The 57671-nt window shown below is 76.2% G+C and carries 5 protein-coding genes (1 of these 5 running past the window's edge); all 5 read right to left on the bottom strand.

Annotated features, from left to right (window positions below):
• Positions 1–2652, bottom strand: partial view of an SDR family NAD(P)-dependent oxidoreductase gene (locus ACFU5F_RS25875; RefSeq protein WP_383891722.1) — the start only. 3495 nt of this gene lie to the left of the window's left edge; 2652 of the gene's 6147 nt are visible here — the first part of the coding sequence; it begins with the start codon at positions 2650–2652; its stop codon lies off the left edge, out of view.
• Positions 2653–2688: 36 nt separating this feature from the next.
• The gene (locus ACFU5F_RS25870; RefSeq protein ID WP_383891719.1) at positions 2689–17724 is read right to left on the bottom strand and encodes a type I polyketide synthase; all 15036 of its coding nucleotides are present in this window, start codon (positions 17722–17724) and stop codon (positions 2689–2691) included.
• A gap of 49 nt (positions 17725–17773) precedes the next feature.
• Positions 17774–29527 carry an SDR family NAD(P)-dependent oxidoreductase gene (locus ACFU5F_RS25865; RefSeq protein ID WP_383891717.1) on the bottom strand — a complete coding sequence of 3918 codons (11754 nt, stop codon included), beginning with the start codon at positions 29525–29527 and terminating at the stop codon, positions 17774–17776.
• A gap of 81 nt (positions 29528–29608) precedes the next feature.
• The gene (locus tag ACFU5F_RS25860) at positions 29609–44623 is read right to left on the bottom strand and encodes a type I polyketide synthase (RefSeq protein WP_383891714.1); all 15015 of its coding nucleotides are present in this window, start codon (positions 44621–44623) and stop codon (positions 29609–29611) included.
• A 14-nt stretch (positions 44624–44637) separates the two neighbouring features.
• On the bottom strand, positions 44638–57671 hold a 13034-nt coding region (locus ACFU5F_RS25855), incomplete at its 5' end, for a type I polyketide synthase (protein ID WP_383891711.1).

The raw sequence follows: 57671 nt of genomic DNA, 5'->3' as shown, positions 1-57671 counted from the left end.
GACGGCCACACCGTTCGCGTGCGCCTCGCCGAGCGCCAGCAGCATCCGGTGCGGGCCCCCCTCGTCGCGCCGCAGGGTGCCCAGCACCACGGCGTCGTCCGCGCCGGCGTCGGCCGCGGTGTCGCCGATGCCGTAGGTGAGCAGCGGGTGGGGGCTCACCTCGACGAAGGTGCGGTGCCCGGCGTCGAGGAGCAGGCGTATCGCGTCGTGGAAGCGGACGGTCTGGCGCAGGTTGCGGTACCAGTACGCGTGGGTGAGGTCGCCGGCACCGATCCAGTCGGCGTCCACCGTGGACACCAAGGGCACGGTCGGGGCCTTGGGGGCGAGCGAGGACAGGTCCTCGCGCAGCCGGTCCCGTACGGTGCTCACGTCGTCCGAGTGGGAGGCGTAGTCCACCGGGATGCGCCAGGCCATGACGCCCTCGGCGGAGAGTTCGTCGACGAGGGCGCCGACCTCGTCGCCGGGTCCGGCGACGACGAGCACGCGCGGCCCGTTGACGGCGGCGACCGTGACCTTGCCCGAGCGGCGTTCCAGGTACGGGGCCAGTTCGGCAGCGGAGAGCACGACGGTGGCCATGCCGCCGCCACCGGCGAGTCCGGCCAGCGCCCTGCTGCGCAGCGCGACCACGCGGGCCCCGTCCTCCAGGGTGAGAGCGCCCGCGACACAGGCGGCGGCGACCTCGCCCTGGCTGTGGCCGACGACGGCGGCGGGCTCGACGCCGTACGACCGCCACAGCGCGGCCAGGGACACCATCACGGAGAACAGCGCGGGCTGGAGGACGTCCACCCGGTCCAGCGACGGCGCGCCCGGCGCGCCGCGCAGGACGTCGGTGACCGACCAGTCGATGTGCGGGGCGAGTGCCTGTGCGCAGTCCGCCATCCGGGCCGCGAACGCGGGGGACTCGTCGAGCAGTTCGGCGGCCATGCCGGGCCACTGCGAGCCGAGGCCGGGGAAGACGAAGACGGCCTTGCGGCCTGGCTGGGCGCGGGCGGTGACGACCGCCGGGTCGGGCCGTCCGGCGGCCAGCGCGGCCAGGCCGGACAGCAGGGCGGGACGGTCGTCGCCGACGACGACGGCGCGGTCGGCGAACCGGGACCGGGCGGTGGCCAGCGTGAAGCCCACGTCCAGGGGGTGTGCCCCCGGGGTGTCGGTCAGGCGGGCGTGCAGGGCGGCGGCCTGTCCGCGCAGCGCCGCCTCGCCCTTCGCGGACAGCGCCCATGCCACGGGGCCGGGTGCCTCGTCACGTACCTCGTCCTCGGTGGGTACGTCGGCGGGTGCCGCCTCCAGGACGGTGTGGGCGTTGGTGCCGCTGGCGCCGAAGGAGGAGACGCCGGCGCGGCGGGGGTGGCCGGTCTCCGGCCAGGGGGTGGCCTCGGCGAGCAGGGCGATGTGGCCCTCGGTCCAGTCGACCTGCGGGGTGGGGCGGTCGAGGTGCAGGGTGCGGGGCAGCAGGCCGTGGCGCATCGCGAGCACCATCTTCATGACGCCGCCGACCCCGGCGGCGGCCTGGGTGTGCGTGAGGTTGGACTTGAGCGAGCCGAGCAGCAGCGGCCGGTCCGCCGGGCGGTCCCGGCCGTAGGTGGCCAGCAGCGCCTGCGCCTCGATGGGGTCGCCGAGGCGGGTCCCCGTGCCGTGGGCCTCCACCGCGTCGACCTCGGCCGGCGAGAGGCCCGCCGCCGCCAGGGCCTGCTGGATCACCCGTTGCTGGGAGGGGCCGTTGGGGGCGGTCATGCCGTTGCTGGCGCCGTCCTGGTTGACCGCCGAGCCCCGGACCAGCGCGAGCACGGGGTGGCCGTTGCGCCGGGCGTCCGAGAGCCGTTCGAGGAGCAGCACGCCGACGCCCTCGCCGAAGCCGGCGCCGTCGGCGGCCGCGGCGAACGACTTGCTGCGGCCGTCGGGCGCGAGGCCGCGCTGGCGGCTGAACCCGACGTACAGGCTCGGGGTGGACATCACCGTGACGCCGCCCGCCAGAGCGAGGGAGATCTCCCCCGCCCGCAGCGCCTGGCAGGCCAGGTGGAGGGCGACCAGCGACGACGAGCACGCGGTGTCGATCGTGACGGCCGGGCCCTCCAGGCCGAGGGTGTAGGCGATCCGGCCGGTGACGACGCTGGGCACGGTGCCGGTGCCGATGAACGCCTCGACGTCCTCCGGTATGCGGGCCAGCCGGGCGCCGTACTCGTTGTACATGACGCCCGCGTAGACGCCGGTGCGGCTGCCGCGCAGGGACAGCGGGTCGATGCCGCCGCGCTCGACGGCCTCCCAGCAGGTCTCCAGCAGGAGTCGCTGCTGGGGGTCCATGGCCAGGGCCTCACGGGGCGAGATCCCGAAGAAGCCGGCGTCGAAGCCGCAGGCGTCGTGCAGGAAGCCGCCCTCGCGCGTGTTGGACGTGCCGGGGGTGTCGGGGTCGGGGTCGTACAGCGCGGCGGCGTCCCAGCCCCGGTCGGCGGGGAACTCGCTGACGGCGTCCCGTTCTTCGACGAGCAGCCGCCACAGGTCCTCCGGGGTGCGGACCCCGCCCGGGAAGCGGCAGCTCATGGCGACGACGGCGACCGGTTCCCGGGACTCGTCGCGCAGCCGCGTGTTCTCGGCGCGCAGCCGCTCGTTCTCCAGCAGGGAGGCGCGCAGCGCCTCGACCACCTTGTCCGTGGACATCCCTCTCCTCACATCCCGTTCCGGGCCGGTACGCGGTCAGGCACTCTCGCTCCCCAGTGCCAGCCGTACGAGGCCGTCCACGTCCATCTCCTCGATGCCGGCCGTCCGTTCGGACGACTCCGGTGTGCCGCCGTCCCGGTCCGGTCCGGCCAGGCGCAGCAGTGCCTCCAGCAGGCCGGAGTCGCGCAGCCTGTCCAGCGGGATCGTGGACAGCGCGCGGGTGATCTCGTCGTCGGCCGGGGTCGGCGCCGCCGCTGCCTGCGGGGAGCCGGCCGGGGCGAGGCGGTCGGCGCAGTACCCGGCGACGGCCGCCGGGCTCGGGTAGTCGAACACCAGCGTGGCGGGGAGCCGCAGTCCGGTCGCCGCGTTGAGGCGGTTGCGCAGTTCCACCGCCGTCAGCGAGTCGAAGCCGAGCTGCCGGAAGGCGCGTTCGGGGTCGACGGCCGAGGCTCCGGCGTGCCCGAGCACGTCGGCGGCGTGCGCGCACACCAGGTCGGCGAGGACGGCGCGGGCGTCGTCGGCGGCCAGGCCCGCGAGCCGCCCGCGCAGGGCGTCCGCCCCGTCGACGGGGCCGCCGGTGGCCGCCGTGCGGCGGGCGGCGCCGCGTACCAGTGCGCGGAAGAGGGCGGGTACGGGGCCGGTGCCCGCCCTGGCGCGCAGCCGGGCCAGGTCGAGCCGGACCGGGACCAGGACGGCGTCGTCCCGTTCGAGCGCGGCGTCGAACAGGGCGAGGCCCTCGTCGGAGGTGAGTGCCCCCACGCCGCCCCGGGCCATGCGCCGAAGGTCGACCTCGTCGAGGGTGCCGGTCAGGGCGGAGCGCTCGGCCCACATGCCCCAGGCGATCGACTGGCCGGGCAGGCCCCGGGCGCGACGGTGCTGGGCGAGCGCGTCCAGGAAGGCGTTGGCCGCCGCGTAGTTGCCCTGCCCGGAGCTGCCGACGGTGCCGGAGGCGGACGAGAAGAGCACGAACGCGGCCAGCGGCAGGTCGCGGGTCAGCTCGTGCAGGTGGAGCGCGGCGTCCGCCTTGGGGCGCAGGACGCGGTCCAGGCGCTCGGCGGTGAGCGAGCCGATGACCCCGTCGTCGAGGACGCCGGCCGAGTGGACCACGGCGGTGAGCGGGTGGGTGTCGGGGACGCCCGCGAGGAGTCCGGCCAGGGCGTCCCGGTCGGCCGTGTCGCAGGCGGCGGTCTCCACCCGGGCGCCCAGGGCGGTGAGTTCGTCGACCAGGGCGGTCGCCTCGGGGGTGTCGGCGCCGCGCCGCCCGGTCAGCAGCAGGTGGCGTGCCCCGTGCTCGGTGACCAGGTGACGGGCGACCAGGCCGCCGAGGACGCCGAAGGCGCCCGTGACGAGCACCGTGCCCTCGGGGTCCCAGGGCTTGCCGGTCGCGGCCTCGGCATCCGGCGGCGGGGTCCTGGTCAGGCGGGGTGCGAGGGTCCGTCCGTCGCGTACCGCGAGCTGGGGTTCCGTGGCGGACAGCGCGGCGGGCAGGGCCTTCAGGGCCTCGGCCGGGTCGTCCGCGTCGACGAGGACGAACCGGTCGGGGTGTTCGGACTGCGCGGAGCGCACCAGCCCCCACACGGCGGCGGCGGCCAGGTCGCCGATGTCCTCGCCGCGTGCGGTGGCGACACCGCCCCGGGTGACGAGGACCAGACGGGTGTCGGCCCAGCGGTCGTCGGCGAGCCAGGTCTGCAGCAGCCGCAGGGTGCCAGCGAGCGCGGTACGGGCCGCGTCCGCGCTGTTCCCGCCGCGCGGGCAGAGCGTGACGACCACGTCGGGCACGGGGGCGCCCCCGTCCACGGCGGCGGTGAGCGCGTCGAGGTCCTCGTGGGTCTCGGGCAGCAGTCGCTCGGTGCCGAGGGCGGCCCACCGGCCGACGGGCGGCTCGGCGGTGGCGGGCAGGGCGGTCCAGTCGAGCGTGAACAGCGCGTCGCGTCCCTGCGCCGCGGCGCCGCGCAGGGCGTCGACGGCGATGGGCCGGATGGCGAGCGCCGCGACGTCGGCGACCGGGCGGCCGGCCGGGTCGGCGGCGGCCAGCGCCACCGAGCCGGTGTCGTCGTAGCTCAGTCGCACGCGCAGTTCGGTCGCGCCGGAGGCGTGCAGGCGGACGCCTTCCCAGGAGAAGGGCAGCCGGGCGGTGCCGGGCGCGTCGTTCTGGTCGGCACCGTCCGGGGCGGCCAGCCACAGACCGTGCAGGGCCGCGTCCAGCAGCGCGGGGTGCAGACCGAAGCCGGCGGCCCCGGTGTGCAGGTCCTCCGGCAGCCGGACCTCCACGTAGACGTCCTGGCCGAGGCGCCAGGCGGCGCGCAGGCCGTGGAAGGCGGGGCCGTATCCGTAGCCGGCGTCCGCGAACCGCTCGTAGAGGCCGTCGACGGACACGGGTTCCGCCCCGGCCGGCGGCCAGGCCGCGCCGTACGGGTGGGCCGTACGGTCGGCGGACTCGGCGGGGGCGAGGACACCGGTGGCGTGCCCGGTCCACGGAGTGCCGCCGTCCTCCGCCCGGGAGAACACACCGAGGGTGCGCCGCCCGGAGTCGTCGGGCGCGCCGACCCGCACCTGGATCCGGACGGCGGCGTCCCGGTCGAACACCAGCGGTGCCTGGAGCGTCAGTTCCTCGACCCGGGGGCAGTCCGCCTCGTCGCCGGCGCGTACGGCCAGTTCGACGAAGCCGGTGCCGGGCAGCAGGACCACGCCGGAGACCGCGTGGTCCGCGAGCCAGGGGTGGGTCCGTGTCGACAGGCTGCCGGTGAGCACGAGGTCCCCGGTGTCGGCGACCTCGACGGCCGTGCCGAGCAGCGGGTGACCGGTGGCACCGGGCCCGCGGGGTGTCGTCGCGGGCGGCTGGATCCAGTAGCGGCGCCGCTGGAAGGCGTACGTCGGCAGCTCGGCGGCCGTGGTCCCGCCGGGGAACGCGGAGGTCCAGTCGACCGCACCGCCGCGCACCCACAGTTCGGCCGCCGACAGCAGCACGCGCCGCAGTCCGCCCTCGTCGCGGCGGAGCGTGCCGAGGACGACGGCCTCGCGTCCGGCGCTCTCGGCGGTCTCCTCGATGGCCATGGTGAGCACGGGGTGCGGGCTGACCTCGACGAAGGACGTGAACCCCTCGGCGGCCAGGACACGGACGGCGGGGTCGAAGCCGACGGTCTGCCGCAGATTGCGGTACCAGTAACCGGCGTGCATGCCGGTGGTGTCGAGCCAGCCGCCGTCCACCGTGGAGTACAGCGGGACCTCGCTCGGCAGCGGCTTGATGCCCGCCAGGGCGTCCATCAGCACGCCGTGGATCTCCTCGACGTGCTCGGAGTGCGAGGCGTAGTCGACGTCGATGCGCCGGGCCCGTACGCCCTGGGCCTCGCACCGGGCGAGCAGGGCCGCCAGGGCCTCCGCGTCGCCCGCGACCACGGTGGTGGCGGGGCCGTTCAGCGCGGCGACCGACAGGGCGCCGGCCCAGGGGGCGAGGGCGGCCTCGACCTCGTCGGCGGGGAGTGCCAGCGAGGCCATGCCGCCGCGTCCGGCCAGCGCGTCGAGCGTCTTGCTGCGCAGGGCGACCACCTGGGCGGCGTCCTCCAGGGACAGCGCGCCCGCCACGACGGCGGCGGCGATCTCGCCCTGGGAGTGTCCGACGACGGCGTCCGGTACGACACCGGACGACCGCCAGACCTCGGCCAGCGACACCATCACCGCGAACAGCGCGGGCTGGACGACGTCCACCCGGTCCCAGGCGCTGCCCGAGCGCACGGCGTCGAGCAGCGACCAGTCGACGAAGGGAGCCAGTGCCCGTTCGCACTCCTCCATCCGGGCCGCGAACACCGGCGACTCGTCCAGCAACTCCCTTGCCATACCGGCCCATTGAGAACCCTGGCCGGGAAAGACGAAGACCGTGCGGCCGACGGTGCCGGCGACGCCGCGGACCAGGTCGGGGGCGGTGCCGTCGTCGGTGAGCGCGGTCAGAGCGGCGGGGAGCCTGGCGCTGTCGCCGACGAGGACGGCGCGGTGTTCGAAGGCGGTGCGGGCGGCCAGGGCCCGGCCGATGTCGGCGGGCGTGTCGTCCGGTGCCTCGGCCAGACGGGTGGTCAGGCGGGCGGCCTGGCCGTGCAGGGCGTCCGGGGACTTCGCGGACAGCGGCCAGGCGACGGGCCGGGCCGGTGCCTGCTCGGGTGTCTGCCGCGGTGCCTCCTGCGGGGCCTCTTCGAGGATCGCGTGCACGTTGGTGCCGCTCATGCCGAACGCGGAGATCCCGGCGCGGCGCGGGCGGCCCGTCGCCGGCCACGGGGTCGCGTCGGTGACCACGTCCACGGCACCGGCCGCCCAGTCGACCTGGGTCGAGGGCCGGTCGACGTGCAGGGTGCGCGGCACCTGCCCGTGCCGGAGCGCCAGCACGGTCTTGATCACACCGGCGACGCCCGCGGCTGCCTGGGTGTGGCCGATGTTGGACTTCAGGGAGCCGATCAGCAGGGGGCGCCCGTCGGAACGTTCCCGGCCGTACGTGGCGAGCAGGGCCTGGGCCTCGATGGGATCGCCGAGCCGGGTGCCGGTGCCGTGGGTCTCGACGACGTCGATGTCGGCCGCCGAGAGCCGGGCGTTGGCGAGGGCGGCCCGGATCACCCGCTGCTGGGAGGGGCCGTTGGGGGCCGTCAGGCCGTTGCTGGCGCCGTCCTGGTTGACGGCGCTGCCGCGCAGGACGGCCAGCACGGGGTGCCCGTTGCGCCGTGCCTCGGAGAGCCGTTCGAGGAGGATCACGCCGACGCCCTCGGCCATGCCCATGCCGTCGGCGGCGTCGGAGAACGCCTTGCAGCGGCCGTCGGCGGCGAGGCCGCGCTGGCGGGCGAAGCTGATGATGGCACCCGGGCTGGACATCACCGCGACGCCGCCGGCCAGGGCGAGCGAGCAGTCCCCGGCGCGCAGCGCCTGGGCGGCCAGGTGCACCGCGACGAGGGAGGCGGAGCAGGCGGTGTCGACGGTGACCGCGGGGCCCTCCAGGCCGAGGGTGTAGGAGATCCGGCCGGAGATCACGCTGGCGGCGCTGCCGGTGAGGAGGTGGCCCTCGTTCTCCTGGGTCTGGGCCACGGAGGCGCCGTAGTCCTGGTAGTTGACGCCGGTGAAGACGCCGGTGTCGGTGCCGCGCAGGCGGTCCGGGTCGAGACCGGCGCGTTCGAAGGTCTCCCAGGAGGTCTCCAGGAGCAGTCGCTGCTGCGGGTCCATGGCGACCGCCTCGCGCGGCGAGATGCCGAAGAAGTCGGCGTCGAAGTCACCGGCGTCGTAGAGGAATCCGCCGTGCCGCACATAACTGGTGCCGGGCTGGTCCGGGTCCGGGTCGAACATGGACTCCAGCGGCCAGCCGCGGTCGGTCGGGAACTCCGAGACGACGTCGCCGCCCTCCTCCAGCAGCCGCCACAGCTGTTCGGGGGTGTGCACCCCGCCGGGGAAACGGCAGCTCATCGCGACGATCGCGATCGGCTCGTCGGCCGCCCCGGTGCCGGCGGGCGCGGGCTCCCGGGTGGCGGGCGTCCGGTGCTCGCCGAGCACCTCGGCGCGGATGTGCTCGGCGAGCACGGCCGCGGACGGGTAGTCGAAGACGAGGGTGGCGGGCAGGGGGAGGCCGGTGGCGGTGCGGAGCCGGTTGCGCAGTTCGACGGCGGTCAGCGAGTCGAAGCCGAGTTCCTGGAACGCCCTGCCCGGCCGCAGCTCCTCCGGGGATGCGTGGCCGAGGACGGCCGCGGCGTGGGTGCGGACGAGGTCCAGGGTGACGCGGCGCTGCTCGGCCCCGGCCAGCCCGGCCAGGCGCTCGCGCAGCACGTCGGCGGCCGGTGTGGCGGCGCTCGCGCCGGGCGTCGCGGCCTCCTCCAGCTGGCGCCTGGCCTCCGGTACGCCGATGAGCAGACGGCTGGGGCGTACGGAGCCGAAGACCGCGGCGAACTGTTCCCAGTCGACGTCGGCGAGGGCGATGACCGTCTCGTCGTCGTCGAGTGCCTGCTGGAGTCCGGCGAGCGCGAGGTCGGGCTCGATGAGTGGCAGGCCCTGCTTCTGCACCCGGTAGAAGTCGGCCTCGTCGACGGTCTCGCGGACGGCCCACGGGTTGGCGGCCGACCAGACGCCCCAGTCGACGGTGGTGGCGCTCAGGCCCCGGGCCCTGCGGTGTTCGGCGAGGGCGTCGAGGTAGGCGTTGCCGGCGGTGTAGGCGGCGTGGTTGCTGCTGCCCCAGACCCCTGCGACGGAGGAGAACAGCACGAACGCGTCGAGTTCGCGGTCGAGCAGTTCGTCCAGGTGCCGGGCCCCCTCCGCCTTGGCGGCGACGACCTCGGCGAAGGCGTCGAGCGGGGTGTCGTCGAGGGAGGCCAGCTGGATGTAGGCGGCGGCGTGGAACACGGCGGTGACGGGGTTGCCCTTTTCCTCCAGCCCGGTCAGCAGCCGGGCGACCTGGGCGCGGTCGGCGACGTCGCAGGCGGGCAGGGACAGCCGGGTGCCCAGTTCGGCGAGTTCGGCCCGTAGTTCGTCGGCTCCGGGTACGTCGGCGCCGCGCCGCCCGGGAAGCACGAGGTGCTCGGCGCCGCCGCGGGCGAGCCAGCGCGCGACGTGGGGGCCGAGGGCGCCCGTGCCACCGGTGACGAGGACGGTGCCCCGGGGCTTCCACGCGGGCCGGGTGCCGGGCGGGCGGGGGGCGCGGACCAGACGTCGGCCGAGCAGTCCGGCGGAGCGGACGGCGAGCTGGTCCTCACCGGTGGCACCCGCGAGGACCGCGCGGAGCCGGTCACGGGACAGGGAGTTGAGGGTCGGCGGCAGGTCGACCAGACCGCCCCAGCGGGTGGGGTGCTCCAGGGCGGCGACCATGCCGGTGCCCCAGACCAGTGCCTGGTCGGGTGCGGTGAGGGGGTCGCTGTCTCCGGTCGAGACGGCGCCATGGGTGGCGCACCACAGCGGGGCTTCGACGCCGAGGTCGCCGAGCGCCTGGACGAGGACGAGGGTGAGGGCCGAACCGGCGGAGACGGCGGGGTGGTCGGGGTGCGGCCGGCCTGCGATCGCCAGCAGCGACAGGATGCCGTGCGGGGTGCGGCCGTCCAGGGCGGTGGTGATCCGCTCCCCCAGGGTGGCGCGGTCGGCGTCCGCGTCGGGGAGCCGCACGGTCGCCACGTCGGCCCCGGCTTCGGTGAGGGCCGTCACGGCGTCCCGTGCGAGCGGGGCGCCCGGCTCGTCGTCGTGTCCCTCGGGCAGGACCACGAGCCAGGTGCCGGACAAGGGCGCGGCGGGCGGGTCGGGGACCGGCTGCCAGTCGACGCGGTAGCGCCAGGTGTCGACGGCGGCGCCCTCGCGCTGCCTGCGGCGCCAGGCGTTCAGGGCGGGCAGCACCGTGCCGAGCGTCTCGGCGTCCACCGCCAGGTCTCCGGCGGCCTCGGCGGCGTCGCCGCGCTCGACGATCCGCCAGAACGCGGAATCGACCGCGTCGGCCGCGCCCGACGCGCCCACCGCGCCCACCGCGTCGGTGGTGCCCGACGGGCCGGCCGGCCCGTCGGACCGGAGCCAGTAGCGCCGGTGCTCGAAGGGGTAGGTGGGAAGGTCGGTGCGGCGGGCGCCGGTGCCTTCGAAGAGGACCGGCCACAGCACCGGGACGCCGCGCACCCACAGTTCGGCGGCCGAGGTGAGCGCCCGGGCGAGGCCGCCCTCGTCACGGCGGAGCGTGCCGGTCACCACGGTCCGCGGGGCCTCGGCGGATTCGACGGACCCTGCGGCCGTGGCGGACTCGACGGTCTCCTGCACGGACGTGGTGAGCACCGGGTGCGGCGAGACCTCGACGAAGACCTGGTGACGCTGATCGGCGAGGGCGCGCACGGCGGCGTCGAACTCGACGGTCTCGCGCAGGTTCCGGTACCAGTACCCGGCGTCCATCTCCGTCGTGTCGAGCCAGTCGCCGGTGAGGGTGGAGTAGAGGGGCACCCGGCCCGCCACGGGCGCGATGCCGTCCAGTGCGCCGAGCACCTCCTCACGGATGCGCTCGACGTGCGCGGAGTGGGAGGCGTAGTCCACCGCGATCGTGCGGGTGCGTACGCCGTCCTCCTCGCAGGCGGCGATCAGCTCGGACAGGGCCTCCGGGTCGCCGGAGACGACGACGGCGGACGGTCCGTTGACGGCGGCGAGGGAGAGCCGCCCGGACCACCGGGCGACGAGCTCGGCCGCGCGCTCGCGCGGGACGGCCACGGAGACCATGCCGCCGTGGGCGGCGAGGGCGAGGATCGCGCGGCTGCGCAGGGCCACGACCTTGGCCCCGTCGTCCAGGGAGAGTGCCCCGGCGACCACGGCGGCGGCGATCTCGCCCTGGCTGTGGCCCAGTACGGCGTCGGGCTCGACGCCCCAGGAGCGCCACTGCGCGGCCAGCGAGACCATCACGGCCCACAGCGCGGGCTGGACCACGTCGACCCGTTCGAAGGGCGGCGTGTCCGGGGCACCGCGCAGCACGGCGTCGAGCGACCAGTCGACGTACGGCGTCAGTGCCTGCTCGCAGGCGGCCATGGAGGCGGCGAACACCGGGGAGGTGTCCAGCAGTTCCACCGCCATACCGGCCCACTGCGCGCCCTGGCCCGGGAAGACGAACACCCGTCGGCCGTCGGTGTCGGCCACGCCGCGGACCAGCCCCGGGGTGTCCTCGCCGCCGGCCAGCCCGTCGAGGGCGGCCGAGGGGGCGTCGCCGCCGGTACCGAGGAGCACCGCGCGGTGTTCGAAGGGGGTGCGGCCTGTCGCCAGGGAGTAGCCGGTGTCCAACGGGTCGGGGGCGCCGCCCCCGGCGAGGTGGCCGCGCAGCCGCTGGGCCTGGTGGGCCAGGGCCTGCGCCGACCTCGCGGACAGCACCCAGGGCACGACCGGCGCGGTGGGCGCGGGCCGCGGCTCCGGTCCGGCGCCTGCGTCCGCGTCGGAGACGGCGTCGGAGGCGGGTGGTGCCTGTTCGAGGATGGCGTGCACGTTGGTGCCGCTGAAACCGAAGGAGGAGATGCCCGCACGGCGGGGTGCGCCGGTGTCGGGCCAGTCGCGTGCCTCGGTGAGCAGCTCCACCTCGCCGGAGGCCCAGTCGACGTGCGGGGAGGGCTCGTCGGCGTGCAGGGTGCGCGGGAGGACGCCGTGCCGCAGGGAGAGCACGGTCTTGATCATTCCGGCGACTCCGGAGGCGGCCTGGGTGTGGCCGATGTTGGACTTGAGTGCGCCGAGCCAGAGCGGGCGGCCGTGCGGGCGGTCCTGTCCGTAGGTGGCGAGCAGGGCGTCCGCCTCGATGGGGTCGCCGAGGGTGGTGCCCGTGCCGTGCGCCTCGACGACGTCGACGTCGGCCGCGGTCAGCCCGGCGTTGGTGAGGGCCTGGCGGATGACCCGCTGCTGGGCGAGGCCGTTGGGGGCGGACAGGCCGTTGCTGGCGCCGTCCTGGTTGACGGCGCTGCCGCGCAGCACGGCGAGCACCGGGTGGCCGTTGCGGCGGGCGTCCGAGAGCCGCTCCAGGAGCACCACGCCGACGCCTTCGGCGAGGCCCATGCCGTCCGCCGAGGCGCCGAACGCCTTGCAGCGGCCGTCGGCGGCGAGGCCGCGCTGCCGGGAGAAGCCGACGAAGACGCCCGGGGTGGCCATCACGGCGACACCGCCGGCGAGGGCGAGCGAGCAGTCGCCGCCGCGCAGGGCCTGCGCGGCGAGGTGCGTCGCGACCAGCGAGGAGGAGCAGGCGGTGTCGACGGTGACCGCCGGGCCCTCCAGACCGAGGGTGTAGGCGACGCGCCCGGAGACCACGCTGGCGGCTCCGCCCGCGACCAGATGTCCTTCGCCGCCCTCCGGCGAGGAGCCGGCGAGCGAGGTGTAGTCCTGGTAGTTGACGCCGGCGAAGACACCGGTCGGGGTGGTGCGCAGGGACGCCGGGTCGATGCCCGCCCGTTCGAACGCCTCCCAGGAGGTCTCCAGGAGCAGCCGCTGCTGCGGGTCCATGGCGACGGCCTCGCGCGGCGAGATACCGAAGAAGGCCGGGTCGAAGTCGCCCGCGTCGTGCAGGAAGCTGCCCTCCCGGACGTAGGAGGTGCCCTGGTGGTCGGGGTCGGGATGGTAGAGGCGGTCCAGGGGCCAGCCGCGGTCGGCGGGCATGCCGGAGAGCACCTCGCCGCCGTCGATGAGCAGGTGCCACAGCCGCTCCGGGGTGTCGATGCCCCCGGGGAAGCGGCAGCTCATCGCGACGATGGCGATGGGCTCGTCGGGGTCCGCGACGGGGACGACGGCCGTCGTGGCCGCGGCCGGAGCGGTGTCGCCGAGGAGTTCGGTGCGCAGGTGCTCGGCGAGGAGCGCGGCGCAGGAGTAGTCGAAGACCACGGTGGCGCGCAGTCGCAGGCCGGTGACCTGGTTGAGCCGGTTGCGCAGTTCGACGGCGATCAGTGAGTCGAAGCCCAGTTCACGGAAGGCGCGGTCGGGCAGGACGGCGTCGGCGGAGTCGTGGCCGAGGACCGCGGCGGCGTTGGTGCGGACGAGCTCCAGCAGGGTCCGGCGGACCTCCGGCTCGGCCAGTCCCGCGAGGGTGCGGCGCAGCGCGGAGGCGCCGTCGGCGTCGTCCGGGTCGGGGTCGGTCCGGTCCTCGGCGGTGGCCAGGGCGCGGACGTCGGGGAGGTCGGCGATGAGGGGGCTGGGCCGTACGGAGGTGAAGACGGGCACGAAGCGGGCCCAGTCGACGTCGGCGACCACGACGACGGTCTCGTCGTCGTCCAGGACGCGCTGGAGCCCGCCGACGGCCAGCCGCGGGTCCATGAAGGGGATGCCGCGTTCGAGGAGGGCGCGTTCGAGGTCGCTGGTGGCGAGGCCGCCGCCCTCGGCGCTCCAGATGCCCCAGACGACGGAGGTCGCGGCGAGGCCCCGGCCCCGTCGGTGGGCGGCGAGGGCGTCGAGGTAGGCGTTGCCCGCCGCGTAGGCGGCGTGGTCCGCGCTGCCCCACACACCGGAGACGGAGGAGTACAGGACGAACGCGTCGAGGTCGGTGTCGGCGAAGACGGCGTCGAGGTTGGCGGCGCCCTGGACCTTGGCGGCCAGGGTGGCGGCCATGCTCGCCGGGTTCTCGTCCCGTACGGGGAACAGCTGGGCGGCCGCGGCGGTGTGCAGGACGGCGCGGACGGGGTGGCCCTCGGCGGCGACCCGGTCGACGAGCGCGGCGAGCGCCTCGCGGTCGGTGATGTCGCAGGCGGCCAGGGTCACACCCGTGCCCAGGGCGGTGAGTTCGGCCGCCAGTTCGTCGGCGCCGGGGGCGTCGGCACCCCTGCGGCTGACGAGGACCAGGTGGTCGGCGCCGCCCCGGGCGAGCCAGCGGGCGGCGTGGGCACCGAGCCCGCCCGTGCCGCCGGTCACCAGGACCGTGCCGGCGGGCCGCCAGGGAGCCGACGGCGCGGGGGTGGAGGCGGTGGCGCGGACGAGCCGGCGGGCGTGCGCCCCGGAGGACCGTACGGCGAGCTGGTCCTCGTCGCCGGCTCCGGCCAGGAGGTCGACGAGCAGGTTACCGGCGCGGGCGTCGCACTGCTCGGGCAGGTCGATCAGACCGCCCCACAGGCTCGGGTGTTCCAGGGCCGCCGTGCGGCCGAAGCCCCAGACGAGGGCCTGGACCGGGTGGGGCACCGGCTCGGACGGGTGCACCGGGACGGCGCCCGAGGTGACGCACCACAGCGTGGTCCGGACCCCGAGGTCGTCCAGCGCCTGGACGAGGGCGGTGGTGAGCGCCAGACCGACGGGCAGGGCGGGCAGGCCCTCGTGCGGCCGCTCGTCGAGGGCCAGCAGGGACAGCACTCCGGCGGGGGCGGTCTCCGCGCCGGGCCCGGTGGCCAGCAGTTCACGCAGGTGGTCGGTGAGCCGGGACCGGTCGGTGTGGGTGTGGTCGAGGACGACGAGTTCGGGGTCGGCACCGCGCTCGCGCAGGGCCTCGACGGCACGGGTCACGGCCGCGTCGGCGGTGTGGCCGTCCGGGACGACGACCGGCCAGCGGCCCCGCAGCGGTCCGGCGGCCTTGGCCGTGAGCCGCTGCCAGGAGACGTGGTAGCGCCAGCCGTCGAGGACGGCCCGGTCACGGCGGTCACGGCGCCAGGCGGAGAGGGCGGGCAGGACGTCGCTCCAGCTGGCGGCCTCGACGCCGAGCGTGGCGGCGACCGCGGCGACGTCCTCGCCTTCCACGGCGGCCCAGAAGGCGGCGTCGGCGGGGTCGGCGGGGTCGGTGGTGTCCGGCGCGGTGCCGGGCCGGGTCTGCGGCTCCAGCCAGAAGCGCCGGTTCTGGAAGGCGTACGTCGGCAGTTCGACCCGCTCGGGCCGGTGAGCGGCGAACACGGCCGCCCAGTCCACCGGCACGCCGTGCACGTGCACCTGGGCGAGGGCGGTGAGCACCCGGTGCAGGCCGCCCTCGTCGCGGCGCAGGGTGCCGGTGACCAGGGTCGGCGGGGCCGGGACCGCCGCGTCGGGGTCGGCGAGGTCGTCGAGGGTGTCCTGCGTCGGCACGGTGAGCACGGGGTGCGGGCTGATCTCGACGAAGACGCCGTGGCCGCGCCGGACGAGGTCGCGCACGGCGGCGTCGAACTCGACGGTCTGCCGCATGTTCCGGAACCAGTAGCCGGCGTCCAGGCCGGTCGTGTCGAGGGTTCCGCCGGTCACCGTCGAGCAGAACGGGATCGTGGAGGCGGTGGGCCGGACGCCGGCGAGCGCGTCGAGCATGCCGTCGCGCAGCCGGTCCATGTGCGCGGAGTGGCCCGCCACGTCGGCGGCGATCCGCCGGGTCCGCACCTCGCGTTCCTCGCACTGGCGGAGGAACGCGTCCAGGGCCTCGGGGTCCCCGGAGACGACCGCGGATGCCGGGCCGTTGACGGCGGCGACCGACAGGCGGCCCTCCCAGGCGCGCAGGCGGTCCCGCAGGGTGTCGGCGGGCAGCGCCACGGAGGCCATGCCGCCGGTGCCGGACAGTTCCAGCTGGGCGCGGCTGCGTACGGCGACGATGCGGGCGGCGTCGTCGAGCGACAGGGCGCCGGCGACGTACGCGGCGGCGATCTCGCCCTGGGAGTGGCCCACGACGGCGTCGGGTTCGACCCCGTACGACCGCCAGACGGCGGCGAGGGAGACCAGCACGGCGAACAGCACCGGCTGGACGACGTCGATGCGGTCCAGCGGCGCCGCCTCGGGCTCGCCGCGCACGACCGCCGACAGCGACCAGTCCAGGTGCGGGGCGAGGGCCTGTTCGCACTCGGCCATGCGGGCGGCGAACACCGGTGACTCGTCCAGGAGCCGCCGTGCCATGCCCGCCCACTGCGAGCCCTGGCCGGGGAAGACGAAGACGGTCCTGCCGTCGCCCGCGCCGGTGCGGCCGGTGACCGTCTCGGCGGCGCTGGTGCCCGCGGCGACGGCGGCGAGCCCGCGCAGGAAGCCCTCGGGCCGGTCGGCCACGACGACGGCCCGGTGCTCGAAGGCGGAGCGGGTGGCCGCGAGCGAGTGGCCGACATCGGCCGGGCGGAGACCGGGCCGGTCGGCGAGCCAGGAGGCGAGCCGGGCGGCCTGGTCGCGCAGCGCCTCGGGGCTGCGGCCGGACAGCGGCCAGGGCACGGCGGCCGGCAGCGGTGCCGCGCCTGACACCGAACCGGACCCGGCGTCCGGCGCGGTACGTGCCCCGGCCTCCGGTATCGGTTCGGCCGCGCTCTGCGGGCCGCCCTCGGGCGTCCGCTCGTCGGCGGGCCGCTGCTCGGCCTCGGGTGCCTGCTCGATGATGACGTGCGCGTTCGTGCCGCTCATGCCGAACGAGGAGACGCCCGCGCGCCGCGGACGGTCGGCGACGGGCCAGTCGCGCCGCTCGGTGAGCAGCCGCACGCCTCCGGAGCTCCAGTCGACGTGCGGGGTGGGCGCGTCCACGTGCAGGGTCTGCGGCAGGACGCCGTGCCGGATCGCCATGACGACCTTGATGACACCGGCCAGGCCCGCCGCGGCCTGGGTGTGGCCGATGTTGGACTTGACCGAGCCGAGCCAGAGCGGCTGGTCCTCGGCACGGTCCTGGCCGTAGGCGGCGAGCAGGGCGTCGGCCTCGATGGGGTCGCCGAGCCGGGTGCCGGTGCCGTGCGCCTCGACGGCGTCGACGTCGGCCGGGGCCAGCTGGGCGTCGGCGAGCGCGGCGCGGATCACGCGCTGCTGGGAGGGGCCGTTGGGGGCGGTCAGGCCGTTGCTGGCGCCGTCCTGGTTGACGGCGCTGCCCCGTAGCACGGCGAGGACCGGGTGGCCGTTGGCGCGGGCGTCGGAGAGGCGCTCCACGAGCAGCACGCCGACGCCCTCGCCCCAGCCCGTGCCGTCGGCCGCCGCCGCGAAGGGCTTGCTGCGGCCGTCCGCGGCGAGGCCGCCCTGGCGGGAGATCTCCACGAAGGCGCCCGGCAGGGCCATCACGTTGACGCCGCCGACGAGCGCGAGCGAGCACTCGTCGTTGCGCAGGGACTGCGCCGCGAGGTGCAGCGCCACCAGCGAGGCGGAGCAGGCGGTGTCGACGGTGACCGAGGGCCCCTCCAGGCCCATGACGTAGGAGACGCGCCCGGACATGACGCTGATCGCGTTGCCGGTCATCAGGAAGCCCTGGACGCCCTCGGGCGCCCCGTCGGCCAGCGACATGTACCCCTGGTCGATGGAGGCGGCGAACACGCCGGTACGGCTGCCGCGCAGCGACACGGGGTCGATGCCGCCCCGTTCGACGGCCTCCCAGCAGGTCTGGAGCATCAGCCGCTGCTGCGGGTCCATGGCGAGCGCCTCGCGGGGCGAGATGCCGAAGAAGGCCGGGTCGAAGCCGCCGGCCTCGTCCAGGAAGGCCCCGGTGACGGGGACGCCGGAGCCGGCCAGCCCGGCGGCGTCCCAGCCCCGGTCGGCGGGGATCCCGGAGTAGGTGTCGCGGCCGTCCGCCACCAGGTCCCACAGGTCCTCCGGACTGTGCACCCCGCCGGGGAAGTGGCAGCTCATCGCGACGACGGCGATGGGCTCACGGCTGCGCTCCTCGACGTCCCGCAGCCGTCGCCGGGTCTGCTGGAGGTCGATGGTGACGCGGTTGAGGTAGTCGCGGAGCTTCTGCTCGGTCCGGTCGCTCACTGTGCGGTCTCGCCTTCTCCTGGAAACGGCTGTACGTGGATCCGGGGCGTCACGAGATGCCCAGCTGGTTGTCGATGAGGTCGAAGATCTCGTCGTGCGAGGCGGACTCGATGTGGTCCGCGGTGACCTGGCCGGCGGGTTCGGTGGCTTCGAGGCGGGCCAGCACCTCGCGCAGCCGCTGGCAGAGCCGGTCGCGGTCGGGGGCGTCCGGCGCGAGGCCGGCGACCAGTTCCGCGAACCGGTCCAGCTCCACGAGGGGCGCGGACGCCTTGGCCGGGCCCGGCCGGCCGGTGGTGGCCGCGAGGTGGCGGGCCAGTACGTCGGGGGTGGGGTGGTCGAAGACCATGCCCGCCGGCAGCCGGACGCCGGTGGCGGACGACAGCCGGTTGCGCAGCTCGACGCCGGTGAGGGAGTCGAAGCCGAGTTCCTTGAACGCCCGGGTGGGCTGGACCAGTTCGGGCGAGGGGTGGCCGAGGACGGCCGCCGCGTGGCCGCGCACCAGGTCCAGCAGCGCGGCGTGGGCGTCCGCCTCGGACAGCCCGGCGAGCCGTTCGGCGAGGCCCGCGGCCCGGCCGCCGCCGTCGCCGTTCGCCGCGGCGGCCCGCCGGCGCGGCGCCCGGACCAGGCCGCGGAGCAGCGCGGGTACGTCCTGCCCACTGCCGGCGCGCAGCGCGGCGGTGTCCAGTCGTGCGGCCAGCAGATAGGCGTCCTCGGAGCGGAGGGCCGCGTCGAAGAGGGCCAGCCCTTCCGCGGAGGTCAGGGGGGTGACCCCGCTGCGGCTCATGCGCCGCAGGTCCACCTCGCCGAGATGGCCCGTCATGCCGCTGCGTTCCTCCCACATGCCCCAGCCGATGGAGAGGCCCGGCAGGCCCTCGGCGCGGCGGCGTTCGGCGAGGGCGTCCAGGGCGGCGTTGGCGGCCGCGTAGTTGGCCTGTCCGCCACCGCCGAGCAGGGCCGCGGCGGAGGAGAACAGGACGAAGGCGGCGAGGTCGTGGTCCCGGGTCAGCTCGTGCAGGTTCACCGCCGCGTCCGTCTTCGGACGCAGTACGCGCTCCACCTGCTCGGCGGTGAGGGAGGAGACCACGGCGTCGTCGAGGAGTCCGGCGGCGTGCACGACGGCCGTGAGCGGGCGGGTCACGCCGGCCAGGACCTCGGCGAGCCGGTCGCGGTCGGCGGTGTCGCAGGCGACGACGCTCACCTCGGCGCCGAGCGCGACCAGTTCGTCGCACAGTCCGGCCGCACCGGCGGCGTCGGGGCCGCTGCGGCTGGTCAGCAGCAGGTGCCGTACTCCGTGTTCGGCGACGAGGTGACGGGCCACCAGGCGCCCGAGGGTGCCGGTGCCACCGGTGACGAGGGCGGTGCCGTCGGGGTCGAGGGCGGTGGGCGGCAGCAGCACGTTCTTGCCGGTGTGCCGGGCCTGGCCGACGTACCGGAACGCCTCGGGGGCCCGTCGTACGTCCCAGCAGGTGAGCGGCAGCGGGGTGAGGGCGCCCTGCCGGAACAGGTCGAGGATCAGGTCGAGCGTCTGCGCGATCCGCTCCGGGCCCGCCTCCGCCAGGTCGTACGCCCGGTAGCGGACCCCGGGGTGGGCGGCGGCCACGGTGTCGGCGTCGCGGATGTCGGTCTTGCCCATCTCCAGGAAGCGCCCGCCGCGCGGCAGCAGCCGCAGGGAGGCGTCCACGAACTCCCGTGCCAGGCAGTCCAGTACGACGTCGGCGCCGCGTCCGCCGGTCGCGTCGAGGATCCGGTCGGCGAAGTCGAGGGTGCGGGAGGAGGCGATGTGGGTGTCGTCGAGGCCGAGGCCGCGCAGGACGTCCCACTTGCCGGGGCTCGCGGTGCCGTACACCTCGGCCCCGGCATGCCGGGCGAGCTGGACGGCGGCCATGCCGACACCGCCGGCCGCGGAGTGCACCACGACCGTCTCCCCCGCTTTCAGGCCGCCGAGGTCGAACAGGCCGTGGTGGGCGGTGAGGAAGGCGATGGGCACGGTGGCGGCGCGGGCGTAGGACCAGCCGGGCGGGATCGGGGCGAGGGTGCGCCGGTCGGCGACCGCGACGGGGCCGAAGGCGCCGCCGAAGACCCCGAACACACGATCGCCGGGGGCGAGGTCGTTCACTCCGGGGCCGGTCTCCAGGACGGTGCCCGCCCCTTCGCTGCCGAGGATCCGCTGGTCGGGGGCGAGGCCGAGGCAGACCGCGATGTCCCGGAAGTTCAGGCCGGCGGCGCGGACGGACACCCGGACCTCGCCGGGGGCCAGGGGGGCGTCCGCCTCCGGGGACCGGACGAGCGCGAGGCCGTCGAGGCTGCCCGCACCGGTGGTGTCCAGCCGCCAGGCAGCTTCGCCGGCCGGCGGTGTCAGCGTGCCGGGCCGCCCCGCCCGGGCCAGCCGGGGTACGAGCGGGTTCCCCGCGCGGGCGGCGAGCTGCGGTTCCCGTGTGGCGAGGGCGAGGCCGAGCAGGCGGGGCAGGGCGTCCGCCGACTCGGCGGTGTCGTCCAGGTCCAGCAGGACGAAACGGTCCGGGTGTTCGGTCTGGGCGGCCCGGACCAGACCCAGGGCGGCGGCCTGCGCCGGGTCGGCGGGGTGTCCGCCGGGCCCGGTCGCGACCGCGTGCCGGGTGACGACCACGAGGGGGGCGTCGCCGGAGCGGGGGTCGGACGGCCACCGCTGGACCACGGCGAGGGCGGCGGTCGCGGTGTCCCGGACGCGGGCGGCCTCGTCGGGGCCGGTGGCGGTGGGGCAGGTCCAGACGACCGCCGTGGGCTGCGCGCCGGAGCCGGTGTCGTCGTGGTGCACCCAGCCGGTGAGCGGGGCGGTGGTGTCGGCGCCGCCGGGGGCCGGGGTCCAGTCCAGGCGGTACAGGCCGTCCCGGCCCGTCACGGCCGCCGCGAGAAGGTCCGGGGACAGCGGGCGCAGCACCAGGGACTCGGCGGACAGCACCGGCTGCCCGGTCGGGTCCCAGGCGTCCAGGCTCACCGCGTCGGGCCCGGCCGGACCGATCCGGACGCGCAGTGCGGACGCGCCGGCGGCGTGGGCGGTGACGCCGTTCCAGGAGAAGGGCAGCCGGGCGGGGCCGGGCCGGTCGCCGAGGAGGGCGGACGCCTGCAGGGCGCCGTCCAGCAGGGCCGGGTGGAGAAGGTAGCCGCCGCTGTCCGACTGCCGTTCGAGCGCGACCTCGGCATACACGTCGGTGCCGTCGCGCCAGGCGGCGCGCAGCCCCTGGAAGGCGGGGCCGTAGCGGTAGCCGGCCTCGGCGAAGCGGTCGTAGACGCCGTCCAGGTCGACCGGCTCGGTACCGGCCGGGGGCCAGGCGGCGGGCGCGGGCGGGCCGTCGGCGCGGTCGCCGGGGGCGAGGCTGCCGGTGGCGTGCGCGGTCCAGTCCGCGCCGGGGTCGGTCTCGGGGCGGGAGTACAGGCCGAGGGGGCGCCTGCCGCTGTCGTCGGGCGGCCCGACGCGCAGCTGGATGTGGACGGCGTCCCGCTCGGGGAGGATCAGTGGAGCCTGGAGGGTGAGTTCGTCGACGAGGGCGCTGCCGGCCTCGTCGGCGGCCCGCAGGGCGAGTTCCAGGAAGGCGGTGCCGGGCAGCAGGTTCGTCCCGGAGACGACGTGGTCGGCGAGCCACGGGTGGGTCCGGGTCGACAGCCGCCCGGTGAGCAGTTGCTCCCCCGAATCGGCCAGGTCCACGGCGGCCCCCAGCAGCGGGTGGTCCGTGGCGCCGAGTCCGGCGGCGGCGACGTCACCGGTGCGGACGGGGGCGTCGAGCCAGTAGCGGGTGCGCTGGAAGGCGTAGGTCGGCAGGTCCACCGGCCCGCTCGTGCGGCCGAGGGCCGCGGGCCAGTCGACGGGTACGCCCTGGACATGGGCCTCGCCCAGCGACAGCAGCAGCCGGTCCCGGCCTCCGTCGTCGCGGCGCAGCGAGCCGACGACCACACCCGTGACGGCGCTGTCCTCCAGCACCTCCTGGACGGCCGGGGCGAGCACGGGGTGCGGGCTCGACTCGACGAAGGTGGTGTGTCCGGCGCCGGTCAGGGCCCGTACGGCGGGCTCGAACTCGACCGTGCCCCGCAGGTTGCGGAACCAGTAGTCGGCGGTGAGTTCGGGCCCCTCGATCCAGTCGGCCTCCAGGGTGGAGAACATGCGGGTGCCTGCCGCGGAGGGGGTGATGTCGGCGAGGGCGTCGAGCAGTTCGGCCCGGAGGGGGTCCATCTCGGCGGAGTGGGACGCGTAGTCGACCTCGATGCGCCGGGCGCGTACGCCGTCCTTCTCGCAGGAGGCGAGGAGTTCGGCCAGGGCCACGGTCTCGCCCGCGACCACGGTGGAGCGCGGGCCGTTCACGGCGGCGACCGAGATCCTCTCGCCCCAGCCGGCGAGCAGTTCGCGGGTACGGTCGGCGGGCAGCGCCACCGAGGCCATGCCGCCGTGCCCGGCGACGGCGCGCAGCAGCCTGCTGCGCAGGGCGACGACCTTGGCGCCGTCCTCCAGGGTGAGCGCCCCGGCGACGACCGCCGCCGCGATCTCGCCCTGGCTGTGGCCGAGCACGGCGTCCGGCTCGACACCGTACGAACGCCAGGTCTCGGCCAGCGACACCATGACGGCCCAGAGCGCGGGCTGGACCACGTCCACCCGCTCCAGGTCCGTGGCGGAGGCGAGGACCCCGGTCAGCGACCAGTCGACGTGGGGGGCGAGGGCGCGTTCGCAGGCGGCCATGCGGGCGGCGAAGACCGGTGAGGAGTCGAGCAGGTCGAGTGCCATGCCGGTCCACTGGGCGCCCTGGCCGGGGAAGACGAACACGGTGCGCCCGACGGCGGTCGCGGTGCCCCGGGCCACGGTGGCCAGGGGGGCGTCGGCCGCCAGGGCCCGCAGTCCGGCGGTCAGTTGCTCGCGGTCGCCGACGAGGACGGCCCGGTGGTCGTGCCGGGTGCGGGTGGTGGCGAGGGCCAGACCGATGGCGGCGGCGCCCTGCCCGGGGTGGGCGTCGGCGTGGCGGGCGAGCCGTTCGGCCTGGGCGCGCAGTGCTTCGGAGGTGTGGCCGGAGAGGACCCAGGGGACGACGGGTCCCTCGGGGGGCGCGGGCTCCGTGACGTCCTCGTCGACGTGCTCCAGGACCAGGTGGGCGTTGGTGCCGCTCATGCCGAAGGAGGAGACTCCGGCGCGGCGGGGCCGGCCGGGTCCGGCGGGCCAGGAACGTTCCTCGGTCAGCAGTTCCACCGCGCCGGCGGACCAGTCGACCTGTGGGGTCGGCGCGTCCACGTGCAGCGTCCTGGGCAGCACCCCGTGCCGCATCGCCTCGACCATCTTGATGACACCGCCCACGCCGGCGGCGGCCGAGGTGTGCCCGATGTTGGACTTCAACGACCCGAGCCACAAAGGCTGTTCACGGTCCTGGCCGTAGGTGGCCAGCACCGCTTGCGCCTCGATCGGGTCCCCGAGCCGGGTCCCGGTGCCGTGCGCCTCGACGGCGTCCACGTCACCGGGCGAGAGCCGGGCGTCGGCGAGCGCCGCGCGGATCACGCGCTGCTGCGAGGGACCGTTGGGCGCGGTGAGTCCGTTGCTGGCGCCGTCCTGGTTGACCGCGCTGCCCCGCACGAGGGCCAGCACCCGGTGGCCGTTGCGGCGGGCGTCGGACAAACGCTCCAGCAGCACCATGCCCACGCCCTCGCCGAAACCGACGCCGTCGGCGGCCGCGGCGAAGGGTTTGGAGCGGCCGTCGGAGGCCAGGCCGCGCTGGCGGCTGAACTCGACGAACAGTTCGGGGCTGGACATGACGGTGACACCGCCGGCGAGGGCGAGGGAGCATTCACCGGAGCGCAGCGCCCGCGTCGCGAGATGCAGGGCGACCAGCGAGGACGAGCACGCGGTGTCGACGGTCACCGCCGGGCCCTCCAGGCCCAGGACGTAGGCGACGCGGCCGGAGACGACACTGCCCGAGTTGCCGGCGCCGAGGAAGCCCTCGACCTCCTCGGGGATGTGGGGCAGGAGCCGGGCGGCGTAGTCCTGGTGCATGACGCCGACGAAGACGCCGGTCGCGGTGCCCTTCAGGGCCGCCGGGTCGAGGCCCGCGCGCTCCAGCGTCTCCCAGGAGGTCTCCAGGAGGAGCCGCTGCTGCGGGTCCATGGCGAGGGCCTCACGCGGGGAGATGCCGAAGAAGCCCGCGTCGAACTCCCCCGCGTCGTAGAGGAAGCCGCCCTCCCGCGCGTACGAGGTGCCGTGGCGTTCGGTGTCGGGGTCGTGGAGCGCGTCCAGGTCCCAGCCGCGGTCGGCCGGGAAGGCGGCGATGCCGTCGGTGCCGGAGGAGACCAGGTTCCACAGGTCCTCGGGCGAGCGGACGCCGCCGGGGTAGCGGCAGCCCATGGCGACGACGGCGATCGGGTCCTCGTCGGTCGCCGCGCCCCTGCCGGCGGCGGCCGGGACGGCGGTCGTCACACGGCCCGGGTCCGCGCCGAGCAGTTCGCCGCCGAGGTGGGCCGCGAGGACCTCGGGGGTCGGGTGGTCGAAGACGAGGGTGGCGGGCAGCCGCAGTCCGGTGGCGGTGCCGAGGCGGTTGCGGAGGTCGACGGCGGCCAGCGAGTCGAAGCCGAGGTCCCGGAAGGCGCGGCCCGCCTCGACGGCCTCGGGCGACGGATGGCCGAGCACGGCGGCTACCTGACCCCGGACCAGATCGAGGAGTTCGCGGCGGCGGCCGGGGGCGTCCAGGGCGGCGAGCCGCTCGACCAGGGGGCTGCGGTCACCGTCGGTGGCGGAGGCCGGGGCGGCCTGACGGCGGGCGGGCAGCCGGACCACGCCGTGCAGCAGACGGGGTACGGGTTCGCTCTCGGCGCGGGCGCGCAGCGCGGCCGTGTCCAGCCGGAGGGCCACCAGCAGCGGTTCGTCGACGGTGAGCGCGGAGTCGAGAAGAGCGAGGCCCTGCGCGTCGGTCAGGGGCGGCAGGCCCGAGCGGGCGATACGGCGTACCTCGTCGTCGCCGAGGTGCCCGGTCATGGCGCTGCGCCGCTCCCACAGCGTCCAGGCGACGGACCGCCCGGCCAGGCCCTGGGCCCGGCGGTGGTGGGCCAAGGCGTCCAGGAAGGCGTTGGCGGCGGCGTAGTTGCCCTGTCCGGGGCCGCCGAAGGTACCGGCGGCGGAGGAGAAGAGGACGAAGGCCGCGAGGTCCATGCCGGCGGTGAGCCGGTGCAGGTGGAGTGCCGCGTCGGTCTTGGGCCGCAGGACGGCGTCGACCCGCTCGGGGGTGAGCGAGGAGACCACGCCGTCGTCGAGCACTCCGGCGGCGTGCACGACGGCCGTCAACGGGTGCCGTACGCCGGCCAGGACCGCGGCGAGTTGCTCCGCGTCGGCCGCGTCACAGGCGACGACGCTCACCTGCGCGCCGAGCGCGGACAGTTCGTCGCGCAGTTCGTCCGCACCGGGGGCGTCCGGGCCGCTGCGGCTGGTCAGGAGCAGGTGCCGTACGCCGTGTCCGGTGACGAGGTGACGGGCGACGCGGGCGCCGAGCAGACCGGTGCCGCCGGTGATCAGGACGGTGCCGTCGGGGTCCAGGGGCGGGGCCGCGTCGTCGTCCTGTACGGGGATCCCGGCCAGCCTGGGTACGAGGACCTCTGAGCCGCGCACCGCGCACTGCGTCTCGCCGGTGGCGGTGAGCACGGCGGCGAGGGCGGCCGGCAGATCGGCGTCCGGGTCGAGGTCGACGAGGTGGAGGCGGTCCGGGTGCTCGGTCTGCGCGGAGCGCACCAGCCCCCACACCGCGCTGTGCGGCAGGTTCGGTATGTCCTCGCCGGGCCGGGCGGCGATCGCGCCCCGGGTGACGAGGACGAGCCGTGTCCCGGTGAACCGGTCGTCGGCGAGCCAGTCCTGGACGAGGGCGAGGGCGTCGTGCACGGCGGTGCGGGTGCTGTCGGCGAGCCCGTCGGCCGGGTCGTCCGGGGCCGCGCCGAGGTCGGCGAGCACGAACTCCGGCAGTGGCCCGTCGGCGTCCCGGAGCGCGGCGAGGTCCGCGTGGTGGGCGACTCCCCGGGTGTCCTCGGAGGGGCCCAGGACCGCCCAGGAGGCCGACGTGGGGCCGGGCACCGGGCGGGCGGGCGTCCAGTCGAGGCGGAAGAGGGAGTCGTGGTGGCGTCCGGCGGCCGGGGCCGTGAAGCTCCCGGCGCCGACCGGCCGCAGGGCCAGGCCCGCGACGGTCAGGACGGGCCGGCCGGTCTGGTCGAGGGCGCGCAGTGTCACCGTGTCGGGACCGGCGGGGGTGATCCGCATCCGCAGACCGGTCGCGCCCTGCGCGTGGAGGACGGCCCCGGTCCAGACGAACGGCATCCGGCCCTCGGCGGCCTCGCCGAGGCCGGTCGCGTGCAGGGCGCTGTCGAGGAGCGCGGGATGCAGCCCGAACCGCGCGGCCTCGGCCTGCAGCTCCGACGGCAGGCTCGCCTCCGCGAACACCTCCTCGCCCAGCCGCCATGCCGCCCGCAGCCCCTGGAACGCCGGCCCGTACGCGAAGCCGCCCTGCGCGAACCGCTCGTACAGCCCGTCCAGTTCCACCGGCTCCGCGCCCGCCGGAGGCCAGGCCGCAGCCTCCCCCGGCCCCGCCTCCTCGGCGACGGGAACCAGCAGCCCCCGGGCGTGGCACGTCCACGGCACGTCGTCGGTGCCCTCCGGGCGGGCGTGCAGGCTCAGCGGGCGGCGCCCGTCCCGGTCCGGTGCGCCGACGGCGAGTTGTACGGCGACGCCGCCCTGCGGGGGCAGGACGAGCGGGGCCTCCAGGGTGAGTTCCTCGACCTGGCCGCAGCCGACCTGGTCACCCGCCCGTACCGCCAGCTCCAGGAAGGCGGTGCCGGGCAGCAGGGCGGCCTCACGGACAGCGTGGTCGGCGAGCCAGGGGTGGGTGCGGGTGGCGAGACGGCCGGTGAGGAGCAGTCCGTCCCCGTCGGCGAGGGCGACGACCGCGCCGAGCAGCGGGTGGTCGGCGGCGGCGAGCCCCGCCGAGGCCATGTCGCCCTGAGGCGCGGCGGAGTCCTCCAGCCAGTACCGCCGGCGCTGGAACGCGTACGTCGGCAGGTCGGCCCGGCCGATGCGCCGTCCGGCGTAGGCGGCACGCCAGTCGACGCGTACGCCGTGGACGTACAGCTCGCCGACGGCGGCGAGGAACCTGGCCCGGCCGCCGTCGTCGCGGCGCAGCGTGCCGGTGACCACGGCCTCGTCGGCCCCGGCCGCCCGGGCGGTCTCCTCCATCGGGACGGTGAGCACCGGGTGGGGGCTGATCTCGACGAGGACGTGGTGGCCGGCGGCCAGCAGGGCGCGGGTGGTCTGTTCGAACTCGACGGTCCGGCGCAGGTTCCGGTACCAGTAGCCGGCGTCGAGGCCGGCGGTGTCGAGCGGTTCGGCGGTGACGGTCGAGTAGAAGGGGATGTCGGCGGGGCGGGGGCTGATGTCGGCCAGCAGCCGGAGCAGTTCGTCGTGGATGCGCTCGACGTGGGCGCTGTGCGAGGCGTAGTCGACGGGGATCCGCCGGACTCTGAGGTCGCGGGCGGTGAGCCGGTCGATCAGGTCGTCCAGCGCCGACCGGTCGCCGGAGACGACCACGGAGGCGGGCCCGTTGACGGCCGCGACGGACAGTCGGCCGTCCCCGTCGCTCAGCAGGGCGCGGACCTCGTCGACCGGCAGCGGCACGGACGCCATGCCGCCGGCCCCGGCGAGCGCGACGATCGCCTTGCTGCGCAGCGCGACGACCTTGGCGCCGTCCTCCAGGGACAGCGCGCCGGCGACCACGGCGGCGGCGATCTCGCCCTGGCTGTGCCCGGCGACGGCGGACGGCTCGACGCCGTACGACCGCCACAGCGCGGCCAGCGACACCATCACGGCCCACAGCGCGGGCTGGACCACGTCGACACGGTCCAGCGGCGGGGTGCCGGGGGCGTCGCGCAGTACGTCGGTCAGGGACCAGTCGGTGTGGGGGGCCAGGGCGCGTGCGCAGTCGGCGATCCGCTCCGCGAAGACGGGGGCGGTGTCGAGGAGTTCGGCTGCCATGCCGGTCCACTGCGAGCCCTGGCCGGGGAAGACGAACGCGGTGTCGGCTCCGGGGGTGCCGGTCCCGCGGACCAGTCCGGGCTCGGGGATGTCCTCGGCCAGGGCCCGCAGGCCGCGCAGGAACCCCTCCTCGTCGGCGGCGACCACGACGGCACGGTGTTCGAGGGCGGCCCGGGTGGTGGCCAGGGCGTGGCCGATGTCGAGGGGCCGTTGTCCGGGGTGCGTGTCGAGGTGGGCGGCGAGGCGGCGGGCCTGGGCGCGCAGGGCCTCGCGGCTGCGGCCGGAGACGGGCCAGGGGAGGGCGGTCGGGAGGCTGGGCTCATCGGTGGTGCGGGGCTCCTCCTGGACGTCCCGGTCGGGCTCCGCTCCCGCGGCCGGGGCGGACCCGGGCTCGGGCTCGGGTCCGGCCTGTTCGAGGACGACGTGCCCATTGGTGCCGCTGATCCCGAAGGACGACACGGACGCCCGGCGCGGTGCGCCGGTCTCCGGCCAGGGCACCGCCTCGGTGACCAGTTCCACCGCGCCCGAGGACCAGTCGACCGTGGGGGTGGGCCGCTCGACGTGCAGGGTGGGCGGCACGACGCCCCGGCTCATCGCCATCACCATCTTGATGACACCGCCGACGCCCGCCGCGGCCTGGGTGTGGCCCATGTTGGACTTCAGCGAGCCGAGCAGCAGGGGCCGGTCGGCGGGCCGGTCCTGCCCGTACGTCGCCAGCAGGGCCTGTGCCTCGATGGGGTCACCGAGTGGCGTACCGGTGCCGTGCGCCTCGACCACGTCGACGTCGGCGGGGGTGAGCCCGGCGTCGGCGAGCGCCCGTCGGATGACCCGCTGCTGGGCGGGCCCGTTGGGGGCGGTCAGACGGCTGCTCGCGCCGTCCTGGTTGACGGCGGTGCCGCGGACCAGGGCGAGCACGGGGTGACCGTTGCGGCGGGCGTCGGACAGCCGCTCCAGCAGGAGCATGCCGACGCCCTCGCCCCAGCCGGTGCCGTCGGCCCCGGCGGCGAAGGACTTGCAGCGGCCGTCGGCGGCGAGCCCGCCCTGCCGGCTCATCTCGACGAACGGCACCGGTGTCGACATGATCATGGCGCCGCCGGCCAGCGCCAGCCCGCACTCCTGCCGGCGCAGGGCCTGGGCGGCCAGGTGCAGGGCGACGAGGGAGGACGAGCAGGCCGTGTCCACCGTCACCGCCGGGCCCTCCAGGCCGAAGGTGTAGGAGAGGCGGCCGGAGGCGACGCTGTCGGAGTTGCCGTTGCCGATGTACCCCTGGATGTCGTCCGGGACCTGGCGCAGCCGTAGCCCGTAGTCCTGGTACATCACGCCGACGAAGACCCCGGTGTCGCTGCCGCGCAGCCCGCCCGGGTCGAGGCCCGCCCGTTCGAAGGCCTCCCAGGTGGTCTCCAGCAGCAGCCGCTGCTGCGGGTCCATGGCGAGTGCCTCGCGGGGCGAGATGCCGAAGAAGCCGGGGTCGAAGTCGGCGGCGTCGGTGAGGAATCCGCCTTCGGCGGCGTAGGTCGTGCCGGGGCGTTCCCGGGCGGGGTCGTGCAGGGCGCCGAGGTCCCAGCCGCGGTCCGCGGGGAAGCCGGCGACGGCGTCGGTACCGGAGGCGACGAGCTGCCACAGCTCCTCGGGGGACACGACACCGCCCGGGTAACGGCAGCCCATGCCGACGATGGCCACGGGTTCCTGCTGCCGGGCCTCCACCTCCTGCAGCCGGCGCCGGGTGCGGTGCAGGTCGGCCGCGACCCGCTTGAGGTAGTCGCGGAGCTTGTCGTCGTTGAGCGTGCCGTCAGTCACTGTGCACCGTCACCTTCGGGGCCTTCGTGCGGGAGGGGCCGGGCGTGGGGAGCCGCCGTCGCGCGGATGGGGGCAGGGGGGTCACGACATGCCGAGTTCGTTGTCGATGAACTCGAAGAGTTCGTCGTCGCTGGCCGTGTCCATCCGCTCCTCCAGGCGGTCCTGCGCCGCGCCACCGGTTCCCGGGCGCAGCCTGCTGATCAGTTCTTCGAGCCGGCCGAGCAGCTCCGGCCCGGCCGTGCCGTTGTCGAGGGCGCCTTCCAGCAGGCCGAGTTCGGCCAGGCCCGCGGTGTCGGCCGCGAGGTCGGTGGCGGCGCTGTCGGGGGCGAGTTCGACGGACAGTTGGCGGGCGATGGCCGCCGAGGTGGGGTGGTCGAACAGCAGGGTGGCGGGCAGCCTGAGGCCGGTGGCGGCGCCGAGCCGGTTGCGCAGTTCGACCGCGGTCAGCGAATCGAAGCCCAGTTCCAGCAGGCCGCGTTCGGCGTCCACCGAGGCGGGGCCGGGGAAGCCGAGCACGGTGGCGGCATGCCCACGCACCAGGTCGAGCAGGGTCCGTTCGCGCCGCTGCTCGGGCTGGCCGGAAAGGGTGCGGCGCAGGGTGTCGGCCGCGTCCGGGGCCGCCTCGCCGGCCGCCGCGCTCCGCCGGGACGGGCGTACGAGTCCGCGCAGCAGCGCCGGGACGCCGCCGGTCCGGGTGGCCAGGGCCCCGGTGTCCAGTCGCAGCGGCAGGACGACGGGTTCGCCGGTGGCGTTGGCCGAGTCGAACAGGGCGGCGCCCTCGGCCGGGGAGAAGGCGACGATGCCGCCGCGGGCGATGCGCCGGAAGTCGGCCTCGTCGAGACCTCCGCTCATGCCGCCCTTGTTCGCCCACAGGCCCCAGGCGAGCGAGGCGGCGGGCAGTCCGTGCGCCCGGCGGTGGTGGGCCAGCGCGTCCAGGAAGGCGTTGGCCGCCGCGTAGTTGCCCTGGCCCATGCCGCCGAAGATCCCGGCGATGGAGGAGAACACCACGAACGCGGACAGGTCCATGCCCTCGGTCAGCTCGTGGAGGTTCCAGGCCGCGTCGACCTTGGGCCGCAGGGCGGTGTCCAGCCGGGCCGGCGTCATCGCGTCCACGACCCCGTCGGCGATGGTTCCCGCCGCGTGCACGACGGCGGTCAGCGGGTGGGCCTCGGGCAGCGAGCCGAGCAGCCGGGCCAGCGCGTCCCGGTCGGCGGCGTCACAGGCCACGACCTCCGCGTGGGCGCCGAGTGCGGCGAGGCCGACGACCAGGTCGGCGGCACCCTCGGCGGCGGGGCCCCGGCGGCTGGTGAGCAGCAGGCGCTTCACCCCGTGTTCGGCGACCAGGTGGTGGGCGAGCACGGAGCCGATGGCGCCGGTGCCGCCGGTGATCAGGACCGTGCCGGGGCGTCCCCAGTCGGGCGTCTCCGCCTGTTCGGCGGCGGGTACGCGGGCCAGCCGGGCGATGTGCGTACGGCCCTCCCGCAGCGCCAGTTGCGGTTCCCCGGAGGCGACGGCTGCGGCCAGAGCGTCCCTGGATGCCTCCGTCCCGTCGAGGTCGGCGAGGACGAAGCGGCCGGGGTTCTCGGTCTGCGCGGATCGTGCCAGTCCCCATACCGCGGCGTGGGTCAGGTCCGGCGCGTCGCCGTCGGCGCCTGTAGGGACGCCGCCCCGGGTGACGAGCACCAGCTTGGATTCGGCGAACGTGTCGTCGGCCAGCCAGTCCCGTACGAGGCTGAGGGTCCGGCCGGTGACGTGCCGTACGGCGTCGGCCGCGCCCTGTCCCGCCGGGGCGGCGGGGACGTGGGCGAGGACGGCCGTGGGCCGGGCGGCTCCCTCGGCGATCTCCCGGGAGAGCGCCTGGAGGTCGGTGGCGGAGCGGGTGATGCCGTGAGCCGCCCAGTCGGGCGCCTCGGCGCCGATGACGGCCCAGATGTCGGTGCCGGACGTGGCGGGCTGGGGCAGCGTGGGCCATTCGAGGCGGTAGAGGTCGTCGTGGTGTGCGGTCCGGGCGGCGCGCACCTGGTCCGGGGAGACCGGGCGGAGCACCAGGGACCGGATGGAGGCGACCGGTTGCCCGGCCGTGTCGGTGGCCCGGACGGAGACCGCGTTGTTGCCCGCGGGGGTCAGCCGGATGCGCAGGGCGCGGGCGCCGGAGGCGTGCAGGCGGATGCCGTTCCAGGAGAACGGCAGCCACCCCTGTTCGGTGCCTTCGAGGACGCCGAAGATCAGCGCGTGCAGAGCGCTGTCGAGGAGCGCGGGATGCAGCCCGAACCGCGCGGCCTCGGCCTGCTGTTCGGACGGCAGGCTCGCCTCCGCGTACACCTCGTCCCCGAGCCGCCACACCTCGCGCAGCCCCTGGAACGCGGGCCCGTATCCGAAACCACCCTCGGCGAACCGCTCGTACAGTCCGTCCAGTTCCACCGGCTGCGCACCGGCCGGCGGCCACGCCACGGGGGCGCCCGGTGCCGCCTCCTCGGTGGCGGGAACCAGCAGCCCCCGGGCATGGCAGGTCCAGGGCAGGTCCGCGGACGAGGTGTCCTCGGCCCGGGTGTGGACGCTGACCGGCCGGGCGCCGGAGGCGTCCGGCGCGCCGACGGAGAGCTGGAGGACCACCGCGCCCCGCGCGGGGATCACCAGCGGGGCCTCCAGGGTGAGTTCCTCGACCTGCTCGCAGCCGACCTGGTCACCCGCCCGTACCGCCAGTTCGAGCAGGGCGGTGGCCGGGAGGAGGGCGGTGCCGTAGACACCGTGGTCGGCGAGCCACGGGTGAGTGCGTACCGACAGCCTGCTGGTGAACAGGACCCCGTCGGTGTCGGCGAGCGGGACGGCCGCACCCAGCAGCGGGTGGTCGGCCGGGAGGAGCCCGGCGGCGGCCATGCCGCCGGCCGGTGCGGTGGCCTCCAGCCAGTAGCGCTCGCGCTGGAAGGCGTAGGTGGGCAGGTCGACCTTGCCGGGCCCGCCGGGGGCCCCTGCGTCCAGCACGGTCGGCCAGTCCACCGCCGTGCCCCGGACGTGGAGGTGGGCGAGTGCGCCGGTCACGGCACGGGACTCCGGCCGGTCCTTGCGCAGCAGCGGCACCAGGGCGCCCGCGGCCGACGGGTCCGCGGGGTCCGCCGGGTCCTCGGCGAGGCAGTCGCGTCCCATGGCGGTCAGCGAGCCGTCGGGGCCGAGTTCGAGGTAGGTGACGGCGCCCTCGGCGGCGAGCCGCAGCATGCCGTCGTGGAAGCGCACCGCCTCACGGACGTGCCGCACCCAGTACTCGGGCGACGTCAGCTGCTCGGGGGTGGCCAGTTCACCGGTGACGTCGGAGACCAGGGGAATGAGCGGCGCCCGGAGGTCCAGGCGTTCGGCGACCCGCCGGAACTCGTCGAGCATGCCGTCCATGTGCGGCGAGTGGAACGCGTGGCTGACGGTGAGCCGCCGGGCCTTGCCGCCGCGTTCGCGCCACTGCTCGGCGATGTCCAGGACGGCGTCCTCGTCGCCGGATACGACGACGGAGGCAGGACCGTTGACGGCGGCCACCGCGGCGCGGCCCTCGTAGGGGGCGAGCAGCCCGGCGGCGTCCTCCTCGGAGGCGGTCAGCGCGACCATGGCGCCGCCCTCGGGCAGGGCCTGCATCAGCCGGCCGCGGGCCGCGACCAGCGCGGCGGCGTCGGGCGCCGACAGCACCCCGGCCACATGCGCGGCCGCCAGCTCGCCGACGGAGTGCCCGAACAGCAGGTCCGGCACCACGCCCCAGTGTTCGAGCAGGCGGAAGAGGGCGACCTCGACCGCGAACAGCGCCGGCTGTGTGTACTCCGTGCGGTCCAGCAGGGCCGCCTCGTGCGACCCGGCGGGGGCGAAGGCGACCTCGCGCAGCGGCCGGTCGAGCAGCGGGTCCAGTTCGGCGCAGATCGCGTCGAAGGCGTCCGCGAAGACCGGGTGGCGGGCGTACAGTTCGGCGCCCGCTCCGGCACGCTGGCTGCCCTGCCCGGCGAAGAGGAACGCGGTCCTGCCCGCCACGGCCGTGCCCTGGGTGAGGCCGGGCGCGCTGCCGGCGGTGGCGAGCGCCTTGAGGCCGGCGATCAGTGCCTCGCGGGTGTCGCCCACGACGGCGCCCCGGTGCTCGAAGGCGCTGCGGCCCGTGGCCAGCGTGAACGCGATGTCGGCCGGACGCAGGGCGGGACGGGCGTCGGTGTGCTCCAGCAGCCGCTGTGCCTGGGCCCGCAGGGCGACCCGGCTGCGCGCCGACAGCAGCCACGGCACCACGGTGCCGTCTCCGTCGCCCCCGGTCGCGGTCTCCTCCCCGGCGGGCCGCGCGTCGGCGCTTTCCGGCGCCCCGTCGGGTCCGTGCGCGTCCGGTACGTGTTCCAGGATCGTGTGCGCGTTGGTGCCGCTGACGCCGAAGGAGGAGATCGCGGCCCGGCGCGGCCGCCCCCGGTCGGGCCAGGGGGTGTCCTCGGTGAGCAGCGACACGGCGCCCGCCGACCAGTCGACGAACGGGGTCGGCGCGTCGACGTGGAGGGTGCGCGGCAGGACTCCGTGCCGCATGGCCAGCACCATCTTCTGCAGGCCCGCGATGCCGGCGGCGGCCTGGGCGTGCCCGATGTTGGACTTCAGCGAGCCGAGCAGCAGCGGCCGGTCCGCGGGGCGGTCCTGGCCGTAGGTCGCGAGCAGCGCCTGCGCCTCGATCGGGTCACCGAGCCGGGTGCCCGTACCGTGCGCCTCCACCGCGTCGACATCTGCGCCGTCGAGCCCGGCGGAGGCGAGGGCCTGGCGGATGACGCGCTGCTGGGAGGGGCCGTTGGGGGCGGTGAGGCCGTTGCTGGCGCCGTCCTGGTTGACCGCCGAGCCCCGCACCAGGGCGAGCACCGGGTGGCCGTTGCGCCGGGCGTCGGAGAGCCGTTCCAGGACGACCATGCCGGCGCCCTCGGCCCAGGCGGTGCCGTCGGCCGCGGCGGCGAAGGGCTTGCAGCGGCCGTCGGCGGCGAGCCCCCGCTGCCTGCTGAACTCGATGAACGCGCCGGGGGTGGACATCACGGTGACACCGCCGGCGAGGGCGAGCGAGCACTCGCCGCCGCGCAGCGCCTGGGCCGCGAGGTGCACGGCGACCAGCGAGGACGAGCAGGCCGTGTCGACGGTGACCGCCGGTCCTTCGAGGCCGAAGGTGTACGCGATCCGGCCGGAGGCGACGCTGCCCGCGCTGCCGATGCCGAGGTACCCCTCGGTCTCCTCGGTGGGCTGCTGGACACGCGAGCCGTAGTCGCGGTAGCTGGAGCCCACGAAGACGCCGGCCCGGCTGCCCTTCAGCGACGACGGGTCGATACCGGCCCGTTCGAACGCCTCCCAGGAGATCTCCAGGAGCAGCCGCTGCTGCGGGTCGATCGCCAGCGCCTCACGTGGGGAGATCCCGAAGAACGCCGGGTCGAAGTGGTCCGCGTCGTGCAGGAAGCCGCCTTCGCGGGCGTAGGTCCGGCCGAGCTTCTCCGGGTCGGGGTCGTACAGCTCGTCGAGGTCCCAGCCCCGGCCGGTGGGAAACCCGGTGATGGCGTCGGAGCCCGACGTCACCAGCCGCCACAGGTCCTCCGGGGTCGTGACGCCGCCGGGGTAGCGGCAGCTCATCGCGACGACGGCGATGGCGTCGTCGTCGGCCACCGCGGCCACCGCCGCCTGCGCGGGTGCGGAGGCCGGTACCGGTGCCGTACCGCCGAGTTCGGACCGTACGTGGTCCACCAGGGCGGTGACGGTGGGGTGGTCGAAGACCAGGGTGACCGACAGGCGCAGTCCGGTGGCCTCGGAGAGCCGGTTGCGCAGGTCGACCGCGGTGAGGGAGTCGAAGCCGAGGTCCTTGAAGACCCGGTCGGGGTCGATGGCGGCGGGATCGGGGTGGCCGAGGACGGCGGCGACCTCGGTGGCGACCAGGCGGGTCAGTTCCTCCTGCCGCTCCTGTGCGGGCAGGGCCGCGAGGCGGGCGGCGAGGGAGTCCGCCCCCGTGCCCTGCCGGTCGGCACCGTCGGCGGCCAGGACCTCGCGCGCGTCGGACAGTTCCCGCAGGGCCGCGCTGGGCCGCAGAGCGGTGTACGCCGGCGCGAAACGGTCCCAGGCGAAGTCGCAGAGCACGAGCCTGGGCTCGGCCCGGCCCATGGCCTGTTCCAGGGCGGTGACCGCCAGCTCCGGGTCCATCGGCGGCAGCCCGTTGCGCACCAGCCGTTCCCGGGCCGAGTCGGCGGCGCTGTCGCCCGCCCACAGGCCCCAGGCCACGGAGGTGGCCGGCAGGCCGAGCGAGCGCCGCTGCTCGGCGAGGGCGTCCAGGAACGCGTTGGCCGCGGCGTAGCTGCCCTGTCCGGTGCCGCCGAGGGTGCCGGCGAGCGAGGAGAACAGGACGAACGCGGTCAGGTCCAGGTCGCGGGTGAGGGCGTCCAGGTTGAGGGCGGCGTCCATCTTGGGGCGCAGGACCCCGGCGGCCCGCTCGGGGGTGAGGGTGTCGAGGACACCGTCGTCCAGCAGACCGGCGGCGTGCACGACGGTGCGCAGGGGGCGGTCCTCGGGGATGTCCGCGAGCAGGGCGGCGAGCGCGTCCCGGTCGGCGGCGTCACAGGCGGCGACCGTCGTCTCGGCGCCGAGACCGGCGAGTTCGGCGACCAGTTCCGCCGCCCCGGGTGTGTCGGGGCCGCGGCGGCCGGTGAGCAGCAGGTGCCGGGCGCCGGAGCGGGCGAGCCGGCGGGCGACATGGGCGCCGAGGGCTCCGGTGCCGCCGGTGATCAGTACCGTGCCGTCGGGATCGAAGGCGTCGGCCGTCGTCTCCTCGGCCGGCAGGGCCCGGACGAGCCTGCGGCCGTAGACGCCCGAGGGCCGGATCGCGATCTGGTCCTCTCCGTCGAGACCCGCCAGTACGGCGGCCAGCCGTCCGCCGGCGCGTTCGTCCAGGTCGGAGGGCAGGTCGAGCATTCCGGCCCAGCGTTCCGGGTACTCCACGCCCGCGACGGCGCCGAGTCCCCACAGGGTCGCCTGGGCGGGTGCGGTGAGGGCGTCGGAGCGTCCGACGGACACCGCGCCGCAGGTCGCGGACCACAGGGGGGCGTTGATGCCGGCGTCGCCGAGCGCCTGGAGGAGGAGGGTGGTGAGGGCGAGCCCGGTCGGCAGAGCGGTCCCCTCGGCGTACGGCTGTTCGGCGAGGGCGAGCAGCGAGAGCACTCCGCCGTCCGGGGCGGTCGAGGCGCCCAGCCGGGCGGCCAGGCCGCTCCGGCTCTCGGTGCCGGTGGTGCCGATCTCGACGGGTACGGCGGTGGCGCCGTGCCGTTCCAGGGCGCGCAGCGCTCCGTCGACCACGGGGTGGGCGGCGGCGCCGGCCGGTACGACGACCCACCAGGTGCCGCTGAGGGCGGGGGTGCCGGAGGGGAGGTGCAGGGGCTTGAAGGTGACGCGGTAGCGCCAGCCGTCGATGGTGGTGCGGCCGCGGCGGCCGCGCTGCCAGTCGGCGAGTGCGGGGAGCACCCCGTCGAGGGAGGCACGGGCGGTCGTGTCCTCGTCCGGCAGGTTCAGCGCGGCGGCGACGGCGGGCAGGTCGTGCCGTTCGACGGCGTCCCAGAAGGCCGTGTCGGCGGGCTGGGCAGCGCCTTCCCCGGCAGCGGGCGCCGCCGTCGGCTCCAGCCAGTACCGCCGGCGCTGGAAGGCGTAGGTGGGCAGGTCGACGGGGCGGGCGTCGGTGCCCGCGAACACGGCCCGCCAGTCCACCGGGACGCCGTGGACGTGCGGCCCGGCGAGCGCGGTCAGGAACCGGCCGGGGCCGCCGTCGTCGGTGTGCAGCGTGCCCGTGACGAGCCCGGCGACGTCCGCCGCCTCCAGACTCCTCTCCAGCCACACCGCCAGCACCGGGTGTGGGCTGACCTCGACGAAGGTGTCGTGCCCTGCGTCGATGAGCGCGGCGACCGCACGGTGGAACTCCACGGGCTCGCGAAGGTTGCGGTACCAGTACTCGGTGTCCAGGGCCGTGGTGTCGAGGGCGCCCCCGGTGACGGTGGAGTAGAAGGCGATGTCGGTCCGGCGCGGTGTCACCCCGGCGAGCGCGGCCAGCAGTTCCCGGCGCACCCCGTCCACCTGAGGGGAGTGCCCGGCGAAGGTGACGCCCGGGATCATCCACCGCATGACGCCGTCCTCGGACAGCCGGTCGCCGAACTCCTCCAGGGCCTCCGGGTCTCCGGAGACGGTCACGGCGGCGGGCCCGTTGACGGCGGCGACGGACAGCCGGTCGCCCCAGGGCGCCATCCGCTCGCGCACCTGGTCGCCGGGGAGGGCGACGAAGAGCATCGCGCCCCGGTCGACGAGCGTGGTCAGGATCCGGCTGCGCAGGGCGACGATCCTGGCCCCGTCCTCCAGGGACAGTGCTCCGGCCACCACGGCGGCGGCGATCTCCCCCTGGCTGTGCCCGACCACCGCCGACGGCTCGACACCGTACGAGCGCCAGAGCGCGGCCAGCGACACCATGACCGAGAACAACACCGGCTGGACCACGTCGACCCGGTCGAGCGGCGGGCTGTCGGGCCCGCCGCGCAGCACAGCGGTCAACGACCAGTCCACGTACGGCGACAGCGCCCGCTCGCACTGCGCCACCCGGTCCGCGAAGACCGGGGACGAGTCCAGCAGACCCACCGCCATCCCCGCCCACTGCGACCCCTGACCGGGGAAGACGAAGACGGTACGGCCCGGGGTGGCCGCGGTGCCCCGGACCACGGCGGGGTCGTTCTCCCCTGCGGCGAGGGCGGCCAGGCCGGTGAGCAGGGTGGCGTGGTCGGCGCCGACGACGACGGCACGGTGTTCGAAGGCGGACCGGGCGGTGGCCAGGGTGTGGCCGACGTCGCGGGGCCGCAGTTCCGGACGGTCCGTCAGATGGGCGTGCAGCCGCGCGGCCTGCTCGCGCAGCGCCTCCGGGGTCCGGCCGGAGAGCAGCCACGGCACGGCGGTCGCGGGTGCGTCCTCCTCGGGCGCCGCCCCGGGCTCCTCGCCGTACGGCTCCTCGATGATCACATGGGCGTTGGTGCCGCTGAGTCCGAAGGAGGAGACGCCGGCGCGGCGCGGGTGGCCGTTGCGGGACCACGGCCGGGGCTCCGTCAGGAGCGCGACGGCACCCGCCGACCAGTCGACGCCTGGCGTGGGCTCCGCGGCGTGCAGGGTGCGGGGCAGCACTTCGTGACGCATCGCCTGGACCATCTTGATGATCCCGGCGACGCCCGCGGCGGCCTGGCTGTGCCCGATGTTGGACTTCAGCGAGCCGAGCAGCAGCGGCCGGTCCGCGGGGCGGTCCTGGCCGTAGGTCGCAAGCAGCGCCTGCGCCTCGATCGGGTCGCCGAGCCGGGTGCCCGTACCGTGCGCCTCGACGACGTCGACCTCGGCCGCGGGCACGCCCGCGCCGGCCAGCGCGCTGCGGATGACCCGCTGCTGCGCCAGGCCGCTGGGGGCGGTCAGTCCGTTGCTGGCCCCGTCCTGGTTGACCGCCGAGCCCCGTACGAGGGCGAGCACACGGTGGCCGTTACGGCGGGCGTCCGACAGCCGCTCCAGGAGCAGCAGTCCGACGCCCTCGGCCATGCCGAAGCCGTCGGCGCCGGCGCCGAAGGACTTGCAGCGGCCGTCCGCGGCGAGACCGCGCTGTCTGCTGAAGCCGGTGAAGGACAGCGGCGTGCCCATGACGGTCACACCGCCCGCGAGCGCCAGGGAGCACTCGCCGGAGCGCAGGGCCTGGGCCGCCAGGTGCACGGCGACCAGGGAGGACGAGCAGGCCGTGTCGACGGTGACCGCGGGTCCTTCGAGGCCGAGGGTGTAGGCGATCCGGCCGGACAGGATGCTGGTGGAGATACCGGCGATGAGGTGTCCCTCCACCTCCTCGGGTACGTCGCCCAGGCCGCCGTAGCCCTGGTAGGCGGCGCCGGCGAACACGCCGACCTGGTCGCCGCGCAGGGAGGCGGGGTCGATGCCGGCCCGCTCCAGGGCCTCCCAGGAGGTCTCCAGGAGGAGCCGCTGCTGCGGGTCCATGGCCAGCGCCTCGCGCGGCGAGATCCCGAAGAAGGCGGGGTCGAACTGCCCGGCGTCGTAGAGGAATCCGCCTTCGGAGCTGTAGGTCGTGCCGGGCCGGTCGGGGTCGGTGTCGTAGAGGCCGTCCAGGTCCCAGCCGCGGTCGGCGGGCAGTGCGGAGATGACGTCCCGGCCCTCGGCGACGAGCCGCCAGAGGTCCTCCGGGGTGCGGACGTCGCCGGGGTAGCGGCAGCTCATGCCGACGATGGCGATCGGGTCGTCGGCGTCGGTGGGCACGTGCGCGGGCACGGCCGGTCCGGCCGGGGCGGCGGTGTCGGGGCCGAGGAGTTCCCCGCGCAGATGCCGGGCGAGCGCGTCGGCCGAGGCGTAGTCGAAGAGGACGGTGAGCGGGAGCCGCAGACCGGTGGCCGCGTTGAGCCGGTTGCGCATCTCCACGGCGGTCAGCGAGTCGAAGCCCAGTTCACGGAAGGCGCGTTCGGGGGCGATGGCGTCGGCGGAGCCGTGGCCGAGCACGGCGGCCGCGTGCGTGCGTACGAGGTCGGTGAGCAGGCGGTCGCGGTCGGCGGGGGGCAGCGCCGCGATCCGGTCGCGCAGCGAGGAGGCGGTGTCGTCGCCGTCCTGGCCGGGCGCGGTCTCCTCGGCGAGCGTGCGACGGACCTCGGGCAGGTCGCCGATGAGCGGGCTGGGCCGGGCCGAGGTGAACACGGGCGCGAAGCGCTCCCAGTCCACGGCGGTGACGAGAACCACGGTCTCGTCGTCGGTCAGGACCCGCTGGAGCCCGGTCAGCGCGACCTGGGGGGCCATGAAGGGGATGCCCCGGCTGCGCAGCTGCTCCTCGACGAGGTTGGCGGCCATGCCGGCGCCGCCCTCGGGGTCCCAGATGCCCCACACCACGGAGGTGGCGGTGCGGCCCCGGGCCCTGCGCAGGTCGGCGAGTGCGTCGAGGTAGGCGTTGGCGGCGGCGTAGGCGCCGTGGTCGGCGCTGCCCCAGACACCGGAGATGGAGGAGAACAGGACGAAGGAGTCCAGGTCGTCCCGGTCGAAGACGGCGTCGAGGTTGGCGGCGCCGGCGACCTTGGCGTAGAGGATGTCGGCGAACTCGTCCGGGTCGGTGTCGGTCAGCGGCACGAGCAGGCCGGTGCCGGCGGCGTGGATGACGGTCCTGATCCGGGAGCCGTCCTGTTCGAGCCCGGCGACCAGCTCGGCGAGCCGGTCCCGGTCGGCGACGTCGCAGGCGGCGAGGGTGACACGGGTGCCGAGCCCGGTCAGCTCGGCGGCCAGGTCGGCCGCGCCGGGGGTGTCGGCACCCCGGCGGCCGACCAGGACGAGGTGCTCGGCGCCGCCCTCGGCCAGCCAGCGCGCCAGGTGCGCACCGACTCCGCCGGTGCCGCCGGTGACGAGGACGGTGCCGCGGGGCCGCCAGGCGTCGGCGGGGGCGGGGTCGGCGGGCCGGGCGTGGGCCAGCCGCCTGCCGTACGCGCCGGCGGGGCGTACGGCGACCTGGTCCTCGCCGTCCGGACCGGCGAGGATGCCGCACAGCCGGGCGGCGGCCCGCTCGTCGAGCGTGCCGGGCAGGTCGACCAGGCCGCCCCAGCGCTGCGGGTGCTCCAGCGCGGCGCACCGGCCGAGGCCCCAGACGAGGTGCTGGCCGGGGCTGGTCACCGCGTCGTCGCGGCCCACCGTGACCGCGCCCCGGGTGGCGCACCAGAGCGGGGCGGTGACGCCGCTGTCGCCCAGGGCCTGCACGAGGGTCAGGGTGAGCGCGGTGCCGAGGGGAAGGTGGGGGTGGTCCGGGTGGTGGCGCTCGTCGAGGGCGACGAGGGAGAGCACGCCGTGGACCGGGCCGGACCGGGCCGCCGCCTCGGACAGGCGGGCGGTCAGGGTGGCCCGGCCGGTGTCGGACTCGCTCAGGACGACCGGCAGCGGGTCGGCTCCGGCCTCGCGGAGCGCCCGGAGGACGGCTTCCTGTGCCGGGTCGCCGTCCGTGGCGTCGGTGACGGCGACGAGCCAGGTGCCGGTCGGGGCGGCGGCGCGGCCGGCCGGGGCGTCGGCGAGGGGCCGCCAGTCGACGCGGTAGCGCCAGGAGTCGACGGTCGCGCGTTCGTCGCGTCGTCTGCGCCAGTCGGCCAGGGCGGGCAGGACGACGGTGAGCGGGTCCTCGGGGCGGACGCCGAGCGTCGTGGTGAGCGCCGGGAGGTCCTGTCCGCCGACGCTCTCCCAGAAGGCGGCGTCCGCCGGGTCGGTGGCGCCGACGGTGCCCTCGGCGCCGACCGGGGGCCGTTCGAGCCAGTACCTGCGCCGCTGGAAGGGGTACGTGGGCAGGTCGACGGTGTCGCTCGGGTGCCCGGTGAGCAGGGTGTCCCAGTCCGGCGCGAGTCCGCCGGTGTGGGCCTCGGCGAGGGAGAGCAGGAACCGGTCCAGGCCGCCCTGGTCGCGGCGGAGGGTGCCGACGGCGACGGCGTCGGACTCCTCGGTCTCGGCGGTCTGGCTGATGCCCACGGTGAGCACGGGGTGGGCGCTGGACTCGACGAAGAAGCGGAAGCCCTGGGCGAGCAGGGTGCGAGTGGCCTCCTCGAACCGCACGGTCTGCCGCAGGTTGCGGTACCAGTACTCGGCGTCCAGCGCGCCGGAGTCCTGCCAGCTCAGGTCCACGGTGGAGAAGAACGGCACCCGGCCGCCCGTCGGCTCGATGTCCGCGAGGCACTCCAGGAGCCGTTCGCGGATCTCCTCGACGTGCGCGGAGTGGGAGGCGTAGTCGACGGGGATGCGGCGGGCCCGTACGTCCTCGGCCTGGAGCTCGGCCACCACGCCGTCGATCGCCTCGGTGTCGCCCGACAGCACCGTGGCGGCCGGCCCGTTGGCGGCGGCCACGAAGAGCCTGCCGTCCCACTGCCGGAGACGGTCGGTCAGGTCCTCGGGCGGCAGCGGCACGGAGGCCATGCCGCCCCGTCCGGCGAGGGCGGTCAGGGCCTGGCTGCGCAGGGCGACGACCTTGGCGCCGTCCTCCAGGGACAGGGCTCCGGCCACCACCGCGGCGGCGATCTCGCCCTGGGAGTGGCCGAGCACGGCGTCCGGTTCCACACCGGCCGAGCGCCACAGCGCGGCCAGGGAGACCATCACGGCCCACAGCGCGGGCTGGACCACGTCGACGCGGTCCAGCGGCGGGGCGCCGGCGTCGCCGCGCAGGACGGCGGCGAGCGACCAGTCCACGTGGGGGGCGAGGGCGCGTTCGCAGGCGGCCATGCGGGCGGCGAACACCGGCGAGGAGTCGAGCAGGCCGAGTGCCATGCCGGTCCACTGGGAGCCCTGGCCGGGGAAGACGAACACGGTGCGGCCCGCGGGTCCCGCGACACCGCGGACCACCCCCGCGGCCTCGCCGCCGGTCACCAGGCCGGTGAGTCCCGCACGGAATCCGTCCGGGTCTCCGGCGACCACCACGGCACGGTGCTCGAACGCCGACCGGCCGGTGGCGAGGGCCCGTGCGACCGCGCCGGGTCGGAGGCCGGGGTCCGCGTCGAGCAGGTCGGCGAGGGGGAGCAACTGCCGTGCCCGCTCGGTCAGCGCCTCCTCGCTGCGGGCGGAGAGCACCCAGGGCACCAGGGGCAGTGGCGTCGGGTCACCGGACTCCGTGGCCCGGGTGGTGTCGCCGGGTTCGATGGTCCCGGCGGTCTCGTCGGGCTCGGTGGTCCCGGCGGGGGCGGAGTCCTCCGCCGGGGGCGCCTCCTCCAGGATCACGTGGGCGTTGGTGCCGCTCACACCGAACCCGGACACGGCGGCGCGGCGGGGGCGATCGGGGCCGGTGGGCCAGGAACGCTCCTCGGTCAGCAGCCGAACCGCGCCGGAGGACCAGTCGACCTGCGGGGAGGGCGCGTCCACGTGCAGCGTCCGGGGCAGCACCCCGTGCCGCATCGCCTGCACCATCTTGATCACGCCACCCACCCCGGCGGCCGCCGAGGTGTGCCCGATGTTGGACTTCAACGACCCCAGCCACAACGGTTCTTCACGGTCCTGGCCGTACGTCGCGAGCAGCGCCTGCGCCTCGATCGGGTCACCGAGGCGGGTGCCCGTGCCGTGCGCCTCCACCGCGTCCACGTCACCGGGCAGCAGCCGGGCGTCCGCCAGCGCGGCCCGGATCACCCGCTGCTGCGACGGGCCGTTCGGCGCCGTCAGACCGTTGCTCGCGCCGTCCTGGTTCACCGCGCTGCCCCGCACCACCGCCAGCACCCGCCGACCGTGCCGCCGCGCGTCCGACAAGCGCTCCAGCAGCAGCACACCCGCGCCCTCGGACCACGAGGTGCCGTCGGCGCCGGCCGCGAAGGCCTTGCAGCGGCCGTCGGGGGCCAGGGCGCGCTGGCGGCTGAACGCGACGTAGGGGTCGGGGTGCGGCATGACGGTGACACCGCACGCGAGGGCGAGGGAGCACTCGCCGGAGCGCAGCGCGCGTATCGCGAGATGCAGGGCGACCAGCGAGGACGAGCACGCGGTGTCGACCGTCACCGCCGGGCCCTCCAGGCCCAGGGTGTAGGAGATCCGGCCGGAGATCACGCTGCCGGCGGTGCCGGTGTGGAGCAGGCCCTGGACGTCGGACCGGTCGCGGGAGCCGTCTCCGTAGTCGTTGGTCATGGCGCCGACGAAGACGCCGGTCGCGGAGCCCTTCAGGGCCGCCGGGTCGAGGCCCGCACGTTCCAGCGTCTCCCAGGAGGTCTCCAGGAGCAGCCGCTGCTGCGGGTCGGTGGCGAGGGCCTCGCGCGGCGACATGCCGAAGAACGCGGCGTCGAACTCCCCCGCCCGGTGCAGGAATCCGCCGTGCCGGGTGTAGGAGGTGCCCGGCCGGTCGGGGTCCGGGTCGTAGAGGGCGGCCGTGTCCCAGCCCCGGTCGGCCGGCCATTCGGAGATGGCGTCGGTGCCGGAGGACACCAGGTCCCACAGCTGCTCGGGGTCGTCGGCGCCACCGGGGTAGCGGCAGCTCATCGAGACGATCGCGATGGGCTCGTGCCTGGCGTCCTCCTCCTCGCGCAGCCGCTGACGCGCCTGCCCGAGGTCCGCGGTCGCCCGCCTGAGGTACTCAAGAAGCTTCTGTTCGTCCGGCATGTTCGCGGTGCTCCTCAGGCCATTCCGAAGTTGTTGTCCAGCAGGTCGAACAGTTCGTCGGCGCTGGCCGAACCGATCGCGTCGGTGTCCGCCGGGCCGGTGTCGGGCGCCGTGCGCCGGGCCCAGGTCCGTACGAGGTCCTGGAGGCGCGCGCCGAGCTCGTCGGCGCCCTGGGCGCGGGGGTCGGCGGAGGTCAGGGCCGCCTCCAGCGCCCGGAGTTCGGCGAGCGCGGGCACGGCCGGTCCGGGACGGGCGCACAACCCGTCGTACAGGTGGTCGGCGAGGGCGGTGGGGGTGGGATGGTCGAACACCACGGTCGCGGCGACGGGGACGCCGGTCGCCGTGCGCAGCCGGTTGCGGAAGGACACGGCGAGCATGGAGTCGAACCCGACGGCGGAGAACGCCTGGTCGGCGGGGACGGCCTGGCGGCCGGTGTGGCCGAGGACCGCGGCGGCGTGGTCGCGGACCAGGTCGAGCAGCAGACTGCGTCGCGCGGGTTCGTCCAACGGTTCGAGCCGGCGGGCGAGTTCGGCGGCCGCGTCGTCCTCGTCGTCCCGCGTGGCGTCGCCCGGGGCGGAGGCCGCCTCGGGCAGTTCGCCGAGCAGCCGCAGCGCGCGGGGGTCGGGCACGGCGGCCACGACGCGGTCCCAGCGGACGTCGGCGAGGATCGCGGCGGGTTCGTCGTGGTCCAGCGACTGCTGCAGGGCGGCGAGGACCGTGTCCGCGTCCAGGGGGCGCTCCACCGCGTCGGATCCGGCGGGCGCGGGTTCCTGGCCCCCGAGGGCGAGGGTGACGCAGCGGTTGCCCCGGTCGCGGCGGTCGCGGGCGAGTGCTTCGAGGGCGGCGTAGGCGCTGGTGGCGGCCCCCCGCCGGGCGGCTCCCCAGACACCGCTGAGCGGGAAGATCACGGCGAGGGCGACGGTGTCCGGTGCGGGGTGGCCGTCGAGCAGCGCGTCGAGGTCGGCCACCGGGCCGAGGACGGACCGCAGGGCGCCCGCCAGGTCCTCGGGGGTGAGTTCGGCGAGGGAGGCGCCGGGGTCGTGGGCGCGGGCGAGGTGGACGGCGACGGTCACGGACGCTCCGCCGGGCAGGGCGGCCTGGGCGTCCGGGCCGTCGGGCACGGTCAACTCGGCGCCCAGTTCGGCGAGTTCGTCGCGCAGGGCGGCCACGGCCTCCTGGTCCGCGCTCCGGTCCCCGGCCAGGACGACCTGACGGGCGCCGCGCCGGGCCAGCCAGCGGGCGATGTCCGCGCCCAGCGTCCCGGTGTCGCCGGTGATCAGGGCGGTGCCTCCGGCCGGCGCCCGGTCGCGGACCGCCGAGGCGTCGGGGGCCGGGGCGTGGACGAGTCGGCGCACATGGCCGCCGGCCTGCCGTACGGCGAGGTGGTCCTCCTCGTGGCCGCCCGCGAGGAAGGCGGCGAGTCGGCGCACCTCGTCCGGGCCGGGGTGCGGCGGCAGGTCGGCGATGCCGCCCCAGCGCCGGGGCTGCTCCAGGCCGACGACCCGGCCGAGCCCCCACAGCTGGGCCCCGCCCGGACGGGTGAGCCGCTCGTCGGGGTGGACGGCGACCGCGCCGCCGGTCACGCACCACAGCGGGGCGTCGATCCCCAAGGTGTCCAGGGCCTTGAGCAGTTCGAGGGTGGCGGCGGTCCCGGCGAGCACCGGGGCCCCTTCCGCCGCCGCACGCTCGTCCAGGGCCAGCAGCGACAGCACGCCGGAGACCGGCCGGGCCGCGTCCGCGACGGCGTCGGTGACGTCCTGCGCCGTACGGGCCGCGTCGCCCGCGTCGACGGTGACGGTACGGGCTCGCGCGCCGCCGAGTCGCAGCGCGTCCTGGCACGCGCCGACGAGCGGGGCGTCGGTGTGCTGCTTCGGTACGACGAGAAGCCAGTCGCCGTCGAGCGGCGCGGCGGGCGGGTCGGCCACCGGCTGCCAGCGGACCCGATAGCCGAGGGACCGCACGGCGTCCCGGTCGAGCCGGGCGCGACGCCAGCCGGACAGCACCGGCAGCACCTCGCGCAGCGCCGGGGCGAAGCCCTCCGGTGTCGCGTCGGCGTCGGCGCCGAGGGCGGCGGCCAGCCCGGCCGGGTCGCCGCTGTCCACGGCCGCCCAGAAGCGCTCCTGTGCGGCGGCGCCGCCCGCGCCGGTCGCCGGGGCGGCGGTCCGGCCCGGGGTGGGCAGCCAGAACCGGGTCCGCTGGAAGGCGTAGGTGGGCAAGGGGACGGGTCGGGCGCCGGGCACGGCCTCGGCCACGACGTCCGGCCAGGCCACCTTGGCTCCGGTGGTCCAGGCCTCGGCGAGCGAGGCGAGGAACCGGGCGGGGTCGCCGTCGTCGCGGCGCAGCGTCCCGACGGTGGTGACGGTCCGGCCCGCCCGTTCGGCGGTTCCCTCGACTCCGGCGGTGAGCACGGGGTGCGGGCTCGTCTCGACGAAGAGGTCGAATCCGGCGTCGAGCAGCCGTGCGGTGGCCCGTGCGAACTCGACGGGTTCGCGCAGGTTCCGGTACCAGTAGTCCGCCGTCAGCAGCGATCCGTCGAGGGGTTCGCCGGTGACCGTGGAGTACAGCGGTGTTGTGCCCGTGCGGGGCGTCACGTCGGCCAGGGCGGCGAGCAGGTCGTCGCGGATCCGGGCCACCTGGGCCGAGTGGGCCGCGTAGTCGACCGGGATGCTCCGGGCCCTTACGCCGTCCCTCTCGCAGGCCGCGAGGAGGTCCGTCAGCGCGTCCGGCCGACCGGCCACCACCACCGCGTCGGGGCCGTTCACGGCGGCCACGCAGACATGCTCGCCGTGGGGTGCCAGGAGAGCGCGGGCCCGGTCCTCGGAGACGGCGAGGGACACCATGCCGCCGGCCCCGGCCAGCGCCACGAGGGCCCGGCTGCGCAGGGCGACGACCTTGGCCCCATCCTCCAGGGACAGCGCCCCCGCCACCACGGCGGCCGCGATCTCCCCCTGGCTGTGCCCGACCACCGCCGACGGCTCCACACCGTACGACCGCCACAGCGCGGCCAACGACACCATCACCGCCCACAACGCGGGCTGCACCACATCCACCCGCTCCAGCGACGGCGCACCGGTCTCACCTCGCAGCACACCGGTCAACGACCAGTCCACATACGGCGACAGCGCCCGCTCGCACTGCGCCAGCCGCTCGGCGAAGACCGGAGACGCATCCAGCAGACCCGACCCCATCCCCGCCCACTGCGACCCCTGACCGGGAAAGACGAAGACGGTACGGCCGCCACTGCGGGCCTGGCCCTCGACGGCTCCGGACGCGGCCGACCGGTCCGCCAGGGCGGCCAGCGCGTCCAGCAGTTCAGGGCGGCCGCTGCCGACGAGGACGGCCCGGTGCGGGAGGGCGGACCTGGTGGTCGCCAGCGCGTGGGCGACGTCGGCCGGCCGTAGTTCCGGACGGTCGGTGAGGTGGGCGTGCAGCCGCGCGGCCTGGTGGCGCAGGGCCGGTTGCGAGCGGGCGGACAGGAGCCAGGGCAGCGCGGGCGACGAGGGGGCCTCGGGCCGGTCGCCGGTGTCCTGAGCGGCGGTCGGCGGCGCCGGGACGGCGGGCTCCGGGGGCGCCTCCTCCAGGACCACGTGGGCGTTGGTGCCGCTCATGCCGAACGCCGAGACTCCGGCGCGCCGGGGGCGGCCGGGGGCCGTCCAGGGGCGGGCCCGGTCGAGGAGCCGGACGGCGCCACCGGACCAGTCGACCCGGGAGGTGGGGTCGTCGGCGTGCAGGGTCCTGGGCAGCGTGCCGTGCCCCATGGCCAGGACGGTCTTCATCAGTCCCGCGACGCCCGCCGCGGCCTGGGTGTGGCCGAGGTTGGACTTCAGCGAGCCCAGCCAGAGCGGCCGGTCCGCCGGGCGGCCCTGGCCGTAGGTGGCCAGCAGCGCCTGGGCCTCGACCGGGTCGCCGAGGACGGTGCCGGTGCCGTGCGCCTCGACCATGTCGACGTCGGCCGTGGTCAGGCGGGCGTGGGCGAGCGCCTCGCGGATCACCCGCTGCTGGGCGAGGCCGTTGGGGGCGGTGAGGCCGTTGCTGGCGCCGTCCTGGTTGACCGCCGTACCACGGACCAGGGCGAGCACGGGGTGGCCGAGGCGCCGGGCGTCGGACAGCCGCTCGACCAGGATCATGCCGGCGCCCTCGCCCCAGCCGGTGCCGTCGGCGCCGTCGGCGAACGAGCGGCAGTGGCCGTCGGGCGAGAGCCCGCCCTGCTTGCTGAACTCCACGAACACGTCCGGGGCGGCCATCACGGCGGCGCCGCCGACGAGCGCGAAGGAGCAGTCACCGGCGCGCAGCGCCTGACCGGCCAGGTGCAGGGCGACCAGTGAGGAGGAGCAGGCCGTGTCGAGGGTGACGGCCGGGCCCTCGATGCCGAGCGTGTACGCGATCCGGCCGGAGGCCACGCTGGTGACGTTGCCGCTCAGCAGATGCCCTTCGACGCCGTCCGACGACGTGCCCGGCCCGGTGCCGTAGCCCTGGGAGGCCACGCCGACGAAGACGCCGCCGCGGCTGCCGCGGACCGACAGCGGGTCGATCCCGGCGCGTTCGAGGACCTCCCAGGAGGTCTCCAGGAGGAGCCGCTGCTGCGGATCCATGGCCAACGCCTCACGGGGCGAGATCCCGAAGAAGCCGGCGTCGAAGTCGCCCGCCCCGTCGAGGAATCCGCCGCCGGAGCTGTAGAAGGTGCCCGGCCGGTCCGGGTCGGGGTCGTACAGGGAGTCCAGGTCCCAGCCCCGGTCGGTGGGGAAGGCGCCGATGGCGTCCACCTCGTCGGCCACCAGCCGCCACAGGTCCTCCGGGGCGCGCACGCCCCCGGGGAAGCGGCAGGCCATCGCGACCACGGCGAGCGGGTCGTCGGCGGGATCGGTGGCCCGCGGGGCCGGGGGTGCGGTGGTGTCCGGGCCGGCGGCGGGCCGTGCGGCGCCCGTGAGGCCCTCGCGGATGTGCCGGGCGAGGCCGGTCGCCGTGGGGTGGTCGAAGAGGCCGGTGACCGGCAGGCGGAAGCCGGTGGCGGCGACGAGCCGGTTGCGCAGCTCGACGGCCGTGATGGAGTCGAAGCCGATGTCGCGCAGCGGGCGTTCGGGGTCGACCCCCTCGGCCGACCCGTGGCCGAGGATCGCGGCCGCCTCGGTGGTGATCAGTTCGACGAGGAGCCGGTCGCCCTCCGCGTCGGGGAGGGCCGTCAGCCGGTCGCGCCACCGGGCGGCATGGTCCTCGGGTATGGCCGTGCCGGCCGCGGGCCCGCGCTCGAAGGGTTCGGCGGCCCCGGCCGCCCCGGCGGTCTCGGGCAGTGCGCCCAGGAACTTGCTGGGGCGTCCGGAGGTGAAGACGGGGACGAACCGCCGCCAGTCCACGTCGGCGACGACGACCTCGGTGCGTCCCGTGTCCAGCGCCTGGCGGAGTGCGGTCAGCGCCGATTCGGGCCGCAGGCCGACGAGGCCGTGCCGGCGCAGTCCGGCGCCGGCGTCGCCGTCGGCCATGCCGGTGCCCTCCCAGGGGCCCCACGCGACGGAGAGCGCGGTGCGCCCGTGGGCCCTGCGCCGGGCGGCGAGGGCGTCCAGGTGCGCGTTGGCGGCGGCGTACGCGGCCTGGCCGCCGCTGCCCCAGGTGCCCGCGATGGAGGAGAACAGGACGAAGGCGTCGAGCGGTTCGTCGGCGAGGAGTGCGTCGAGGTGGTCGGCTCCGTCGGCCTTGGCGGCCAGTTCGGCGTGCAGTCGTGCGGGGGTGCACTGCTCGGTGGGGGTGTCGGAGACGGTGCCCGCGGCGTGGAAGACCGCGCGCGGTGTGTCCCCGGCCGCCCGCAGCCGCTCGACGAGCGCCGCCGTCGCGTCCCGGTCGGCGAGGTCGCAGGCGGCCACGGTGACCCGGGCCCCCGCCTGCTCCAACTCGGCGACGAGCGCCGCCGCGCCGGGGGCGGCCGTTCCCTGCCGGCCGGCCAGCACGAGGTGCCCGGCCCCCTCCCGGGCCAGCCAGCGGGCGAGGTGCCGGCCGATCCCGCCGGTGCCGCCGGTGACCAGCACGGTTCCCCGAGGGCGCCAGCCGGTGAGGGCCGGTACGGCGCCGGGGGTGGCGTCGTCACCGGAGGTGACTTGGTCGCCCGGGGCCGGGACGCCCGCCGCAGCGGCTGTCAGCCGTCGGCCGAGCAGGCCGGACGGGCGGATCGCGATCTGGTCCTCCCCGGCGAGCCCGTCCCTCGCGCCGTCGCCGTGTCCGGCGTCGACGCCGTCCGCTCCCCGCAGGCACGCGCACAGTCCGCGCAGGGCGGCGGGGTCGAGCCGTTCGGGGAGGTCGACCAGGCCGCCCCAGCGGTCGGGGTGTTCCAGGGCGGCGACCCTGCCGAGTCCCCACACCCGGGCCTGGGCGGGCGACGGCGGCGTGTCCTGGCCCGCCCCGACCGCGCCGGACGTGACGCACCACAGCCGGGCGCGGCTGCCGGTGTCGCCGAGGGCCTGGAGCAGGGTCAGGGTGAGGGCGAGCCCCGCGCCGAGCGGCGCGTGGTCCGGGTGCGGAAGGTCGGTCAGGGCCAGCAGGGACAACACACCGGTGGCCCCGGCGGGGAGTTGTCCGGCCAGCTCCGCGCGCCCGGTGCCGGCACCGATCCGGACGACGGTCGTCTCGGCGCCGTGCTCCGCGAGGGCTCGTTCCACGGCGGCGGCCGTCTCCGTGACCGCCGGGTCGTCCGGCACCGCGAGGAGCCACGGGCCGGACAACCGGATGCGGGCGGGCAGGACGAGCGGCTGCCATACGACGCGGTAGTGGTGCCGGGCGGCGGCCGACTCCTGGTCCCGGCGCGCACGCCAGGCGGACAGCGCGGGCAGTACGTCACCGAGCGGCGCCCGCTCGTCGAGTCCCAGCAGCGAGGCGACCGAGGTTGCGTCGGCCGTGCCGACCAGGTCCCAGAAGGCGTCCGAGCCCGTGGTGGCGGCGTCCGCTTCCTTCCCCGGGGCCGGGCGCGGCCAGAACCGTTCGTGCTGGAAGGGGTAGGTGGGCAGGTCGACATGCGGGGCGGTGGTGTCCCCGTGCCCGGCGGTCCAGTCGACGGCGACCGCCCGGACGTGCAGGCGGGCGAGGGCAGCGACGACCGAGGCCGCCTCCGGCTGTCCCTTGGGCAGCAGCGGGACCGCCGCCACGCCGGGCCCGTCCTCCGGCAGACAGGCCGGCACCAGGGCGGAGAGCACGCCGCCCGGCCCGGCCTCCAGGAACGTCGTCGCGCCCTCGGCGGCCAGCCGTCGTACGCCGTCCATGAACCGCACCGCACCGCGCACGTGCCGCACCCAGTACTCCGGGGAGCACAACTCGGAGGCGGAGGCGGGCTCACCGGTCAGGTTGGAGATCACGGGGATACGGGGCTCGGCGTACGACAGGCCCTCGGCCACCTCGCGGAAGGCGTCGAGCATGCCGTCCATCCGGGCGGAGTGGAAGGCGTGGCTCACGGTGAGCCGCCGGGTCCGGCGCCCCTGGCGGCGGAACTCCTCGGCCGCGCCCAGGACGGCGTCCTCGTCACCGCTGATGACGGTGGCCGCCGGTCCGTTGACGGCCGCGATGGCGACCGTGCCGTCGGCTGCCTCTCCGAGGCGGCCGAGTTCGCCGAGCACTCGGAGCACTTCGTCCTCGCCGGCCTCGACCGCCACCATGGCGCCGCCGCCGGGCAGTTCGTCCATCAGACGGCCGCGGGCGGCCACCAGGGCGCAGGCGTCGGGCAGGTCCAGCACCCCGGCGACGTGCGCGGCGGCGAGTTCGCCGACCGAGTGGCCGATGAGCAGGTCCGGGACGACTCCCCAGTGGTCCAGCAGTCGGAACAGCGCCACCTCCAGCGCGAACAGCGCGGGCTGGGTGTACCGGGTGCGGTGCAGCAGCGGGGCCCGCTCGTCGCCCTCGGCGGCGAACAGGATGTCGCGCAGCGGCAGGTCGAGGTGGGCGGCGAAGTGGGCGAGCACGTCGTCCAGCGCGTCGGCGAACACCGGCTCGTCGCGGTACAGCGCGGCTCCGGCGGCGGCCCGCTGGCTTCCCTGGCCGGGGAAGAGCAGCACGGTACGCCCGGGTGCCGCCAGACCGGTGATCAGCTCCGGGTCGGACATCCCGGCGGCCAGGGCCCCGAGCGCGCGGCGCGCGGCCGTCTCGTCGCCCCCGGGCACGGCGGCCCGGTGCTCCAGCGCGGCCCGTCCGCGTACGAGGGCCAGGGCCACGTCGGGCAGCGGGGGGCCGGTGTCGAGGCGGGCGAGCAGTCGGGCGGCCTGGGCGCGCAGCGCCGCGGGCGTCCGGGCGGACAGGAGCAGCGGCAGCGTCCGGGCCGGGGACGGTCGCGTCCGCCCCTCGCCGCCGGTCGCGGTCTCCTCGGCCGTGCCCTCCGCCGCGCCCGCGTCGGGTGCCTGTTCCACGATCACGTGTGCGTTGGTTCCGCTGATGCCGAACGAGGAGACGCCGGCGCGGCGCGGGCGTCCGGTCCGGGGCCACGGGGTGGGCTCGCCGAGGAGCCGCAGGCCCGCCGTGTCCCAGTCGATGTGGGTGCTGGGTTCGTCGGCGTGCAGGGTCCGGGGCAGTTCGCCGTGGCGGAGGGCGAGCACCATCTTGATGACGCCCGCGACGCCGGCGGCGGCCTGGGTGTGGCCGATGTTGGACTTGACCGAGCCCAGCCACAGCGGCTCGTCGGCGGTCCGTCCGGCGCCGTACACGGCCTGGAGGGCCTGGGCCTCGATGGGGTCGCCGAGCCGGGTGCCGGTGCCGTGCGCCTCCACGGCGTCGATCTCCGCGGCCGTGAGGCGGGCGTCGGTGAGCGCGGCCCGGATGACGCGCTGCTGGGCCGGCCCGCTGGGCGCGGTCAGGCCGTTGCTGGCGCCGTCCTGGTTGACGGCGGTGCCGCTGAGCAGCGCGAGCACCCGGTGGCCGTGGCGGCGGGCGTCCGAGAGGCGTTCCAGGAGGAGCATGCCGACGCCCTCGGCCCAGCCCGTGCCGTCGGCGCCGGCCGCGAACGCCTTGCAGCGGCCGTCCGGGGCCAGTCCGCGCTGGCGGCTGAACTCGACGAACAGCTTGGGTGTGGTCATGAGGGTGACACCCCCGGCGAGGGCCTGCGCGCACTCCCCCCGGCGCAGGGCCTGGGCCGCCAGGTGCAGGGTCACCAGCGAGGAGGAACACGCGGTGTCCACGGTCAGCGCGGGCCCGTCGAGGCCCAGTTCGTACGAGATCCGGCCCGACATCACGCTGGCGGTGTTGCCCGTCATGACGTGGCCCTCGGACACGCCGGGCGCGCCGTCGAGGACGCCGGGGTAGTCCTGGCCGTTGGTGCCGACGAACACGCCGACCGGGCGGCCGCGCAGTGCGGTCGGGTCGATACCGGCGTGTTCGACGGTCTCCCAGCAGGTCTCCAGGAGCAGTCGCTGCTGCGGGTCCATGGCCAGGGCCTCGCGGGGCGAGATCCCGAAGAAGGCGGCGTCGAAGCCGCCGGCGCCGTGGAGGAATCCGCCGCGCCGGCTGTAGGTGGTGCCGGGCCGGTCCGGGTCGGGGTCGTAGAGCCGGTCGGTGTCCCAGCCCCGGTCCGGCGGCCAGTCGGCGATGACGTCCCGTCCCTCGGTGAGCAGCTGCCAGAAGGCGTCCGGGCCGTGGACGGCGCCGGGGAAGCGGCAGCCGATGCCGATGATCGCGATCGGGTCCTCGTCGACGGCGGCCGTTGTTCCGGGGAGGGGCGCGCCGGCCTCCTCGGCCGGCGGGTCCGACGGGGCGAGTTCGGCGAGGAGATGGGCGGCGAGTGCCTGCGGTGTGGGGTGGTCGAAGAGCAGGGTGGTGGGCAGCCGCAGTCCGGTGGCCGTGCCGAGCCGGTTGCGCAGTTCCACGGCGGTGAGGGAGTCGAAGCCGAGTTCGGCGAAGGCCCGGCCGGGGGCGATGTCGGTGGCCGCGCCGTGGCGCAGCACCGTCGCGGCGTGGGTGCGCACGAGGTCGGTGATGTGGCGGGACCGTTCGGCGGCGGGGAGCGCGGCGAGCCGCCCGCGGACCTGCCCGTCCTGCTCGGCGGGTTCGGCCGGTGCCGGGGTCCGCGCGCCGGCGGCATCGGGCAGGCTGCTCAGCAGTGCCGTGGAGCGCAGCCCGACGGCCTCGCTGAAGCGCTGCCAGTCCACGTCGGCGACGACGCAGAGTTCGTCGTGGTCCGCGAGGGCGGCGGTCATGGCCCGGACGGCCGCCCGGGGTTCCATGGGGGTGATGCCGAGGCGGCGGAGGCGGTCGGCGATCCGGTCGTCGACCATGCCGCCGCCGGCCCAGGCGCCCCAGGCGAGTGAGGTGCCGGGCAGTCCGGCGGCCCGGCGTTCGGCGACGAGGGCGTCGAGCGCGGCGTTGGCGGCGGCGTAGTTGCCCTGGCCGGCGCTGCCGAGGACGCCCATGAAGGAGGAGAACACGACGAAGTCGGTGAGGCCGATGCCGTCGGTGACCTCGTGCAGGGTGCGGGCGGCGGTGACCTTGACGCGCATCAGGGTGGCGAGGCGGGCCGGGTCGAGGGCGTCGAGGGTGCCGTCGTCGAGGACCCCGGCGGCGTGCACGACCGTGGTGAGCGGCTCCTCCTCGGGGATCGCGGCGACCACCGCCGTCAGCTGCGCGCGATCGGCTACGTCGCAGGCGGCGACGGTCACCCGTGCGCCGAGCGCGGCGAGTTCGGCGCGCAGTTCGTCCGCGCCGGGGGCGTCGGGTCCCCGGCGGCTGAGCAGCAGCAGGTGGGCCGCTCCCCGCTCGGCGAGTTCGCGGGCGACCTGGGCCCCGACTCCGCCGGTGCCGCCGGTGACGAGCACGGTGCCGCTCGGGCTGTGGCGGGCCCCGGCCCCGCGGCCGGGACCGACCGGGAGCAGCCGGCGGCCGTAGACGCCGGAGGAGCGCACGGCGACCTGGTCCTCGTCGGTGACGGCGGCCAGGACCGCGCCGAGCCGGTCCCCGGCCCGCTCGTCCAGTACGGCGGGCAGGTCGACGAGGCCGCCCCAGTGGCCGGGCCGTTCCAGGGCGACCGTCCGGCCCAGTCCGGCGACCGCGGCCTGCGCACCGGCTCCCGGCCGCTCGCCGCCTCCCACGGCCGCCAGGGCCCGGGTCGCACACCACAGCGGGGCGTCCGTCCCGGTGTCGCCGAGCGCCTGGACGAGGGCGAGGGTCAGGGACAGCCCGGCGGGCACGTCGGGATGGGCCGGGTGCGGGCGCGTCTCCTCGGCCAGCAACGAGAACACGCCGGCCACGGGTTCCGCGCCCGACGCGGCACGCAGGGGGGTCGCCAGGGATTCCCGGTCCTGGTCGGGGGCGGAGACGACGACGGGGACCGGTTCGGCCCCGGCCGCCGTCAGCGCGGCCAGGACATCGGCACCGCTGTCGGCCGCCGGAAGCACCACGAGCCACCGCCCGGACAGCGACGCCCTCGGCGCGAGCGTCAGCGGACGCCACCCCACACGGTGACGCCAGCCGTCGGCGCGCCGCCCCCGCATCCGTTCGGAGCGCCACGCGGAGAGGGCGGGCAGCACCTCGCCCACCGCTTCGGGGGCGACGCCCAGGGTGTCGGCGAGGACCGCGGAGTCCTGGGTCTCGATCTCCCGCCAGAGTCCGTCGTCGGCCGGGGCGGCCAGGTCCGTCGGCCGCGGAGACTCCAGCCAGTAGCGGCGGCGCTGGAACGGATAGGTCGGCAGGTCCACGAGCCGGGCGCCGGTGCCGGCGAGGGCCGGCTTCCAGTCGACGGGGAGCCCGCGTACGAAGGCTTCGCCGAGCGCGTGGTGCAGGCGCCGCAGCCCGCCCTCGTCGCGCCGGAGCGTACCGAGCACGACGGCCTCGCAGCCCGCCTCGTGGACGGTCTCCTCGATGCCCATGGTGAGCACGGGGTGCGGGCTGACCTCGATGAACGCCGTGTACCCGGACTCGGCGAGGGTGCGGACGGCCGGTGCGAAGCCGACGGTGGCCCGCAGGTTGCGGTACCAGTAGTCGGCGTCCATCCCGGCGGTGTCCAGCCAGCCGCCCTCCACGGTGGAGTACAGGGGCACGTGCGCGGCCGTCGGCCGCAGTCCGGCGAGGGCCTCCAGAAGCGTCTCGCGTATCTCCTCCACGTGGGCGCAGTGCGAGGCGTAGTCGACGTCGATACGCCGGGCCCGTACGCCCCGGGCCTCGCAGTGGGCGAGCAGTTCGGCCAGGGCGTCGGGGTCGCCGGACACCACCCCGGCGGAGGGGGCGTTGACGGCGGCGACCGACAGTCCGGGGCGGTCGGCGAGCAGCTCGGTCAGGGAATCGTGCGCGAGGGCCACGGAGACCATGCCGCCGCGTCCGGCCAGCACACCCAGCGCCTGGCTGCGCAGGGCGACGACCCTGGCCCCGTCCTCCAGGGACAGCGCGCCCGCCACGACGGCCGCGGCGATCTCCCCCTGGCTGTGCCCCACGACCGCGTCCGGCACCACGCCGAACGACCGCCACACCTCCGCGAGCGACACCATCACCGCGAACAGCGCCGGCTGCACCATGTCCACCCGGTCCCAGACAGCACCCGAACGGACCGCCTCCAGCAACGACCAGTCCACGAACGGCGCCAGAGCCCGCTCGCACTCCTCCATCCGAGCCGCGAACACCGGCGACTCCTCCAACAACTCCCCGGCCATACCGACCCACTGCGAGCCCTGGCCGGGGAAGACGAAGACGACCGGTCCGGTGGCGGAGACCTCGCCGTGCGCCACATCCGCGCCCGGCGCGCCGTCGGCCAGTGCCGCGAGCCCTTCCTCCCAGGTCCGCCGGTCCCCGCCGACCGCGGCACGGTGGTCGAACAGCGAACGGGACGTCAGTAAGGAGAAGGCGAGGTCGCGGGCGGCGGGCCCGGCGGTGTCCCGAAGCAGGGGCAGCAGGCGACGTGCCTGGTCGCGCAGCGCGTCCGAGGTACGGGCGGATAGCACCAGCGGCACCGGGGAGGTGTCGGGAACGGGGGTCGCTTCCGGTTCCGGGGCGGGGGGCGCTTCCTCCAGGACGAGGTGGGCATTGGTCCCGCTGATCCCGAACGAGGACACCCCCGCACGGCGCGGACGCCCCGCCACCGCCTCCCACTCCCGCTGCTCGGTCA

Origin of the sequence: Streptomyces sp. NPDC057438 (assembly GCF_042802995.1) — a bacterium.
In the GTDB taxonomy this organism is placed as follows: domain Bacteria; phylum Actinomycetota; class Actinomycetes; order Streptomycetales; family Streptomycetaceae; genus Streptomyces.
Note: the sequence above shows the minus strand (reverse complement) of the source record. Positions and strands in the feature narration are given on the sequence as shown.

What these genes read in the sequence shown, in the direction of transcription:
- ACFU5F_RS25860 (WP_383891714.1), bottom strand. Translation starts at nt 44,623, where the DNA reads ATGCCGGACGAACAGAAGCTTCTTGAGTACCTCAGGCGGGCGACCGCG.